Genomic DNA, 57,671 nt, shown 5'->3' on the forward strand with positions numbered 1-57,671 from the left:
GCTGAATGCTTCTTTCCATTCAGATATCAAATGGCCGCTCAGTTTGCGCAATGTCGGAAATTCAAAGAAGATAGTCGGGCTGAGCTCAAGCTGATAAGACCGATTTAATAGATTTGTAAATTCAGTGAAAATGATCGAATCAAATCCGTATTCCGTCAGTTCGCTGTCAGCCTCGATATCTTTCATGCTTACCTTTAAAAGATCTGATACATGCCGCTTTAGTTTCTCTTGAACCTGATCTTTCAGATCTCTTGCATCTGCCACTGCCGGAGCTTTTCCGGCGGCGCTTTGTTCTTCGCCCAGATCGAAAATATGGCTGCGAATCCGTTTTTCGTCGCCTTCTGCCACCATGACCTGGTGTTCTCCGGAGGCAAAAGCGGCGTACAGCGCTTGGATGCCTGAGGCCGATCGCATGGCTTTCATTCCGGTCTGTTCATACATCAGCCGTTCGGTCTCTTTGTCCACGCGCATACCGCCTTCTTCCCAAAGCGGCCAGTTGACAGACAGGGTCTGCCCGCTCCGCTTGTTGTCCCGCACGAGACGGTTCCGGCGGGCTGCATAAACATCCATAAATGCGTTGGCTGCCGCATAACCGGCCTGCCCCGGATTTCCCATGCCTCCCGCCAAGGAAGAAAACAGAATGAAAAAGTCCAGCCGCGCATCTTTCGCTGCTTCATCAAGATTGATAAGCCCTTTCACTTTCGGCGCCATGACGGTCTTCCGTTCGTTTTCTGTCTGGTTCAGAATGTAATTGTCAGCGATTACGCCGGCGCCGTGAATGATCCCGTCGAGTGTTCCGTGCTCCTCCTGTATGCCGCGGACGAGGGCGATGACCGCCGCCCTGTCTGTCACGTCAACCGGTTGATACAATACGCGGGCACCCGACGCTTCCAAGCGCCGTAAGCGGGCGGAGCGGTCTTCATCAAGCGCTTCCGCCCTTCCCGTTAATACGAGGACGGCGTTTTTGACGCGGGAGGCTATTTCTTCAGCGAAAATCAGTCCGATGCCGCCCGCTCCCCCTGTGAGGAGGTAGACCCCTTCGTCTTTCCACGGAACGGCGCCCTTTTGAGGCGCCGGCAGAGGACGCAAGTTTCTGACGAGACGTTTGCCGTCTTCATAACGGATTTCCGCTTGTTCAGGATGCGCCCGGTTTTCTTTCAGCTTGGCAAGAAGCGCCGAGGCTGACTCGTCCGGATCGGCTTGGATGACTTGGCCGTACAGCTTCGGATGTTCAAGGTGAGCCGTTTTCAGAAAAGCGGCCAGCCCCGCCAATACATTGTCTTCCCCCCTGTCGGGGACAAGAAGCTGGATCAGCGTTTTTTTCTTCTGTTTTTCTTTGATAAGACGCGTGACGATCGCTGACAGCTCCGCCGCGCAGGCGTCATAACGGTCTTCAATCGTACCTTCGCCGTCAGCCGCACATACGGCGCCGCTTATGTCCTCAGCGTTCATTCCGCCATACAGCGTCACGTATCTGAAAGACTCTTCTTGTCCGCCGCCTTCATCCGGCGGTGATTCCTGCCACTTTGGCTGAAGCAAGAGCGGTTTTTCCTCCGTTTCCTCTTCCAGAAAACGGGCGGTGAGCCCCGTCAATCGGACACATACCGCGCCGTTTTCATCACACAGCTCAATATGATAGGCGCCGGCCGCTGAGGAAAGCACCGCCCACATCGTCTCCCGGCACGCAGAAAACACCTGCATATCCTGGAGGGCAAACGGCAGAAACGGCCGTCCGGACGCGGAACCGTCTGAGAGCACGAGACCGATAGAAGCCTGAAGGGCGGCGTCCAGCATGCTCGGATGCAGGATGAACGGATCCTTTTCCTCGCGGGCGGACGGCGGAAGAGTGAGCTTTGCGAGCACTTCTCCGCTTCCGGCATAGACGGCGTCAAGCGCCTGATGCGACGGTCCGTAGGTGATGCCGAGGCTGTCGAACGCTTCATAGCACTCAGCCTTTGACAAGTGACGGCCGCCGCAGCGCGCCTGAACCGCTTCCACATCGAGTACCGGAGCACGCTCCGTCTCTTCGAGCACGGCCTTTCCCTGGAAAAAGACAAGCGGCTCTTCTCCTTCGGCATACGCTTCAAAAGCGATGTCTCCGTTTTCTTCCGGCTGAAGCTTTACATGAAGCGTCACTCCTTCAGAAAGCGCCGTCACCGGACGGAGCCAAACGATCTGTTTGAGCCGGACACCCGTTTTCCCGCCGGGCAAGTCTTCGGCGGCAAGTGTAACGGCGGCCCGGGTCATTTCTAAAGCAGCCGCGCCCGGAAGCACCGGTTTTCCATTGACGATGTGATCGGCAAAAAACGGTTCGTGTCCTGAAAAAACAGAAGTAAAGCGCTGGGCGGTAAAGGTCGATGTATTCGCATGGAGCAGCGGGTGAACCTTTTCACGTTCAGCTGAATTCCGGCTTCCAATCTCTCTCTGTAGACGATCGGACGCCCAATACGTCTGCCTGGCAAATGGGTAGCCCGGCAGATTGCCGATTCGCGGCAAAGGTCCGCCATAAAGCAAGTCCCCTTCGATTTCATAACCTTGACAATAAAAATCTGCCAGCACGCATAACAGCTCCTGATATTTTCTATGGTCAGAATATGAGGCGCTGCACTTGCCGAGCACTTCTATTATGTGCTCCTGAATATGCTGACGCCCTGCAAAGTGCTGCGGTACTTTTCCCGAAAACACATAAGGATGATGTTCATTAAGCTTTGCCTGCTTCCATACATACACTGCGTCATCAGCATCTTGCACCACGATGGCGGCGCGATGGTTAAAGTGATGCCTTCCTTTTAACAACGTATAGCTGAGCTGGGCCAGATCATTTTCTTTCAGTCCGCCATTTTCCGCCCAAGTGATCATATCTTCGATTTTTTCCTGAAGGGCCTCCTCTGTTTTTGCAGACAAAGTAAGTAAATATGCAGGGGCATCACGATGAGGTGAAACGCTGCGCTTATAGCTTTCCATAACGACATGGGCGTTTGTTCCGCTCATCCCGAATGCGCTGACTGCCCCCATTCGGTTTTTACCCGGCAGAGAAGGCCACGGTTTACCCGTTTTATTCACATAAAAAGGACTCTTCTCCCAGTTGATATAGCGGTTTTCCCCGCTGCAATGCAGACTGGCGGGAATCATTTCACGGGAGAACGCCTGTAAAAGACTGATCAAACTGACAATGCCTGACGCGGCAAACGTGTGGCCGATATTGGTTTTAATTGATGTGAGCGCGCAAAAAGCTTCTTCGTTTGTATAGGCAGAAAATGCGTCATAAAGCGCGTTAATTTCCACCGGATCACCGAGTTTTGTACCTGTGCCGTGTGTGACGATATATTCGATATCTTCAGGGTTGATACGGCCCCGGTCATAAACGGAAGTAAGCAGCCGGGTCTGCGCGACGCCGCTCGGAGCGGTAATTCCGTTTGTTTTCCCATCATAATTGATGCCGCTCGCCCGAATCACCCCGTAAATCGGATCACCATCTTTTTCCGCCTCTCTCAGCGGCTTCAGAACAACCGCCGCGGCCGCTTCCCCCGGAACCATGCCGTCAGCCCTTTTATCAAACGCGAAGCATTTCCCGTTTTCCGACAGCATTCCGGCTTTATCTATCGTTTCAAAAAAGTCCGGGGTATTCATGATATTCACCCCGGCCGCAACAGCTGTTGTGCACTCTTTATTCTGCAGGCTTAATACCGCCTGATGGACAGAAACGAGCCCCGAAGAACATGCTGTATTTATCGCCATCACAGGACCGGATAAATTCAAGTGATAAGCCAGCCGCGCCGCCAAAATACCGTTATGATGAGACGTGACATTGCCTTTGTCCCGTGTTAAAAGGTGATAATCTCCTTCTTCCGCCCCCACAAACATACCGATCGTCTGCTGCTTGATGTGACTGGCGCCGTAGCCGGCGTCCTCAAGGGCCCTCCACGCTTCCTGAAGAAGCAGCCGCTGTTTCGGATCCATCGTTTCAGCTTCCCTCGGCGATATTTCAAAAAATAAAGGGTCGAATTCGGCCGCCCCCGGTACAGCGCCGAGTTTCCACTTTGAACTTGTGAAGCCTTTTTTTGCGACCGGTGCGACAACGTCCTTTTCCTGAAACAGAATATCCCACAGCTCGTCCGCCGTGCGCGCCTGAGGAAATCGGCCGCTCATGCCGATAATGGCAATGGAATCAGCTGCCTGACTGCCCTCGGTTCCGGCGTTCAGCTTATTTCTTCCCCTCTGCTTCTTTCGCTTTTCCGTTCCTGCCTTTTCAAAGACAGATTGATCTGCGGATTCAGGTTTCTTTTCTTCATAGACATGCCCCATGACGGACTGGTGTTCCGTCAGAAAATAGCGGACGACCTTCTCCAGTGTAGAATGTCCGAAAAACAGGGCCGGTGTCACTTCAATTCCGTAATGGGCGGACAAAGAAGAGGCGAATTCCGCCAAACTGATAGAATCAAAGCCGAAATCAGCCAGATTGTCAGCGTCCGTCAGTCTGTTCTTGTCTATTTTCAAAAGCCCCGCCGCCAGTTCTTTCACATCCCAGCTTACGCATTCTTCCAGTGTAAAGCCTTTCATTTCACTCCGCCTTCCTGAAAACGGGACGTTCCTGTTTACAGAACCCGAAATCGGCCGTTCGCCTTGATCTATCTGCAGGAAGCGTTTGGCCCTCGACGGAAAACCGGCCAGGACGAGATACTGGCTGGACGGCTGGACTAACAATGTTTCAAAAGCTTCGAGTCCTTCCTCAGTGTATAAATAACGCTGTCCGCTTGATTTTAAATACATATCGGTGCTTTCCGCCGTGCCGACATGCATCCCCCCTTCTTTCCAAAGCGGCCAATTGATTGCAAGTGACTTGCCGCTTCTGAGTCCGAGGCTCACAAGTTTATCCCGGTGACGGACAAAAGCCATTTGGAAGCGGTTCCCCATCGCGTAGTCACAAGAACCGAAGTCTCCTAAAATCGCTGAAGAAGAAGAGAAACAACAGAAGAAGTCAAGCGGCTCCCGTGACAGAACCTGATCTAACACCGCGGTGCCGTCCGCTTTTGGCGATAAGACTTGCTGAAAGGTTTGCAGATCTTTCTCCAGAATGCTTTCAGTGCCTTGAAGACCTGCAGCGTGAATGACACCGTGAATCGGCCCGCATCCTTTCTCTTTCACTTCTTGCAAACCTTTCTCCATCTGGGCCTGATCTGCGGCATCCGCCTGCACGTAAAACACCTTGGCGCCTGATTCTTCCAATCTCTTTATCTTGTTCAGCACCGGGCCGTCTGCCTCTGATCTCCCCGTCAAAATGAGCGTAACCGGTCCTTTTTCAGCAAAATATCCGGCAAATAACAAGCCTAATCCCCCGCATCCGCCGGTAATCAAGTACGTTTTTCCGCTCTTTATCACACGCTTCTCAACAGGGGCGATATCCGTCTGCTTCATTTCCATGACGTGGCGGATTTCCCCACTGTACATGACACTGCGGAACGACTCGCTGTGAAGTTCTTCACATACGTTATGGATCAGCTTTTCAAACGGTCCTTTTTGTCCAAAATAAACCGCGGCCGTATCCGTCTCCGGCAAGATCAGTTTCAGCGACCGTTCCAGCCCGATCCATGACTCGGCGTAACTGATATCGGTATCGCTCCCGCACTGAGCGGAAAGAAGGATCCGCCTCGGTTTAGAACGCAAAGAAGCAGCTGCGCGGATCACATGATACAGAATGGAATAGTCTTTCACGGCCTTTTCATCTTCAAGCGGCCATCCATATAAAACGGCATCCGCTTTGCCTGCAGCCGTTTCAATATGCCGAAACGTTTCTTGATATGCTTGTCCGTCAGTGATTTTAATTTGATAATGCGTGTTTGAAAGCTTTTGAGTTTCCTCACCCTGTGAAATAAAAAACACGCCGGCTCCCGGATAAAGGGATTGTAAAGACTGATAAGCATGCTTTCTGGCAGCTTCTCCCGTAAGAAAACAGATAACCGTTTTCAGCTCTTCATGAATGGATTTCTTCAGAGGCTGCGGCTTCCACATTTCTTCAAATATCATCATCTCGGATTGTTCCTCTTGCCCGTGATCCTGCTGAGACGGCTGTCTCATTCTTATCCCTTTGATTTCTGCGCAGACAGTGCCGGTTTCGTCACAAAATTGAATGTCACAGCCGGTTTGATTCTTTTTATTAATATACATCCACATGCCGGATGAGCACGGACGCATGACGCGCAGTTCTTCAACCGCTTCAGGCACGATATGGACTGACGGCTCCGTTTTTGCCAGGACATGAAAAGCTGCGTCCAGAAATTCCGGCGGCAGATGATATCCCGGATTACGGCCGCTTTCATCTGTGAGAGCAAGCTTCGCCCAAACCGCACTTTCTCCCGCATAAAGCTTTTCAACGGTGCGGAACTCCTTACTGATCGTTACACCTGATGTGCCTGGTGTTTCATAATCGAATGACAGCGGGCGGCAGTCTTTTTGTAAGGAGGCAATATCAAGCACGCGGGATGGCTGTATGTTCCCTTGTCCGATGATTCCATAATGATGCAGCTTCTCTTCGTCACTGTATATTTCATAATGGATGCCTTCCTCGTCTTCAGACAGAAGGGAGAGATTGACGCCCGCACCGTGATGTCCGCCGGTAATCGGGTCAGTCCATGCCGCCGTTCGGATCCATATCTCTTTTTCTTCAGAGCTGTCTGCCGCATGATGAAAAGCCGCAAGCGCCATTTCTAAATAAACGGCTGCCGACAGAACCCGCTCCCCGCTCACATCCTGGAAAACGTGTTCCCGGCCTGTAAAAGATGTATGATAGCTTTGCTCCGCCAAGGTTGACGTATTTTCATGCAGGAAAGGATGCACATATTCAGTTGTTCCTGTTTGTGGTTCTTCCCGCTTCATCCAGTAGCTTTCTTTTGCAAATGGATAAGACGGCAGACTGATACGATGCGGCAGCGCGCCTTTATATAAAGATGCCCAATCGACGGGCGTCCCGTGAACCCAGGCATTCAAAAGACTGTCAAATTGACGTTTTTCCATCCAATCACTGATAGTGCCTTCCGTCTCCGTGACAGCACTATCACTCCGGCCCGTAAACACCCCGCTTACGGAACCAGCATTATTCAGAAAAGCAATCAGCTTCTGTTCCAATTCAGAAACAGAGTCCGCTGTCATCGCCAGCCGTTCTTCCATCGGGACCCTGCCGACTTGAAGGGTAAATGCCGCGTCAAGCAGATTCGCATCTGTAATTGTTCCGTGTCCGGCGGCATCCGACAGCAACAGAGCCCGCTCGCGCAAGCGGTCTTTATCTTTTGCCGATAAAACAAAAAGCGCCGGACGGCCGGTGTCTGCCGAAGTCATTTCAGCCGGTTCATACTCTTCTATCAGCAGGTGGGCATTTGCACCGCCCGCTCCGAAAGAAGATGTACCCGCCATTCTCGGATATTCTCGTGTTACTCCTTCAGATTCTATGACCGGCCGTCTCCATTCCGCTGTTTCCTGCTGCACGATAAAAGGAGAAGTTTCAAAATCAATTTCCGGGTTCAGCTGCTTTGAATGCAGCGACGGCACCAGATATCCGTGTTTCATCTGAAGAAGAATTTTGGTGACCGCAGCAATGCCCGCCGCACTTTCCAGGTGTCCGATATTGGATTTAACAGAACCGATGGAACAAAATTGCTTTGCATCCGTATAGCGGCGGAAAGCCTTGGTTAACCCTGCGATTTCAATCGGATCTCCCAAGGAAGTGCCGGTGCCGTGGGCTTCCAGATAGCTGATTGCTCTCGGGTCAATCCCTGCCCGCTCCATCGCGTCTGCGATCACTTCTCCTTGTGCTTTCGGATTCGGAACGGTGAACCCGTTCGTTTTGCCGCCGGCGTTCAGAGCGCTTCCTTTAATGACACCGTATATATGATCATGATCTTCAACAGCCTTTTTCAACGGCTTTAACACGATACAGCCGACGCCCTCTCCGTCAACAAACCCGTCAGCCTTATCACCGAACGCTTTGCACGCGTTTGACGGTGACAGCATTCTCATAGAAGAAAGTCCGATATAATGAACCGGATCTGTAATCAGGTTTACGCCGCCGGCAATCGCGCATTCAGATGCACCTGTTCTGATGCTTTCTGCGGCGAGATGAATGGCGGTTAAGGATGAGGAGCATGCGGTATCGACCGCGATGCTCGGACCGTGAAAATCAAACACATAGGATACGCGGTTCGGGATAAAGTGGTAGTGGGCCCCTGTCGGATAGTTGCCGTTCATAACACCCGCAAAGACACCAACCTTTTTACCGGCGCATAGTGAATCAGGGGTATATCCGGCATCCTCCAGGGCCGCATAAGCGGTTTCCAGAAACAGTCTCTCCTGCGGGTCCATGCGCTCCGCTTCTTTCGGGGAGATTTTAAAAAACAGCGGATCAAATTTATCAATATCTGTTAAAAAGCCGCCCCACTTTGTATACATCCGGCCTTCCTTACCTTTTGTCTCATCATAGTAGTCCCGCCAATCCCAGCGGTCTTTCGGAATTTCGGTGATTCCGTGTTCACCGGTCTTTAACCGTTCCCAGAACTCATTAACATTTTCAGCCCCGGGATACCGTCCGGCAAGACCGACAATTGCCACTTCAAGGTGTTTTGACGGCGGTTCGGAAGCGGGCGGCGCTTTTTCAGAAAAAGATGCCGCTTGGCGCTTCGTCAATCCGGCGCTTTTTTTACGGCTTTGCTTTTTCTGTAAAGTGTGCGGCGCCTTTTCGGCTTCTTTATTTGTCTTGAAAATCCCAGCCATATCTTCCTGTCTTGAGCTGACGAGATATTCCGCTAATCCGCCGATTGTCGGATACTCGAAGAACAATGTGCTGCTGATATCAGGTATGTCTTCCCGCACGCGGTTGGTCAGCTGTACGATTAAGATGGAATCGATTCCGTATTCTTCAAGGGGCGTATGGGCTTGAACGTCCTCAATCGGCATCTTTAAGATGGCGCTGACGATCTTTTTCAAATACTCTGTGCTTTTTTCAAGCAAAGAGCCGGATGATGCCGCTTCAGTATGACGGACTTCTTCAGAAAATCGCGCATGCAGTTCGCGCTCCTTCGTTTCAGCCAAGAATGCGGCAAGCTCTTCTATCGTCCGGTATTCAAAAAACAGCGTGCTGCTGATATCAGGGACGAGATCCCGCAGCTCATTCGTCAGCTGAACGATCAGAATAGAGTCAATGCCGTATTCATCCAGAGGAGCCAGCGGATTTATCTCTTCTGCCGGCATTTTTAATACTTTTGCCGCAGCCCTTATCAGAAAAGCCGCTGTCTTTTCCGAAAGCCCCTCTCCCGCTTGTTTGATGGGGAGCTGACGATCAGAGGATGTTTGCGGTACGTTTGATTGGCGCTTTTGCGCGGTGTAAGCTTCCCTGCTCTGCCTGATGACTCCGTTGCTTTTCGCCGTGATAATCTGCTGGGTGTGCAGACGTTCGTTTTCAGCCGGAAATTGAATGGAATGGAAACCTTCAGCTATTAAAACGGATTTCCATGTTTCCGGATAAAGACCGGGGCACCCCGGAATCCGCAGCGCCTCGTCTTCGTACAGCCACCAGCCCTCTAATAAGCCGAATGTAACATGTGTAAACGGCGTATGCCCGCCCAGTTCATTAACAAGCAGCAAACCGTCCTTTTTCAATACGGCTTTTGCCGTCCGTAAGGTTTTCCGGATATTTTTGGTGGCATGCAGCACGTTTGCAGCGATAGCGATATCGTAGGTTCTCAGATGTAATCCCTGGCCCGCCGCAGGCTGCTCCACATTAAACAGCTGATACGTCAAATACGGATTGTCCGCGCCGTATTCCTTTTCGGCATGCATTAAAAAAGCTTTTGACAAGTCGGTATAACAGTATTCCTGAATATGGTTTTGATAGGGGCGGAGCTTTTTAAACAGTGTACTGCTCGTTCCGCCGGTGCCCGCTCCGATCTCCAGCAGACGGATGTTTGCATCAGGATTGTTTTTCATTACATTTTCCACATACATACACGCTTCATTTGCCAGCACATCGTTGTAATAATCAGCGAGAATGTTATGCTTATAGATTCCTTCAACAAGCTTCATTGAAGAATCGGGAAACATCACGTCAGTGGCTTTTATTTTGCCTGTTAAAATGTCAGGCAAAGCTTGAATGACGGTATCCGCCAGCAGAACCTGCGCTTTCATATCCGAATCTTTCAGCCATTCGTTTTTCTTCTTATGCCACTCTTCCCAAACCGCGGCCGTTTTACCGCTTTTAAAATCGCTGTCTAAAAGACGGATGCTTTCTTCCAGCCAGCGCTCATATAAAGGCAGACAGGAAGCCGCCGGCGCTTCGCCGGTCAGACCCATTGAACGCAGCGTCATCCGCAGCACTTGCAGCAAAAGCCGATTCAATTCTTTCATTTGATTGCTTATTTCTGTTCTTAAGGATAACTGTGTACGGTCTTTTTGTTTGTCTCCCTTACCCAAAACCTTATCCTCCTAAGAAAATTAAATTTGCTCCGTCATTTTGACAGGCAATCAGATAGTCACAAATTCATGAGGGTTCATTCCCTCGATCGGAATCGGCTTGGTCAGCTTCATCAGCCCCATGCGGGAGATCGGCTGCGTCAGCAGAGTTTCCAGCGCCTGCATCCCTTCCGCCCGGCTGATCAGCCCGAGACCGATTGCACTCAGTCTGTCAAACTCTTCAGAAATGTGATTGTCAGCCCGCTCCCAATAACCCCAGTTCATCACTTTGACCCGGCATGACAGCCGTCCGGAAAGCTCATGGGCAAATGCGTCTTTAAATGCGCACCCCGCCGCATAATGACTTTGATTCGGATTCTTAATATATGAAATAACCGAAGAGAAAAAGAGAATAAAGTCCAAAGACTCTTTCGCAAATACTTCGGCAATGTTGACGGAAATATCCACTTTCGCCGCAAGGCCGGCGTGAAACTGTGATTCTTCCATATCTTTTACGCTTTCATTCGCAAATACCATCGCTGAATGAACGACGCCGCTGATGGTGCCGTATGTGTTTTTAATCTGTTCATAGGCGCGCTGAAGCGATGGAAAATCAGAAGCATCTGCGGCTATATATTCGGGAGCCGGGCCTGATGACCAGTACCGGTCTATTTTTTGGCGTATCCGGCTGTCCAGCGGCCGCCTCCCGATCCAGACGACTCGGGCTTTATACGTCGTCACCATATAATCTGTCCAAACCTCGCCGATGCCTCCCGCACCGCCGATGATGACATATACGCCTCCATAGCGGTAAGGAACACTTTCAGACGGCCCGCTTTGGACCGGAAGCAATTGAGGCCGGTACCATTCCTGATGTCTGCGCACCCATGCTTTACCCGTACGGTCGCGGGGCAGGCTGAATATGTCTTCTGCGGGGAAATCCCCCCCGTCTTCAAGATCGGCCAGACGGATGTGCCAGCTCGGATGTTCTTTAGCGAGAGACCCGACAAAACCGTGCACACTGGAATGAGCGGGACGCACCTCATCATATTGAGTGATAGGCTGTGCTTGGTGCGTAATCACCGTCATCCCTAGCTGCTCTTTTCCATACCCGAGACCGATAAGAGCTTTGGCCGCTCTGAAAATTTGCAGCGCCCCGCTTTTTTGATCATGGCTGTCAGAATCATCCGGCTGAGGGGCAAACCAGATCATATGCTGAATCTTACCGAGACGGCGGAGCCGATCAGATATCACTTCAACGGAAGCACTTTGGCTGCTATCAAATCGCACAGCTTTAGGAAACAATCGTAAAACCGCGTCCGCCTGCCCGTCTGTACCGCCTATGATGACAGCTTTTGCTTCAGAAATGGGGAAGCCGGTTTGGTTGTCTATCGGTTCCGTGTCCCATACCTGCATCAATTTGACGGCTCCGGTAAGGTTACCCGGCAGATCGTATTGCTTATTATCGGTTACGGCCGGCGCACTTTCGGCCATCCGGGCAGAAAATCCTTTTATCCTTACACACACATTGCCGCGTTCATCACATATATCAATGTCCATTCTTCGCACGGCCGGTGTTTCATGCGTCACAAATACGGCCGCCCACATGTTTGGACTGCACGGATGAAAAACGGTCAGTTCATGCAATTCAAAAGGCATTAACGGCTGCTCCGGATAACCCGCTTGATTTTCATTCATAACGCCGATGGCCGCCTGAAAAGCGGAATCAATCAGACTCGGATGGAGCACAAACTGTTCGGCTTCATCAGAAACGGAAGCAGGAAGCACCAATTTAGCCAAGGCTTCTTTTTCCCCGCAATAAATGTGATCAATTCCTTGATGTGAAGGTCCGTATACAATTTCCGCCTTTGCAAACGCCGCATAGCAGTCTTCTTTTGACAGCACTTTTTTGCGGCATCGCGCTTTCAGCTGTTCAATATGCAAAACCGGCGCCTCAGACAGCGGCTCAATCACAGCACTGCCTTCACAATAAATGTCTGAATCATTTTCATTGCTGTACACTTGAAATGAAACATTGCCGTTATCCTCCAAAGAAAGCCCTGTCGTCATACGCAGCGGCTCTTTTTTATGAACGGCCTGGCGTATCCAGCTGATATACCGCAGCGAAATGCCGGTTTTAGCCGTGTATCCAGCGGCTAACGGCGCGGCAGCCAGTTCAGCTGCGGCTCTCGCCATTTCAAGATAAGCCGCCCCGGGGAGAACACGCTTGTTTCGGACGATATGATCGGCTAAGAAGAATTCATCTCCGTTCAGTATCGTACTGAATTTTTGTTCTAGCAAATCTGATGTATTGCGGTGAAGCAGCGGGTGAAGCCTGCTTTCTGTATTTACGGAAGTGACGGGATGATCGGGCTCCGGTATCCAATATCGTTCCTTTGCAAAAGGGTACGTCGGCAGACTCATCCTGCGCGGTTTCTCCTCCCGATACAGCCGCGTCCAGTCTATCTCAAATCCTTTTGACCACAGCTCCGCAAGTTTTTTGTAAGTGCCGCTGTCCATCCATTTTCGGATCAGCTCCTCCGTATCCTGATCATCATTCAGGAAACCCCTGATTTCCGTTCCGCTATCAGACCGCCCTTGAAAGCAGCCGTCAATCTGCTGTTTTCGTTCTGTAAATTCAGTTAATTTCCTGATCAGGTCTGCTTGATCGTTCACTAAAAAAACAAGCCGTTCTTCCATTGCCAGCCGTCCCGTTTGCAGCGTATACGCCAGTGACCGCAAGGAAAAAGATTCATCAGGCTGCTTATCTAAGCCCGACTGGCCGAAAAGACCGGAAAGAATATTCTTATGTTTCTCATCGTTTGTAAGACATTCTGCTAAAGTCCGGACGGAAGTATGCTGTATGAGATCAGTCATGTCTATTGCCAGCCCGTATTGATCCGTCATCAGCTCAGAAAACTGTGTCAGCTGCATGACATCCAAGCCGAATTCCTTCCAATCCTGTTCATCATCTACCGAACCGGCCGCAACATGCAGAACTTCGGCCAGAACACCTCGCAACGCATTTTCCAGCTGATTTTGCATTGTATCTCTTTTGTCATGAAGCGGCCCGCTTCCTCCAAGCGCTTTATCTTTGAGAAACATCAGCAGGCGGGCAGCGTATTCCTTCAGCCGCTCCGGATTTTTCGCTGACAGAGGCACGATATACAATCTCTCTTGGTCCTCCGTAATACCGGGGTTTTTAAGCCTGTACTCTTCTAAAATGAGATGAACGTTTGAACCCGTCGCCCCGAATGAACTGATGCCTGCGCGTCTCGGGCAGGCATGTTCACGGCCGTTCTCTGTATACGCCGGTCTTTTCCATGACTCGGTTTTTTGCTGCACGTAAAATGGCGAGTCCTCTAAACGGAGATACGGATTAATCGTCTCTGAGTGCAAAGAAGGGACAAGCGTTTTGTGAAACAGCTGCAAAACCGTTTTATGAAGCCCGCTGATCCCGGCAGCTGATTCCGCATGTCCGATATTCGATTTAACGGAACCGATCGCACAAAATTGCCGATCCTCCGTAAACGTGCGGTAAGCTTTAACAAGACCTTGTATTTCAATCGGATCTCCTAAAGAAGTTCCGGTTCCGTGCGCTTCCACATAAGAAATCGTCCGGGGATCGATCCCCGTCTTTTCAAGACATTCAGCTATCATATCCCCCTGCGCCACGGGGCTCGGCACGGTAATCCCGCTGACGGTCCCCACGTGATTGACGGCGCTGCCTTTTATCACCGCATAAATATGATCCTTATCTTCTTCGGCTTTGTGGAGCGGCTTCAGCAGCACGGCTCCGATGCCGTCAGCTGAGACATAGCCTGTGCCTCCTTCGCCGAACGTGCGGCACAGCCCGTCACTCGAATGCATATCCATCAAGCCGTATGTGATATATTTTGTCGGGTGCAATGATAAATTGACGCCTCCGGCAAGAGCTGCTTCACATTCACCGCGTCTCAGACTTTCCGCCGCCATATGGACGGCCGTCAAAGATGACGAACACACCGTGTCAACCGCCATGCTCGGCCCGTGAAAATTGCAAAAATATGAAACCCGGTTTGCGATCGGCGCATAGTTCAAGGGATAAGGAAAGACCAGCCCTTTGGCCGCAGCTTCAGCGCCGGCGAGAGAATAATCCATATGCATCACCCCGGCAAACACACCGACGTTCATTCTCTTATTCGGCCCTTTCGGCTGAACGATTGTTTCCGGGGTGTAGCCCGCATCCTCAATCGTTTCCCAGCATGTTTCTAAAAACAATCGTTCTTGCGGATCTTTAGCTTCTGCCTCCCGCGGAGAAATCCGAAAAAATTTCGCATCAAAACAATCCGGATCGTCTATAAAACCGCCCCATTTGGAAATCGGCTTGCCGGACGGCGATCGCAAATGCTCATATGTCCTCGTATCCCAGCGGGAACGGGGCACTTCCGTTACGCTGTTTTCTCCATTTTTTAAATTTGCCCAAAATTCACGAAGATTTTTGGCGCCGGGGTACCGGCCCGCCATCCCGACGATCGCAATATCTCCATTGTGCGTTCCGGCTGACGCCGATTTTTTCACGCGGATTTGGGTCGTCCTCTTTTTTTCCCGGTGCAAAGGCTCAGCACTTGAATGCCCGCTTTGAGCATGGCCGAAACCGGCTCCGTAATGTTCGCACAAATATCCCGCCAATTCCGCGATTGTCGTGTATTCAAATAACAGTGTCGGCAGAAGCTGCGTTCCGATTTTTCGTTCAATTTCCTTTACCATGTCCAACAGCCCCGGAGAATCCAGCCCCATTTCATAGTAGCCGATATCCGTGTCAATCTCTTTCACAGGTTTGTTCAATCGGGCGGCAAGCAATTTTTTTAAATAAAGGATGCACTGTTCAGTAAGGCCGGCGGAAGCCTCCGTACGGCGGGGCTCAGAAGGCGCCGGTTCCGCTTGCGGAGCCGGGACGGCATTCCGCCCGTCAGGTTCTTTCTTTAGCCGTTTCTGATTGATCAGTTCCGGGTCCCTCACCAGTTTATTGGCGAAGTTTTTCAGTTCGCCGACTTTTCTGCCTTCCTCATTGAAAAACTCCATTGTCACGTAAACGAGATCTTTCTTACGGGTGACGGATTCTTTTTTTATCTTGGTGATACATGTTGTCTGCAGCAATTCGGTGCAATAAAACGATTCATAAAACAGCGGCAGAAATAATTGCCCCTCCTCCCTCGTCAAAGGAGCGAGATATACATTGGAGCCGATGCTGCTCGCATCTATCAATGCGGGATGAAACATCGCCTCTTCTGCATGTTCCAGCTGATCCTTTTGTACCGACAGATCAATATAAATCTCTTTTTCAGTTTGGTAGACGCTTCCGCAGCCTTTCATCATTCCTGAATGAACCAGTTCTTGATCCCTGCATTCCGCGTAAATGTCCTCAAGCGGTATTTCTGCCGCCGTTTGTTTTACGGCATCCATCCGGACGCTCTCTTGGAAGCCGGCGGGATTGACGGAATGCATTTGCGCCGCGGCATATACCTTTGTCTCTGCTGCTTCGTCACCTTGTTTTTGCCCTTTCACCTCTACCTTCCACTGCTCTTCGCCGTTCTCTGTACAGTCAACGGAAAGCAGGATTGTTTCTCCCTGTTCAGGAGCTAAAGGGTGAAAAATCGATAAGTGCCTGAGTTCAAGGCCGGCATGAAAAAAGCCGTTTTCTCTGAAAGTCTGATAGATCAGGTCAATATAAGCCAGACCCGGCAGCAGTTCCTTTCCATAGGCTTTATGATGTTTCAGAACGGGATGCTGATTGTTAATAAGAAGCTGCTCTTGCATATGAACTTCCTCCATATCGACGTTCAATTTTCAGCGCAATCAGTAAGTCTTCATTTGTTTCCAAAACGTATTCGGACGGGACTTATGTGCGTTTTCATGCAGGCTTTCGGCTTTGTCCGAACGAATTGGCCGGCGTTTTAATTCCTGTCTCGGCAAAGGCTTTCTAACCGGGGTATACGCCTCTTGCTCCCAGGCTTCCACTATGACATGGGCATTTGTCCCTCCGTCAGCGAAACTGCTGACGGCGGCAATCCGCGGTGAATCCGTCCATTCACGCAGAGCGTGCGAAAAATAAAACGGCGAGGCGGACAGATCGTAATGCGTCATCGGCTCTTTGCCCGAAAGGAAAGGCACACGCATTCGGCGCGAGAGCATAAGCACTGTTTTAATGAATCCGGCAATCCCTTCAGCGCATAACGGGTGTCCGATATTCGGCTTCATCGACCCCAATTCGCAAGGCGCGCTGTTTTGCATACGGTACACCGCTTCAATCGCCCTCAGTTCCAAAAGGTCGGTTACCTCAGAGCCTGAACCGTTTGCTTCAATGTAGCTGATATCCTCCGCTTTTCTGCCGCTTTTGGCAAGCGCCTTGGCCATCACTTCTTTCTGCGCCTGTATATTCGGTGTGGCAGGCCCCGCGGTTCTGCCGTCATTGTTTACGGAAATGCCTTTAATGACCGCATGAATCCGGTCCCCGTCTTTTACAGCCTGGGCAGCTGTTTTTAAATACACCATTCCGACGCCTTCTCCCAATACGATGCCGCCGGTGCGGCGGTCAAAAATATGAAACGCAGGCTCTTCGCTTAGCAGTTTGCGAAGTTCGAACATCCGGTGGGTTTGACCGGATTCCAGCAGACTGACTCCCCCGACCACCGCTGAGTCGATTTCACCGCAAGAGAGCGCCTGTATCGCCATATTCATCCCGACAAGCGCTGAAGAACAGGCCGTATCCAAAACGAGACTCGGCCCCTTCAAATCAAAAAACTGAGAAAGATTGGCCGCTAAGTAATTCGGACCGGCTGCGACTATCGGATTTTTTGCATGCTTCAGACGGTTTTCATCAGGCATACTGCCGCCGCGTCCTCCTAAATAGACACCGGCTGACCTGCCTTTCATTTCTTGTAACGAGTACCCGCTGTCTCTGAACAGATGAAGCGCCTCTTCTAATATAAGAAAGGACTGGATATCCATTGCCTTGATGTCTTCTTCGGGAATAAGGAAAAACCCCGGGTCAAAATGCGTTACATTTTGTAAAAGGCCCGCATAATCCGCCTTCTCCGTTTTCCAGCGCTCTTTCGGCACCCTTTGAATGGCTGACGTTCCTTCAGACAGCAGCTTCCAATAAGCTTCGATTGATTCAGCTCCCGGAAAACGGCAGGACATTCCGATCACAGCAATGTCCTGCGCCGCTCTAGCACCAGAAGGCTGAATAACAGCGGCTGCTGTTTGTTTGGGAACGTCCGGGATTTCAGGCTGAACCGGTTTTGAAACGGCAGCTTTGATTTCCGGATATGCTGTTTCAAGCCATCCGGCCAGCGCAGCAACCGTAGGGTATTCATACAGCACCGCCGGGTCAAGGTCAGCTTTGATCCTCTTTCCGATCGCTCTGGACACTTGAGCAAGCATAATGGAATCGGCTCCGTAATCTTGAAACGGTGTATCAGATTCAAATCTTGACGGCTCCAGTCTTAATTCCCGGCAGCAAATGCCCGTCAGCCACTCCTCAACGCTTTCTGTATCGGCCTGTTCCTGCTGCTTTGTTTCAGTAAGGCCGGATGAAAGCAGCAGACGGTCAGGCTCCCATTTTTCCGGGTGAATGACGGCCGGCATAATAACAGATCCGCAATCGCCTGCCATGATGGCATCAAACAGGCTCAGCCCTTCTCTGTCAGTGATGCTCTTTAAACCGCTTTTCTGATAGGCCCGGCTTTTTGATTCGCCCATACCCGTTTCTTTCCAGCTCGGCCACTGGATGCTCAGCACCGGAAAACCTTTTGCGGCCGCAAAATAATCCATATAGGCGTTAGCCATGGCATAATCGCTTTGTCCCGCTCCTAATTCCGGCATCACGCCGGACACTGAAGAAAACAGCGCAAAAAACCGGAGAGGCTCCTTGTGCAGCGCTTGATACAAAAGGTCCAGTCCGTCTGTTTTAGGCTCAAGCACGGGCATCATCTGTTCGCTTGTTTTGCGGATAAAGGCCGGATGATCGAGATCTACGGCTCCCGCTGCGTGTATCACGCCTCCTATCGGCCCCATCTTCTCTTTCACCCGGCTGACGGCCTGCTCATATTCAGGGCCGGATGATACAGACAGCACTTCCGTTCGGACACCTTTTTGTTCGAGCTCTCTGATTCTTCTCACTTTATCGGAAAACGGGGAATTCCGTTTGACATGATCATCCCACTCCGCTTTCGGAGGCATTGTTTCTTTTCCGGTAAGCACGAGTTTCGTGACTCCGTATCGTTCGGCAAAATGCCGGGCGAATAAATATCCGAGCCCCCGGGTCCCTCCGGTGATCCAGAGCACATGGCCTTTCGGAAATGAAAATTCTTTTTCAGCTAAGCTGTTTGTTTCCTTTAACCGCGCGTGATAGCGCACACCGTTTCGGTAACACACTTCGATGTCTTCAGAATCGCGAAAAAACTCCTCTGCGATCTGGTTTGCCAGCTCAGGATCTTCGGCAGTCCGTTCTGCATCCATATGCCGCGAGCGGATATCCTTATACTCACTTTGGAGCATCCGGTACAATCCGGCCTTTTTTGCACCTGAGAGATTTATCGTTTCATTTGCAAAGGGTTCAAGCCCCTTTGTCACACAAAGCAGCTGAAGCTTTCGGCCGCGGTTTCTGTTGTCAATGAGAGACTGCAGACGATGAATCCAGCCGTCATCATGATTGATTTCCGTCCCGCATCCGGTCACATCAATCAGACCGCCAAATCGGGCCGCGTCCCCGGATATTTCCGGTGATGCAGCGTCAATGATTTCAGACTCGGGGAAATAACGGGACAGCTCAACGGCTAAATTTCCTGTCTGGTGATCAGCAGCTATTCCGATGACGCCCCGCACTTCCTTAGCCGGAACACGGCTGCTTTCTGCCCAGCTTTTCTGTAAAAAGCGGATTTCACGAAATGTTTCAGAATGTGATTCAGCATCACGAACATTGTCCGGCGCTGCATCGTCCGGCCAATACCGATCCTTTATAAATGGATAACCGGGAAGGCTGATGCGATGCGGCAGGCTGCCGTTATAAAGCTCTGACCATTCAATCTTCAGCCCTTTTACCCAAAGTTCCAGAAGCTTCGCGAATTTTTTTCTTTTCATCCATTTACGGACGGCTTCCTGCATATCTTCATCCTTAAAAACGGCTAGAATGTCTTTATACTGTTTGCTTTTTCCCCTGAAGCAGCCGTCTGTCCCGCCGTCAATAAAACGCTGCAGTTTTTCCGCTAACTGCTCTGTCGACGTCACGATAAACGCAGCACGTTCTTCCATCGCTTCTCTTCCGGTTTGAAGGGTGTAAGCCGCATCCCGGAGGCTGCGGTCTGTGACGTCATTTTTTCTGATCGCTTGAAGAAGCTGCTGCGCCCGCTGCTTCAGGCTGGCCTCCTGTTTGGCGGATAATAAAATGACTGCGGGATCTTCATCTGTGAATGGCTCATAAATCTCCCTATCAGGTTCAATATATTCTTCTATCAATATGTGGGCATTTGCCCCGCCCGCGCCAAAAGAAGAGATTCCCGCGATTCTCGGAATCTCTTTTTGCGCTCCGCTTTCCTCAATGACCGGCCGTTTCCAGTCTGCCAATTCATGCTGCACCACAAACGGCGTCCGGTCGAATGCAATATTCGGATTCAATTTTCGGCAATGTAAAGAGGGAGCCAGCTGTCGTTTTTGAAACTGAAGCAGCAGTTTCGTTACACCGGCAATGCCTGCCGCGGCTTCCAAATGCCCGATATTGGATTTAACTGAGCTGATGGCGCAAAAGCCTTTATCTGACGTTTTCGTTTGAAATGCGCGGGTCAAACCGTCTATTTCGATCGGATCTCCGAGTTCAGTGCCCGTGCCGTGGGCTTCGATACAGCTGATCATCCGCGGATGTATTCCTGATTTTTCAAGCGCGCCGGAAATCACGTCAGCCTGGGCGCTCGGACTCGGCACTGTATACCCGTTTGTTCTGCCGCCGTGATTGATATGAGTGCCGCGAATCACCCCGTAAATATGGTCCTTATCAGCCATCGCTTTTGACAGCGGCTTTAACAGCACGGCCCCGACGCCTTCCCCGGGAACAAATCCGTCCCCGCCTTCACCGAAACTTTTGCACGTTCCGTCTTTTGAAAGCATTCGATAGGCGCTGAGCTCCGCATAAGCCGAAGGATGCGTATACACATTCACACCGCCGGCAATCGCCATGTCGCATTCGCCGCGAAGGATGTTTTCACACGCTTCGTGAATTGCAGTCAGCGAAGATGAGCACATCGTGTCGACCGGCATGCTCGGCCCTTTCAGATTAAGAAAATAGGAAACTCTGTTGGCCGCTGAACTGAACGACGTTTTCGGCTGCAGGGCGCCGCCGTTTTTCCAGTACATTCCGTACCCGTTTTTCGTAATGCCCGCAAAAACGCCGACCCGGCCGTTATACAGATTCTCAAGCTGTTCCTTCGTATAACCGGCATCCTCCAGCACCTGCCAGCACATTTCAATAAAGAGACGCTCCTGCGGGTCCATATTCAAAGCATCACGGGGTGAAATTTGAAAAAACAGCGGATCAAAGAAAGCGGCATCTTTCAGAAATCCGCCCCGCTTACTGTAACTTTTCCCTTCTTTCACGGCCGTTTCAGGATCAGGGTTGTAGTATTTGTCCTTTTCCCAGCGCTCTTCGGGAATTTCCGTCACACAGTCTTTTCCGGCCGCTAAGTTATCCCAGTACTCTTCAAGTGTTTCAGCTTGCGGATAACGGCCGCTGACTCCGATAATCGCAATCCCTTCTTTTGTCTGGTTCTCATTGGAAAAAGCAGGCCGTTTCTTTCGCTTGATAAACGACGGAAGCACCGGAAAATCTTCATTTGCCAAAACCTGTTCTGATATGCCTGAACGGTGGTCATCATCATTTGTCCATTTTCGGCATTCTTTTGGATAATCCGTGACAAAGTGAGCTGCCAGAGATCCCAGTGTCTTATATTCGTAAAAAACCGTTTTGGAAAGGTCACCGAAAAGCAGAGACAATTCGCGGTTCAATTTCGTCACAGTGACTGAGTCGATTCCGTAGGTTTCCAGCGGCTCTTCAGTGTCTATGTTGGAAACAGCAATTTTTGTAGTCAGGGCAAACAGCGTTTTGAGCTGAAGAAGCGTTTGTTCATACAAACGTTCACTGCGGTGTTCGGCATTGGTTTTTCCGGGAGCGCCCGTCTTGATGACAGGCTGCAGCTTCAACCCCGACAGGGAAGCCCATATTTTCCCTTCTTCGTCACATAAATCAATATAAAAGCTCCCCGCCTTCTCTTGTATCTCGGCCCATACCTTGTCAGGACAAGATTCATAAAACAAAAGCTCGTCCAATGAAACCGGGGCGAGCGTTTTATATTCTTTGCCGCCAAGCAGCGCGCATGCCTCTGTCACACTTTGCATCACACAGGGAGGGAGGCCGAATCGGGCGGATTCTTTTTGGTTTGTCAATGGAATTGATATGTCTGCCAGCATCCGTCCTGCTGAGGCGTAAATACGCTCAATTCCTTTCATGTGCTCACTGTATTGAACGGTATCGTTCTGAGTGATGGCTTCAATTTGCTGCTGATCCATCAGGGAACCGCTGTTTTCCTTCAAGCGGCTGATATCCAGCATGCCAGGCGCAGCATCAACTGGCTGAATCATCCCTTGGCTGTACACATCATGATGACTGAAATCGGCAGAAAATGGATTGTAAATCTCAAACCTTTTGGCTTCACCCTCTGCGGGTATCAGCCTGATTTCGATATGGAACGGCTCAGCCTCAGTCAGAATGGGCTTTGACCACACGATATGTGTCAGCCGGACAGCCTCAGTCTCCTTTACTGTCAAAACAGCCGCAGCTCTCGCCATTTCCAAAAGAAGTTCTCCGGGCATAAGCTTTTTACGCTGTAAAGAAACATCAGCGAGAAAAAATTCCCGGCCGCTGAAAGCTGCCGAGAATCCCTGTCCCGTTTCATCGGAAATATGCTGCTGAGCAAGCGGATGAAGGGAAGCCGCTTGGCGAAGTCCCATCCGCATATCATAATCGCGCAAAATGCCGATCGCATCCTGTTTTGTCATTTTTTTATTTTTGACGTCAGAAAAAACCCGGTGCAGAAACTCTTTCATATGGTTTCCTCCATTACGCTAATCCCTGTAAAAACCGATCGTTCTTTTTACAGCGGCTTCTATGCTTATTTCGTTTTTCTCCAATTCATCAAGCAGGCGCTCATAAGTCTCAAGCGGGGACGTATCAGTCTCATAAGTCTCCCGGTGCCTTATATGCTGCGCACTGTGCGGTATCCAGCAATGTGTTTTCGCAAAAGGATAGACGGGCAGGCTGACTTTTTTTGGCCTTTCGTCCGGATATAATTTATTCCAGTCGACATGTAAACCTTGCACCCATAATTTTGCAAGCATTGTATACTTTCCTGCTTCAATCCATTGATCTACGGTCCCGCTCATTTCTGCGTTGTCCGTCATCTCTGTAAACAGCTGTTTCATCGCTTTGTTCCGGCCTGTAAAGAAATTCTGCCCCGTCTCCTTGCCGCTGAGGAAATCATTCAGCGCGTTCGTAAGCTCTTCTTTTGTTTCAGCGATAACGGCAAGGCGCTCTTCCATTTCATCCCGGCCAAGCTGAAGCGTATAAGCGATACCCGCAAGAGCTCCGTCAGCTGAATGTGTCTTTTCCAAATATCTGCACAGCTGTTCCGCACGTTCCTTCAGCTGTTCCGCCGTCTTTGCCGAGAGAATGAATAAGGACGGCTGAAGTTCACCGACCGTCCATTGCTTCTCTTCAACAGGAGAAACATATTCTTCGAGCACGACGTGAGCATTGACACCGCCAAATCCGAACGAGCTGACACCCGCTCTCCGCGGCAGTTCATTTCCGCTATCATCAGTCGCCGCTTTCCACGGCTGAGTGTCGCGGACGAAATAAAACGGGCTGCCGTCGAGGCTGATATACGGATTAACGGTTTCACAATGCAGACTTTTCACAAGCGTTTTGTGCTGCATCTGCAAAATAATTTTTAAAAGCCCGGCCATGCCGGCGGCAAGCTCTGTGTGGCCGATATTCGTTTTGACGGAACCGATGGCGCAATGAGGCTGATCGGGCGCTGTTACTCCGGCTTTCTGATAAAGCGCTGCAAAAGCCGCTTTGAGTCCGTTGATTTCTATCGGATCTCCGAGCGCCGTTCCCGTGCCGTGGGCTTCAATATAACTCACTGTACGGGGGTCGATGTTCGCTTGCTGATAAGCTTTTATCATGACTTCTGTCTGTGCTTTCGGATTCGGCGATGTAAGGGAAGCCGCCCGTCCGCCATGATTTTCCGCCGTTCCGCGAATAACGGCATAAATACGGTCGCCGTCACGTTCCGCATCGGATAATGTTTTCAAAACAATCATGCCCGCACCTTCAGCTCTGACATACCCGTCCGCTTGATCGGAAAATGTTTTGCATCGCCCGTCTTCACTGAGCATTCCCGCTTTATTAAAGCTGATATGCATATCCGGCGATACAATAGCATTGACGCCTCCTGCAATCGCGATGCCGCAGTCTCCGGCCTGAATTGCCCTGACCGCACGGTGAACAGCGACCAATGAGCTTGAACAGGCGGTTTCAATCGGTTCGCTCGGCCCATGTATATTCAGAAAATAGCTCATACGGTTCGGACCGATTGACGGAACCGTACCGGCGGCGGAAGAACCCTCAATCTCTATATGGAACTTTGAAGCTTCCTGAGCGTAACCGCTGTTTGTCGTGCCTGCAAAAATGCCTGTATTTGTTCCTGACAGGCTTTTGGCAGAGCAGCCTGCATCTTCAATCGCTTTCCATACATGCATCATTAAAAGTCTTTGCTGAGGATCCATCATTTCGGCTTCATGCGGAGAAATACCGAAAAATAAAGGGTCAAATTGAGCGGTTTCATCAATGAAGCCGCCCCACTTTACATTGCTCGCATTTTTATCTTTCTGCGGATCTCCGTAATACTGTCTCCAGTCCCAGCGCTCCGGCGGTATTTCAGAAATGCAGTCCTTTTCTCCGGCTAAATTCTCCCAAAACATTTCCGGATTTTCAGCCATTGGAAATGCACAGCTGATTCCGATTATCGCCACGGGCTCAGGTGCAGCTGCGGTTTTTGTTTTAGGAAGACGGGACGGAATCAAGAATGGCTCCGTCTTCATTTTTTTACGCACAACCGGTTTCTCCGTTTCTGCCTGTGAGCCGAATGTATCCGGATGTTCCGTCAGCAAGTATTGGGCAAAACGAAAGACTGTCGGGTATTCAAAAAATACGGCCGGTGTCAGTTCAAGCCCATACGTTTTATTTAGTTCATTTGCAAACTGCGTGAATGAAACCGAATCAAAGCCATAATCTCTCATCTCTGATTCAGCATCTATCTCGTCTTCTTTCACCTTCAGAATGCCTGATATCATATGTTTGAGTTCCGCTTGTACTTTATTCGGCATATGGACGGGCGTCTTCCTTGACACATGAATGCGATTGGACGGTTCCGGCGTTTCAGGCATCAGGTTTTTTCGAATCCGTTTTTCGTCGCCTTCTGCCACCATGACCTGGTGTTCTCCGGAGGCAAAAGCGGCGTAAAGCGCTTGGATGCCTGACGCCGATCGCATGGCTCTCATTCCGGTCTGTTCGTACATCAGCCGTTCGGTCTCTTTGTCCACACGCATACCGCCTTCTTCCCAAAGCGGCCAGTTGACAGACAGAGTCTGCCCGCTCCGCCTGTTGTCCCGCACGAGACGGTTCCGGCGGGCTGCATAAACGTCCATAAATGCGTTGGCTGCCGCATAACCGGCCTGCCCCGGATTTCCCATACCTCCCGCCAAGGAAGAAAACAGGATGAAAAAGTCCAGCCGCACATCTTTCGCTGCTTCATCAAGATTGATAAGCCCTTTCACCTTCGGCGCCATGACGGTCTTCCGTTCGTTTTCTGTCTGGTTCAGAATGTAGTTGTCAGCGATCACGCCTGCGCCGTGAATGATCCCGTCGAGTGTTCCGTGCACCTCCTGTATGCCGCGGACGAGGGCGATGACCGCCGCCCTGTCTGTCACGTCAACCGGTTGATACAATACGCGGGCACCCGACGCTTCCAAGCGCCGTAAGCGGGCGGAGCGGTCTTCATCAAGCGCTTCCGCCCTTCCCGTTAATACGAGGACGGCGTTTTTGACGCGGGAGGCTATTTCTTCAGCGAAAATCAGGCCGATGCCGCCCGCTCCCCCGGTGAGGAGGTAGACCCCTTCGTCTTTCCACGGAACGGCGCCGCTTTGAGGCGCCGGCAGATGACGCCAGTTTCTGACGAGACGTTTGCCGGCTTCATAACGGATTTCCGCTTGTTCAGGATGCGCCCGGTTTTCTTTCAGCTTGGCAAGAAGCGCCGAGGCTGACTCGTCCGGATCGGCTTGGATGACTTGGCCGTACAGCTTCGGATGTTCAAGGTGAGCCGTTTTCAGAAAAGCGGCCAGCCCCGCCAATACATTGTCTTCCCCCCTGTCGGGGACAAGAAGCTGGATCAGCGTTTTTTTCTTCTGTTTTTCTTTGATAAGACGCGTGACGATCGCTGACAGCTCCGCCGCGCAGGCGTCATAACGGTCTTCAATCGGACCTTCGCCGTCAGCCGCACATACGGCGCCGCTTATGTCCTCAGCGTTCATTCCGCCATACAGTGTCACGTATCTGAAAGACTCTTCTTGTCCGCTGCCTTCATCCGGCGGTGATTCCTGCCACTTTGGCTGAAGCAAGAGCGGTTTTTCCTCCGTTTCCTCTTCCAGAAAACGGGCGGTGAGCCCCGTCAATCGGACACATACCGCACCGTTTTCATCACACAGCTCAATATGATAGGCGCCGTCCGCTGAGGAAAGCACCGCCCACATCGTCTCCCGGCACGCAGAAAACACCTGCATATCCTGGAGGGCAAACGGCAGAAACGGCCGTCCGGACGCGGAACCGTCTGAGAGCACGAGACCGATAGAAGCCTGAAGGGCGGCGTCCAGCATGCTCGGATGCAGGATGAACGGCTCCTTTTCTTCGCGGGCGGACGGCGGAAGAGTGAGCTTTGCGAGCACTTCTCCGCTTCCGGCATAGACGGCGTCAAGCGCCTGATGAGACGGTCCGTAGGTGATGCCGAGGCTGTCGAACGCTTCATAGCACTCAGCCTTTGACAAGTGACGGCCGCCGCAGCGCGCCTGAACCGCTTCTACATCGAGAACAGGAGCACGCTCCGTCTCTTCGAGCACGGCCTTTCCCTGGAAAAAGACAAGCGGCTCTTCTCCTTCGGCATACGCTTCAAAAGCGATGTCTCCGTTTTCTTCCGGCTGAAGCTTTACATGAAGCGTCACTCCTTCAGAAAGCGCCGTCACCGGACGGAGCCAAACGATCTGTTTGAGCCTTACACCCGTTTTCCCGCCCGGCAAGTCTTCGGCGGCAAATGTAACGGCGGCCCGGGCCATTTCTAAAGCAGCCGCGCCCGGAAGCACCGGTTTTCCATTGACGATGTGATCGGCAAAAAACGGTTCATGTCCTGAAAAAACAGAAGTAAAACGCTGGGCGGTAAAGGTCGATGTATTCGCGTGGAGCAGCGGGTGAAGTCTGGCTGCTTTCTCACTTTTCGCTGAGCCTGTTTTGTCAAGTGACACATCAGCTTTTGTGACCCAATATCGGTCTTTGGCAAAAGGGTAGGCCGGGAGACTGATGCGGCCCGGGTTGCACTGATAAAGAGCTGACCAATCGACGTCAAGTCCTTTAACCCAAAGGTCAAGCAGCTTTCCGTATTTCCCTTTTCTCAGCCAGGCATTTATGGTAAGCGCCATATCTTCATCAGAAGTGAGCGAAGCCGCCAATGAATGATGTTTGGCTGTCCTGCCCCGCCAGATATGAGCATGTTCGATATTATGATCGTTTGAGAAACTCATAAGCTTCATTTTCAGTTCTTCTATCGACTCGGCCGTAAATGCAAGCCGCTCAGCCATCGGTTCTCTTCCCGCCTGAAGCGTGTAAGCGATCTTGGCCAAATCCCCGTCAGAACGTTTTTTTCTTATGACATCATCCAGAAGCTGGCGGGCGCGCTCTGATAATTGCTGCTCATTTCGCGCTGATAAAATGATAACAGCCGGTTTTTGCGGAGAAACAGACGCGTTTTCCATTGGTTTCAGGCTGTCAGACGGCACATATTCCTGAATGATGACATGTGCGTTTGAACCTCCTGCTCCAAACGAGGAAATGCCGGCAATTCTCGGATATTCCTTCATTTTACCCGTGATATTCAAGACAGGTCGTTTCCATTCCGTTTCTTTTTGCTGTACGAAAAACGGAGTGTGCTCAAACTCAATATTCGGATTCAATTCCGCGGCATGCAATGAAGGGGCAATCCTCTTATGTTTCAATTGCAGAAGCAGTTTGGTGATCCCCGCAATCCCGGCAGCGCTTTCTAAATGTCCGATATTTGATTTAATGGAACCGATGGAACAAAACTGCCGGTCTTCTGTTGTCAGGCGAAAAGCTTTCGTTAACCCGTCGATTTCAATCGGATCACCGAGCGCAGTGCCCGTTCCGTGGGCTTCCAAGTAACTGACCGTTCTCGGGTGAATGTCTGTCCGTTTCAACGTGTCTGCGATCAGATCAAACTGCGCTTTCGGATTTGGCACCATATAAGCGTTTGTCCTGCCTGCTGCGTTCAGCATGCTTCCTTTGATAACGCCGTAAATATGATCGCCGTCTTTCTCCGCTTGAGCAAGCGGCTTTAACACAATCGCCCCTACTCCTTCACCGTCAACAAAACCGTCCGCACTGTCTCCGAAAGATTTGCATTTATCACCGGGAGACAGCATTGAAAAAGCGGACAGCCGCTCATAGTGGGCCGGATCAACGATAAGATTGACTCCGCCGGCAATCGCTGTTTCACTCATTCCGCTCCGCAGGCTTTCTGCGGCGAGATGGACAGCTGTTAAAGAAGAAGAGCAGGCTGTATCCACAGCCATACTCGGCCCTTGGAAATTGAACAAAAACGATACTCTGTTTGCGATAGACCAGTCGCTGGGAACAGTCGGGTAATTGCTGTTCATCACACCGACAAAGACTCCGATTTTCCGGCTGTCACAAAGCGTGGCCGGGGTGTACCCCGCATCTTCAATGCTTGAATAAGCAGTCTGCAGAAACAACCTTTCCTGCGGATCCATCCTTTCAGCTTCCGCGGGAGATATACGGAAAAACAGCGGATCAAATGTATCAATGTCATCGAGAAAACCGCCCCATTTTGAATAAATGGACCCCCATTTTCCGCGTTCCTCGTTATAAAACGTTTTCCAGTCCCAGCGATCTTTCGGCACTTCAGTAATAGAATGCCTGCCGGCTTTTACATTTTCCCACAGCTCATCAACGTGATCGGCGCCCGGATACCGGCCTGACAGACCGATGACAGCGATATCCTGGATATAGGGATCTCCGTTCGTCCTTTCGCCTTCCTCGTTTTGAGGAATCTTGTTTTGTTTTACATTCAGGTTATCTATGTGATCAGACAGCTGTGCCTCACGCACACCCATCGCTTTCATAAATGCTCCCCGCTGAGAAAGAAGCAGGTAATCCGCGATTTCTTCTATCGTCTGATATTCAAAAAAGAGGGTGCTGGTCATTTGGTCAAACACGTTACGAAAGGCATTTGTGAGCCTGACGACCAGAATAGAATCCAAACCGTATGCGGTTAAGGAAACCGACGGATCCATTCTCCCGCTCGGAATCTTCAGCGTTTTTCCTATTAATTCCGTCAGATATGTGATGCCCCGTTCCCTTACGTTTGGAATCGGCGCGGCGCTTTCTGCGGGAGCCTGCACCCGTCCGGCGTTTTCGGGATGAGGCCGTCCATTCCCGAATTGCCGCTCGAGCGCTTCTTTACGGGAAGACAGAAAGTAATCAGCAAGCTCATCAATGGTTTGATATTCAAAAAATAAAGTGCTGCTGACAGAACCGAAGACGTCTTTTAACGCGTTGGTCAGTCTGACGACCAGTATGGAATCCAATCCGTATGCGGTTAAAGGTTCATGGGATAAAAGACGATGCGCCGGCACTATAAGCGCTTCACCGATGACCTTCTTCATCAGTTCAACGCTTTTTTCTCTCAGGCTGACATGCAAAGTATCATCCGAAAGACCTTCTGCGTCATACGGACGGCGCTCCGGCTTCTCTTCTGACGCCTGTGTGAGAGCAAGCCTGACCGTTCCGTCACTTTCAGCCGCTATAATCTGCTGGCCTAAGTCGTGTGCGGTTTCAGCCGGAAACAGGGGATGGACGAATCCTTCAAGCGAAAGCGCTTCCGCCCAGCCGGCCGGATCAACCCCCGGACAGCCCGGAATCCGTAAATCATGATCCTCATACAGCCACCAGCCTTCAAGAAGGCCAAACGTCACATGGTTGAATATGGTGCGGCTGTTGATCTCATTTATAAACAGCTGGCCGTTTTTTTGCAGCATTGCTTTCGCATGGCGCAGCGTAGAGCGGATATTTTTTGTCGCATGAAGCACATTGGTCGCGATCACTGCGTCATACGTGCCGATGTCCGGCGCTTCTGTTGATACCGGCTGCTCAGCGTTGAATATTTTATAAGTGACATAAGGATATTCCGGACCGAATATGTCTTCTGCATGTAAAAGAAATGCTTTAGAAATATCCGTGAAACAATATTCGGCAATATGCGCTTCATACGGTTTCAATTTTCTCATGACCGCAGCGCTCGTCCCGCCCGTTCCGGCTCCGATTTCTAAAATGCGGATTTTCGCCTGCGGGTCTTTTTCCAGACGTTCCTTCAAAACTGCAATCAATGTGTCAGCAAGCTTGTCATTGAAAAAATCAGAAATGATATTATTGCGGTAAATGCCTTCCACAAGACGGAAGGAGGAGTCAGGGAACATCACTTCCGTTGCCGGAAGCTTTCCGGTTAAAATGTCTGGAAGCACACGCAATGTCTCTTCTGCCAATCTGACATGCGCCCTCATGTCTTTCTGGCGCAGCCAAGTCTCTTTTTTCCGCTCCCATTCCTCCCACACCTGCCCTAGATCCGTTTTTTCCGGAGTAAGCGCTAATTTATTCAGGAGGACAAAGCTCTCTTTCAGCCATCTGCTGTATTGTTCCGTTATGCCGGCAGCCGATTGAAATAACGGCAAAGCCTGACCAAGCCCGGCTCCCATCTCATAAAGGGTTGATACAAGCATTTTTTCAATAAGGGACTCCATCTCTCTCATGCAGCTCATGACACTTGATGCTTTTAACCGCTCAGCTTCGTCATTCTGCGTGATGTTAACCGTTAATTGTCCGAGTGCGGAAGGAATCTTTTCCGGATAAACCGTTACTTGTTCTTTCAGATCGTCTTTCATAAAAACCGGATCTGTCGTTTTGATCAGCGCCAGCTGGTCATGAGGTCCGGAAAGCAGGGTTTCCAGCGTTTTCATCGCTTCGGGCGCCTCAATAGAAGCGATTCCGTCCCGCTCCATCCGTTTCCGGTATTGTTCTGAAGCGACAACGCCGACACTTCCCCAAAAGCCCCAATTGACAACTTTTACGGCATACGGCGCTTTCTGTGAGATCCGCTTAGCAAAAGCGTCTTTAAACGTGCACCCGGCGGCATAATTGCTCTGTCCCGGCGCTTTTTGAAACGACATCATCGAAGAGAAAAACAGCAAGAAATCCAGGGGTTCCCCTTCAGCTACCCGGGCAATCTGCAAGCTCACATCAGTTTTTGCAGAAAGTGAAGCGCGGAACTGATCCTCTTCCATATTGGCAAAACTTCGGTCTGATAACACGATGGCGGAATGGATGATTCCGCGGACCTTTCCATTTTCCTTTACAATGGTGTCATACGCCCGTTTGAGAGAGTCATAATCGGCAGCATCCGCGCTGAAATATTGCGGTGCGGGGCCTAAAGCCGCAAGTCTTTTCAGCTTTCTTTCAATCTGTGTATCTTTTTTCCGCCTCCCGATCCAGACAATTTTCGCCTGATAGGTCTGAATCATATATTCAGTCCATACTTCTCCTATTCCGCCTGCTCCGCCGATAATCACATAAACCCCGCCGTGCCGGTATAATGAAGGCTCATCTGCATGAGGCCGGCAGACGGCCAATTGCTGGCGGTGCCACTGACCTGCACGAAAGACCCACGGATTTCCCTCGGGATCCGCCGGTAAAGAGAAGACATCGGGAAGATGCCGGTCTCCCCTTTGAGATTCCAAATCAAGAAGCCGGATGCTCCAATTGCTGTATTCTTTTGCGAGCGACCCCGCTAATCCGTGTATGCTTGCATGACTCGGATTGACCTCATCATGTTCATGAATCGGCTGTGCTTGAAACGTGCAGATTGTCAATGATAGTTGTTCCGTGTCAAAATTCAGAAGCAGAAGCGCTTTTACCAGCCGGAAAAGCTGCATGACCCCGTGCTCCTGTCCGTCGGCCATATCCGCATCATAAACGGATGGAATGGGATGATCCGGCGCCGCCCATATCATGTGTTGAAAAGAACCTTGCGCTTTCAGTGTTTCAGCCATTTGTTCCGCGCTGTCCAAAGAAGTGATGTCCGGAAAACGGACATCGGAATACATCTCTTTCAAAGCCTGCTGAAAATCCGGCCCGGCCCCGATGACGATTATTTTTTCTTCACGCATGAAAGACATGCCGGTTTCCGGAATGGTGACGGTGTTCCAAACCGGTGTCATAAGCAATTCCGTTTCACGGCTTGTCTTCGGCGTGACGCCGGCTTTTTGGTTAAACCCGGCGCTTTCCTGCACCTCTTTTATGATAAAATCTTTCACTGCCGCCAACAGCACGCCGCGCTCATCACAAATATGCAGATCAAATTGGTGAACGGAGGCCGCTTTTACCTCCGCATGCACAAATACGGTTTTCGCTAACGGTTCAAGCAGCTGTATTTCTCCGAAGGAAAACGGTACGATAAGCGCAGGCTCTTTTTGAAATTGCAGCACATGCGCCATTGCAGTTTGAACAGCGCCATCCATTAAGGACGGATGTAGGATGTACTGTTTAAAATCGGCTTCCAAGTGTGACGGGAGCATTAATTTGGCCAGTGCTTTCCTTTCTGTATAAGAGAATTCGCGGATGACCTGAAAACTGTCCTTTTGCACGATTCCCGCCTCAGAGAACGAGTGATAGATATCTTTCGGCTCCGTTCTCTGCGCAAATGGCGCCGGGAGCTGAAAGACCGGGGCCTCAAAAGATGCTCCTTTTTCTTTACAAATCACTTCTCCTTGCGAAAAGAGGGTGCCGTCCGCTCCTTTTTCTTTAATGACATAGCTTATACGCTCTTTTTCTGCTTCAAACTCTATCATGACGGATGTTGGGTCTGTCCCTGTCACAATCGGCTCCATGTACCACACACTTTGAAGAGAGACGACCGGGCGTTCTCCCCACAATCCCGCGCCGTATGCCGCCATTTCCAGATGACAGACTCCGGGAAGCACATATTTTTCGTTCACTAAATGATCTTTAAAGAAATATTCATCCTTGGAAAATATCTTTTGAAACGTCCCTTTCCGGGCGGATGAAATATTCTCATCAAGCAGAGGATGCAGCGCTTCACGCCTTTTGATATTTTGGGGCTTTTTTGTATACCGCTTTTTTTGATCGGTCAGCCAGGACGTTTCCTTTAAAAACGGATACGTAGGAAGCGGAACTTTCTGATACGGCGTTTCCGGCTTTTTGCAACCTTGAAGGCCTTTCACCCACAGCGCGGCAAATTTCTCAGGATCTGAAACGGATTGGCCTGAAACGTCCGGACGCCCGGGTGACGCTTTTCCGAAGTACATATACCTGCCGTCGCTGTGACCGCTTACAAATCCGTCCAATCGCCGTTTCAGCTCAGAAAGGGATGATGCAATGACAGCAAGCCGGAAGGAGAAAGGCTCTCTGCCTGACAATAAGGTGGCAGCGATATTTTCCAGACTGTATCCGCCGGCAGAAGGCAGGTTTTCCAATCGGTCAAGAAAAGAGCTTAATTTCCCGGCATATTCTTTCAGCTGCTGTTCGGAATGTGCGCTTAATACGACGGCATGCGGTTTTTGCTCAGTATTCCCATCCGCTTGCCGTTCTGGCTGATAAGCACCTACGATCAGATGGGCATTAGAGCCTCCTGCGCCGAATGAACTGATTGCGGCGATTCTCGGTTTATCTCCTTCAGCCGGCCACGGCCGGTTGTTTCGGACGACATAAAATGGCGAATCAGAAAAAGAAATCTTGCGGTTCAGTTCCTCGGAGTGCAGACTGGCGGGAAGCGTTTCATGTTTCATGCTTAAAAGCACCTTGATTAAACCGGCGATCCCTGCAGCCGCTTCCAAATGTCCGATATTGGATTTCACCGAGCCGATTCCGCAGTAGTTTTTCTCATCGGTCTGTTTATCAAATGCCATAGACAGGCCGCGTATCTCAATCGGATCGCCGAGCGCCGTGCCGGTTCCGTGAGCTTCAATGTAGCTGATATCCGCCGGACTTACCGCGGCTCTGTTTAGAGCGGATAAAATCAGGTCCCGGTGCGCTTCCGGATTCGGCACCGTATACCCGGTCGTTTTGCCGCCGTGATTAGTGGCTGACCCCTTAATGACACCGTAGATGTGGTCTTTGTCCGCAATCGCTTTTTTCAATGGTTTTAACAAAACGGCTCCCGCGCCTTCGCCGGGCACGTAACCGTCTCCGCCTTCACCGAAACTGCGGCATTTTCCTTCAGAAGACAGAAAATGTGATTGGCTTAAAAACATGTATTTTTGCGGATGTAAGCTGAGGTTGACGCCTCCGGCAAGCGCCATTTCACAGTCGCCCGACATAATGGCCTGACAAGCCTGATGGACGGCGACAAGCGATGAAGAACACGCCGTATCAACAGCGATGCTCGGGCCATGGAGATCAAGGAAATAAGAAACCCGGTTCGGAATGCTCCAATATAAGGAGCCGGGGCCTTTGTACTGATCTTTGAGGAAACCTTCTTCGTGTGCAATTAATGAATATTCATTCCAGGTCACTCCGGCGAATACACCGATTTGATCCGTCGGCCTGGCCGCCGGGTTCCCGTAACCGGCATCCTCCATCGCTTCCCAGCAGCACGTGACATACAATTTTTGCTGGGGGTCCATTAAATCAGCTTCCCACGGGGAAACAGAAAAAAACAGCGGGTCAAATTGATCCGGATGATCAATAAAACCTCCCCATTTACTGTATGACGCGTATTCTGCCGTTTTCTCTTCCGAGTAATAAGAGCTGTCCCATCTGTCCTCTGGGATTTCAGAGACACAATCTTTATTTTCCATTAAATTGTTCCAAAAATCATGCTGGTTTTCCGCTTTCGGAAACATCCCGCTCATTCCGATAACCGCAATATCAGAGCTCCCGTCCGTTGCCGGTTCAGGCACCTTTTCAGCCGCCTGTACGGGAAGCAATTCTTCTTCCTGCGGGCTTCCCGTATCAGGCTCCGTTTCTTTGAATTCAAGAACGCTTTCGGGATTTCGTTTCTGCGCACTTAAAAACTCACTCAATTTCTCAATGTTCGGATATTCAAACAGCAGCGTTTCAGAAAGGCCGGTAAATTCTTTATGCAATATGGTCATGATTTCTTCACTGATGAGAGACGTCACGCCAAGAGTAAAAAAAGCGGTTTTATCTTCCGCTTCGGTCACCTCGGCACCCAGCTTTTCCGCTATTACCGTTCTTAAAAATTCGTTAATACATTTCATGAGGATACCATCCCTTGTACAAAAGAATTTTTCTGTGCTTTAACAAGTTAATCCGCCGTCTATTGCCATTGTCTGTCCGGTCATAAAGGACGATTCAGGAGAAAGCAGGAAACGAACGAGTCCGGTCATATCGTCTGTTTCGCCTAAACGCCCCATCGGCGTCCTTCTGATAATCTGCGATTTTTGTTTTTCCGGCATATTTTTCGTCATATCGGTGTCCACAAAACCGGGCGCAAGTGAATTGACACGGATTCCTTTAGACCCGAGCTCCCTGGCCAGGCTTCGCGTCAAGCCGTCAAGAGCCGCTTTGGATGCGCTGTAAACTGAAGTGCCTTTAAATCCTCTTGAGCCGATAATGGAGCTTATGTTAACGATTGATCCGGAATTTTGTTTCAGCATGACACGGGATACGTTTCGGGTCAGCTTGATGACTGAGCCGATATTCAGATTGAGGATGCGGTCAATGTCTTCATCATTGGTCAGGGGCAGCAGCTGATCAAGGTTCAAACCGGCGTTATTGACCAAGCCGTCTATTCTGGAAAACTTGCGGTATACTTGAAGAACAAACTGTTTCATGGCGGCATCATCCGCCGCATCCGCCGCTTCCCAATAAAAGCGGCCGCGGTACTTTTCACTCTCTCTCAATGTGTTAATAAAATCAGATTCACTGCGGCTGAAAGCGGCTACTTTGTAATCCTCATCCAAAAGCGTCTGTACAATCGCTTTTCCCAGCCCCCGGCTTCCTCCGCTGACGACCGCTACTTTTCCGTTATTCATATTTGCCTCCTGTTTTACACGTTTCTTATTTTTTTAAATCGGTCATTAGACAGTTTCCGATCTGTAACAGAGATGATCTGCGGTATCTTATATGGCTGCAGCTTCTGTTTGCAATGAGCTACGGCCCGCTTTCTGAAAGATTTGATATCTTCCTCTTTTTCAAGCACGGCCTCTGCTGCGACAATCTCGCCCGTAATCGGATTTTTTCTTCCCGTTATGAGAACATCCCGGACATTCGGTATCTCCAGAAAGACGCTTTCCACCTCTGCCGGAAACACTTTCTCTCCGCCCACATTAATGATTTCACTCTTTCTTCCAAGGATTCTTATATATTCGCCGTCTGTTTCCACCTGGTCACCGGTGTCATACCAGCCGTCTTCATCGAAAGGTGACGGTGCGTTTAAATAGCCGAGCATCGCCGACTCAGAACGGACCCAAAGCGTGCCTCCGGTAATTTTGGTCTCTGTTCCGGCACCGCCCACTTTCATCCAAGTGGATTGGCTGTCTTTTGATTTCGTTGAGAATATACCCAGTTCAGTTAATCCATATGTTTGTTTCAGCCGTACATCCGGAAACAGCCGGTGAATGCCGCGCAGCGTTGATTGGGGCATCGGTTCTGTGCCGTAAGTGATCAGCCGGAGTGAAGAGAGGTTATAGCCGGCATCCGCCTTGGACATCAGCAGCATGTTTAAAAAGGTCGGGGTGGCGGGGAGCACTTGGACAGCATGCTTGTCGACCGCCTGATAAACGGACTCCGGCGTTCTGCTGTCTGATGTGACGATGGTCCCCCCGTTAAACAGAATCGCAAACAGCGTATTAATGCCGCCGATATGATCCAATTTCAGAAAAATGAGCGTACGCAGCGGTTTTCTCTTCGCCGTTTTATATTTTTCAAGCAGCCGGCCGGCGCTTAACACGGATGCTTTGCTTTTGCCGGAAGTTCCCGATGTGAAAATAATAATGCCTGACTCCCCTCTCTCGCGCAGGTCATCAAGCAGAGGGTGAGAGGCGCTTTCAGAACCTCCGCGAAGCGTCCAGCTGTCATTTTCATTTATTTCAATGATTTGATTCACTTTCGCGTCTTCAAACATATCGAGATGCTTTTCCCTTGATTCATTGCTTAGAGGGACAACGATATTTCGGTTTAACAAAAGCGCCATCAGCAAAAAAATAGCGTTCGGGGAATAATCCCCGATAAGCGCCACACATTCTCCTTCACGTATTCCGTTTTGTTCAAGTTCTTTCTGAAAAAAGCTAATTCGTGCCAGCAAATCATCATACGTAAAAGTCTGCCCTTTAAAAATGAGAAACTCACTGTCTTGCGTTTCCCTAAGCTTATCAGTCACCCAGCTGATATCTCCCCCGCTTTCTGTTTTCATGATTGAGCACTGTCCATATATTTTTGATAAATATCACAAATGCTGCCGACGGTTGTAATGCTTGAAATTGTTTCTCCTTGGGAAAAAGGATCTACTCCGGTTTCCATCTCCATCTGTGCGACTAATTGAGCGATATCCAGTGATGAGAAGCCCAGATCCTCTATGACTCTCACATCATCTCCCGCTTCGACGGCCCGATATGACTGCTGTTCTTGAATGTCCTGAATGATTTGAGCGATGATCTGCTTCATTTCCTTGGTTTGTTCCATTTGCTTTCAGCTCCATTCTTCATTTTATAAACTTCTGATGACCCGCTTATAATCCGGAATATGATCTTGTGAAGAGGTCGGCACCGCCAGCAGCTTGTCCACCTTGGAAATGGCCAGCAATGTATGATTTCTTTTCATATAGACTTCAATCTGATAGCTGATTTTCGCCACTGAGATCATACCGAGGGACTCACCGTGAAAGTCGGGATCGCATTCTTCAATGTGTCCCGTCATATAAATATCAAGCTCTTCATCTGCAAAACAATTTCCGTAATAATACGTCTCTCTTTCAAGCAAAAATAAATGCCGCGCGATTGAAACCGGAAAACCCGGCTTCGACCGGCGCGTCATCCATTCAAATTCCGCCGTATCCATTATCTTGCTGAATTTCGCAAACACCATGGCATGCCCGGGCGCAGCATCCTGATCAATAGGAACCCGATATGAAACGGGGTCTGCTGTTTTGAGATTGCCCGGCTTCATACCGAAGGCGTCCGTTCTGATTTTCTTTGACCGCATCAGCGCGTAAGGCGGCTTGGCTAGCTTAGAAAGTTCCGCAATGCATTCAGCCTTAGGCGCTGAGACTTTGCGCGTCGAACCTTCTGTTTGTGTGACGTCGACGACAATTAAACTATTGGCTTTCATAGAAGGAAACCGTCCCCGGTCCCACTCGCTTTTATCAGAGCTGACCGCTCCTTTCGGCCCGAACAAATAATCAGATTCTAATATGGTTTCTCCAAACCGGGAGATATCGACTCCGACGGAAACCTCGTCCCATAATCGGTACTGATCAAGAGGCTGATCTGAAGGAACTTTGAGATGTGTCATAAAATAAGCCGGATACAAAATCAGCCCTTGGTGATCGGCCATCTGATCAGGCCGGAATCCCGTTCCGTCCGTTAAATGGTGACTGTGTGCGTTGCCGAATAACAGCAGCAGTGCGTACTCATTCAAATTCCCTAACCCGACATGGCTCATCGTTAATTCATGATTTTCAATCAGCATGGTCTGTCCTCCGCAGAAAAAATGTAATGGCTGGTCATACTCAGCCTGTAATCGATACCAGCCTTTGCGCAAGAAGGCCGGCTGTTTCTTCCATGAGCTGTTTGCCGATCAGATCGACATGCCTGTTTCTCCAATTTTCAAGCGGGGTTCCTTTCACCCATTGATTAAACGCGCCGAGCGCAGGGCCGCAATGAATTTGGTAATCTATTTTACTTTCGCTTTTTCCTTCCAGAGCGAGCCTTGTCGTATGAGAAAAATACCATTTAAATACCATCGCCATTTTGTGTTTCGGATTCTGTTCGGCTTTGGCGATCTGCTCAGGAGATTTATCACGTTTCAACTGCTCATACACTTCTTCAAAACCGCACTGGAAATACTTTTCTTCAATTAATATTTTCGTTTTTTCATCTATTTCATCTAAAGAATTGTATTGTCTGTACAAGTCAAAGAGTTTATTGGCTCTTGCCGGGAAAAACAGGCCTTTTTTCAGCACCTGCACCCTTGCTCCCGCTTCAAACATATCTCCTGCGGGAGCGTATGACGTATCCTGCACGTTCGCTTCCTGAAGCAGATCTTTCACTGAATCACTTGTCCCGGCTTCGACCGTGCATTGATTAATAGAACCGGTTCCGATAAATTCGGCGCCGAGCAGAAACGCGGCAGCAGCCGCTTCCGGAGTGCCGATGCCGCCCGCTGCGCCGATTCTTACTTTTTTCGTATAACCGTGCTTCTCCATCATGCGGTCTCTGAGTCTGATCATGGCAGGCATTAATGTATACGGAATCCCTTGGTCGGTATGCCCTCCTGAATCCGCTTCAACGCAAATGTCATCAGCCATCGGAATTTCTTTTGCAAGCGCCGCTTCCCCGGCTGTCAGCCGATTGTCAGACACAAGTCTTTCCAGCACATGAGCCGGAGCCGGATTCAGAAAGGCCTCAGCGACTTCAGGCCGGGATACTTTCGCGATGATTCTGTTTTGAACTGACACCGACCCGTCATGATTCCTGCTTAGTCCCCTTGCCCTGTATATAACAAGAGCGGGGGTTATGCCCATAAATGCCGATGCTTCAATAAGATGAATGCCGTTTTTCAAATATAAATCTATCATTCTGACTTCCTTGTCAGGTGACATCATATGATGAAGAAGATTCATTCCGAATGTTTCCCCTTGCCGCAGTGCAGACCGGATGGTTCCGATGGCCTGTCTGATCCGTTCGATACTCAATCCGCCCGTTCCGAAAAAGCCCAGCATTCCCGCTTTTGCCGCTTTAATGACCATCTGTTCCGAAGCAATTCCCCTGTACATGGAGCCCGTCATGTAAGCATATTGGATGTTATAATCTTTTTTAAAATCTTCGTTCCCTAATCTCATTCCCGCCGTTTTTTGCGGATCAGCTGCCGATACTTTAACATCAGCAGTATCAGACTCTTCTTTCGGCATAGGTAATGGGACGGCATCTTTTTTAATCTGACGCGTCAGTTTTGTCAGCACTTCCCCGGGCCCGACTTCTGCAATTTCATTATTTTCAAGTCCCATCAGACGGCGTATCGTGTCCGTCCACTTTACCTGATTGGTCATTTGCAAAGTCAGATTTGTTTTGATTTCATCATTCTTATAGGGTGCGGCATGAAGATTTGAGATCACCGGAAAACGAAGAGGCAAAAACGCCGTTTCTTCTAAATAATCCGCGAACTCTTTTTCAGCATCTTTCATATAGCGGGAATGGAAGGCGCCGCTCACATTTAAAGGAAGGTACATTCTCACGCCGGCTTTTTCAAAGACGGGGCCCGCTTTTTCAATGTCTTGTTTCGTTCCGGCGATCACAATTTGCGAAGGTGAATTGTGATTAGCGATATCAATGCCGGTCAGATGATAATCGGATAGAACCTCTTTTACTTGTTCAGCCGTAAACCCCAAAACCGCTGCCATGCCTCCGGGAGCTGCCTTGCTCATGAGCTCCCCTCTTTTTTTTACAAGCTGCAAACCGGTCTCAAAATCAAAGCAGCCGGCCGCAAATAACGCATTATATTCTCCTAAACTGTGCCCTGCGGCGTAATCAGGCTCTCTGCCGGACTCTTTCATTTTCTTTAAATAACTGAGTGCACTCACCGTATATAACGCCGGCTGGGTAAATTGCGTTTTCCCCAGCTGGTGATTCGGATCCTCCAGACACAATTCTTCTATAGAGTAGCCTAATATGTCATCAGCCTGACGTGTCAGATCTTGAAATTCATCAAACAGTCCGGCTCCCATTCCTTTAAATTGAGAACCCTGCCCCGGGAACACAAACGTAAGCATCTTATCCTCATCCTTTCCGCATCGCCAATTTTGTACATCACATGTGGATCTCCATACAAAAACGTCTCTTATTTCATATATTGACTGGTGTAAACACCGGCATAAAAATAAAAACACAAACGCGTTTGCGATTCAGCACAGGTTTAAAAATCGCAAACGCATTGTGTTTTCCTTTTCTAACATAATTTATATAAAGACATCTTGCTTGTTTACTGAATGTTTCGCATGACAAGCTGCAGTGCCAATATGCCCGAAAACAGCCATGACGGCACACTTCTCCCTTATCATGTATATGTAGATATATACACTACAATCATTTTTATAATCCCTATTTCCTCTTCAACGTGCCGAAACAGCGATTGAAATTTAATAGGTGCTTTACATCAATTTAATAAATTTAACAAATAGTTGCTATTTAAAGAGAATAATATCAATTTATAGATAATAATGTCAAGGTATTATTTCGTTATTTTCTGACATTTATTCCACAGTTTTATATTCGGTGGACAGTCGGCATAATTGTTTCGGGATAAATGTCAGATAATTCCCTGAACCCTTTTCATGTCAAAGAAAATTTCATCGCTTCCCTGTCAATTGGGTCTATACTTATTTTTCATTTTCGTATATTATGTAAAAAAAAGACGAATTAGAAAAATTTTTAATCATTTTAAATAGTATCCATTAAATACTTTCTTTGTATAATAATTTCTTATTATTCTAAGGAGGACCCAGTCATGAAATGGTACGCACTTTTTGTAGAGTCCGGAAAAGAAGAAACAGTTCAAAAATTTCTGCGTCTGCAGTTTGATGAGCAGGCTCTCTACTCAATCATACCCAAGAAAAAAGTCACAGAACGAAAAGCCGGAATCAAATACGAGGCACTCAAAAAGATGTTTCCGGGATATGTGCTGTTTAAAACGAAGATGACAGAGCGGACATTTCATAAAATCAAAGAACTCCCCATTTCATGCAGAATCGTGAATAACGGCGCATATTATTCCAAAGAGCGTAAAACCTATTTCACGACAATTAAGGATGAAGAAATCCTCCCTATCATCCGGCTGATCGGAGAAGGAGACACTGTAGATTATTCAAAAGTCTATATTGAAAATTCAAAAGTAACCGTTGCCTCAGGGCCTCTTAAAGGAATGGAAGGCATTATTAAAAAGATCGATAAAAGAAAAAGACGCGCCAAAATCTGCCTGTCTTTTATGGGACTGGACAAAATGGTCAACGTCGGAATTGAAGTGCTCTCCAAACCCTAGCATTTCAAAAAAAGCATCAACAGCATGTGCCGTTGATGCCCTTTTTATATACAAACGAAAGCCCGACACCGAAATAACCCCGCTCACCACCGTCACGGTCAGACTTTTTGTTTTCAAGGCGATCACGATGGTCGGGATAAGCACGATCAAACCCGGCCAATTGATCAAAAGCGTTTGCTGTAAGAATGCAGACCGGCACATAAGAAAGCCACTTTAATACAGGCTGCGCCCATGACGTTACTGAATATTCACTTGCAGCTGAAAAATATGAGCCCCGACGATTTCAGAACCAGCTCAAAAAAACGGAATATTCGGTGCCTTCGGCGCAGTGATCTTCATCAGCAGTATTTTCATCCTGACAAACTGGTTCAAAGGAGGCCACGCAGTCATCGGTGCGTTTCTCATCTATATTTGCTATATGATCGGCTGTAAATGCCTGTTATGAAGATACGGCCACGCTGTGTATAAAAAAATGCCCGTCCAGAACAATAAGAACGATGTGTTCAGTTGTGAGCAGTTTATATGACTGAATGATCATGAGTTGTTATAATCAATGTCTAAAAACATTCCGGGAGGCGAAATAAATGGCCAGAAAATTATTCACACCATGGACCGTTAAAGATGTAACGATCAAAAACCGTATTGTTATGGCACCGATGTGCATGTATTCCTCACATGAGAAGGACGGAAAACTGCAGCCTTTTCATATGGCGCACTACATATCGCGTGCAATCGGACAGGTCGGCCTGATTATCGTGGAAGCGACAGCCGTTAATCCTCAAGGGCGCATTTCCGATCAGGATTTGGGCATTTGGAGCGATGATCATATCGAAGGTTTTGCCAAACTGACGGAACAAGTGAAAGCGCAAGGATCTAAAATCGGCATTCAGCTTGCGCACGCCGGACGTAAAGCTGAGCTTGAGGGAGACATTTACGCTCCGTCAGCCATTCCGTTCGATGAGCAGTCCAAAACACCGGCTGAAATGACGACAGAACAAATTAAAGAAACCATTCAGGAATTCAAACAGGCAGCGGCGCGCGCGAAAGAAGCCGGCTTTGACATTATTGAACTTCATGCGGCACACGGCTACTTAATGCACGAATTTTTGTCCCCTCTGTCCAATCACCGTACAGACGAATACGGAGGCTCACATGAAAATCGCTACCGCTTCTTAGGCGAGACCATTGAAGCTGTCAAGGAAGTCTGGGACGGCCCGTTATTTGTCCGTATTTCTGCATCGGATTATACAGACAAAGGGCTGGACATTGCGGATCATATCGGTTTTGCGAAGTGGATGAAAGAACAGGGAGTCGACCTCATTGATTGCAGCTCAGGCGCACTCGTTCAAGCTGATATTAATGTCTTCCCAGGCTACCAAGTGAGCTTCGCAGAGAAAATCCGTGAACAGGCCGAAATCGCAACAGGCGCCGTCGGTTTGATAACGACGGGAACAATGGCGGAAGAAATTCTGCAAAACAACCGCGCTGACCTTATTTTTGTCGCAAGAGAACTTCTGCGCGATCCGCACTTTGCAAGGAGTGCAGCGAAGCAGCTGAATACTGAAATACCGTCACCGGTTCAATACGACAGAGCATGGTGATGAAGTGACAGCCGGAGTTTTTCGATCCGGCTGTCTCTTTTTTTATTTTTTGAGAAACGATTGCCGAAGCTTCTCCGTCTTCCCTATAGAACCAATTAGAGGGGATGACTCCAATGAAAGCAGCATGGATGGAAAGGACATATCTGATTGACGGGTGTCCGTTTTATACGAAACACCGTAAAGGCGCCGGCGAAGTGACGATCGTCTTTGAAGCCGGCTACGGCACTTCTTCTGAAACATGGACATCATTACTCGCTGACATAGATGAAGAATTTGGGGTTTTCACATATGACAGAGCCGGAATCGGCAAAAGCGGACAAAGCCGAAACAAGAGAACGGCGGACCACATGGTACAGGAATTAAACGCTCTTCTTCTGAAGGCCGGCGTTAAGCCTCCTTATCTTGTCGTCTCGCATTCATACGGCGCGATTATCAGCAGACTTTGGGCGAGCCGGAACCGCCGGGATATTCTCGGGATGGTGATGCTTGATCCGGTTTCTGAGGATCAGGAGACGAAAGTGCTTCCGCTTCTTCCCGAAGAAATGAAAGCCGCCTATTTGAAACAGTTCATATTAGAAGGATCACACGCGGAATTTTTGACGAGCCTTCGTCAGATCAAGCATCAGCAGATTCATTTCGGCGATATGCCGCTGTTGATTTTATCATCGGGAGAGCGGGATGAGCGTTTAAAGCACGCTCATGAACAATGGGTGAAACTGCACAGAAGCATGCTTGATGTCTCTTATCAAAGCGGATGGATTCAGGCCAAAAACAGTTCTCATGCCATTCACCACGATGAACCGCACATCGTCCACCTTGCCATTTATGATGTTTGGTGCGCGGTGCGCCAGCAAATGAATGCTCCTGCCTATCAGGCGGTAAACTGATAAAACAAAAGCCATTGTGCAACGGTACAATGGCTTTTGTTATCGTGATCTATTTTGTCTCACGATGCAACGTATACTTTTTCAACCGGGGTGAATACTTTTTCATTTCTAACCGGTCCGGATTCGTCCGTTTGTTCTTCGTCGTAATATAATTTCTGTCCCCTGTCTCTGTACAGGCCAATGTAACATTCACACGCATCATTTTCACCCCTTCAAATCGTAATTATTACGTTTTATTATATCTCATCAGAAAAAAATGTCAAGCGTCCATTTTTTAAGACCGCTCCACAGTGACCTCCATGAAGTCAAATGCGATCTTACTGTTTTCAAATACCGCTTTCGCCTCATGTTCGAGACGCTCTATCGGCGATTCACCCTGATACCTTGCGCTGATATGAGTTAAGATCAGCCGTTTGGCGCCTGCTTTTTTTGCCGTTTGCGCAGCCTGTTCTGTCGTCGCGTGATAATAATTATGTGCGAGCTTTGCATCTTCCTTTGCAAATGTTGCTTCATGAACAAGCACATCCGCATTGCGCGCCAGCTCCGTTACCCGCTCTGATACCCTCGTATCCCCGGAAAAAGCGACGATTCTTCCTTTTTTCGGGGGTTCCAGAAAATCCCGCCCGTTAATGATTCTGCCATCGTCAAGTGTGACCGTTTCGCCGTTTTTGAGTTTCTGATAGACGGGTCCGGGCGGGATATTCATTTCTTTCAATCTGCCGGCCTGCAATGCGCCGGGAATATCCTTTTCCTGAACCCGGTAGCCGAACGCTTCCACGCCGTGAATGACGGATGCTGCGGTAACAATGAATTGCTCATCTTCAAAAACCGTCCCCTCTTCGATTTCATGTACGGTAAGAGGATACGTCAGATGAGTCGCCGTCACGTTCAGGCTTGTTTCGATAAAGGCTTTAATGCCTTTTGGCCCGTAAATCGTCAGCTCTTCTTCACCGCCCTGAAATGAACGGCTCCCCAACAGACCCGGAAGCCCGTAAACATGGTCGCCGTGAAGGTGGGTGATGAAAATCTTCTCAATTTTCCTCGGTTTGATTGTTGTATGTAATATCTGATGCTGAGTGGCTTCTCCGCAATCAAACAGCCATACGGAACGCCTTTCTTCAAGAAGCTTCAGCGCGACGGACGTTACATTTCTCGTCTTTGCCGGCATGCCGGCCCCCGTCCCTAAAAATAATAATTCCACAATGCTTCCTCCTAGATCTTTGTACTACTAAGGATACAGGATCAGGCTGAAAATGTGAATTCACCCGGGCCTTCTCCGGCCTGATTAATTTTTTTCCGCAAACCGCAAAAAACAGGCTGAAATGTTTGCTTTCAACGAATTTTAGATTTAAAATGAAGGAAATATGCGGGGTTTTAAACCATGCTTCAGATAAAGTGAGGTACTCTAAGTGAAAACAAACGACAAACCAAAAGCAGTAATTGTAATATTTGGTGCCACAGGGGATTTGGCAAAACGAAAACTTTACCCATCCATTCACCGTTTATATAAAAATGGTCAAATTGGTGAAGAGTTTGCAGTTGTAGGTGTTGGAAGAAGACCTTGGTCAAACGAGGACCTCCGGGAAACCGTTAAAACGTCTGTTTCTTCTGCCGGGCAAAAAGACATAGACGATTTCACATCTCATTTTTATTACCATCCGTTTGATGTAACGAATCCGGGTTCCTATCAGGAGCTGAATGTCCTGCTTGATCAGCTTGAACATACATATGAAATCCCGAACAACAGAATGTTTTACTTGGCGATGGCTCCTGAGTTTTTCGGCACGATCGCAAAATCACTTAAAAACGAAGGTGTCACAGCGACAAATGGCTGGTCCCGTCTCGTCATTGAAAAACCGTTCGGCCATGACCTGCCGAGTGCGAAAGAGCTTAACAAAGAAATACGCGAAGCTTTCACGGAAGATCAAATTTACCGGATCGACCATTACTTAGGCAAACAAATGGTTCAAAATATCGAAGTCATCCGGTTTGCGAATGCGCTGTTTGAGCCGCTGTGGAATAACCGCTACATCTCAAACATCCAGATTACGTCAAGTGAGGATCTTGGCGTTGAGGATCGTGCGAGATATTATGAGAAATCAGGCGCACTCCGTGATATGGTTCAAAACCATATTTTACAAATGGTCGCTCTCTTGGCGATGGAACCGCCGATTAAACTGAACACGGAAGAAATCCGCAGCGAAAAAGTGAAGGTGCTGAGAGCTCTCCGCCCTGTCGCCCCAAACGAAGTGAGCGACTACTTCGTCCGCGGACAATACCAAGCGGGAACGATTGACGGAAACTCTGTACCGAGCTATACAGATGAGCATAATGTAGCACCGGATTCCAATACGGAAACGTTCGTGTCCGGAAAGCTGTTGATCGATAACTTCCGCTGGGCCGGCGTTCCGTTTTATATCCGCACAGGGAAACGGATGAAAGAAAAATCAACGAAAATCGTCGTTCAATTTAAAGACATTCCGATGAACCTTTATTACGGCAATGAAACGAATGTAAATCCGAACCTGCTTGTCATCCATATTCAGCCGGATGAAGGCATTACACTATATCTGAATGCTAAAAAATTAGGCGGAGCCGCTCATGCTCAGCCGATTAAGCTGGATTACTGCAGCAACTGCAGTGACGAAATGAACACACCGGAAGCCTATGAAAAATTAATCCATGACTGTCTGCTCGGTGATGCGACAAACTTTGCCCATTGGGACGAAGTGGCGCTTTCATGGAATTTCGTCGATGTGATTTCCGAAACGTGGGCAGCCGACAAAACCCTTTCTCCGAATTATGAAGCCGGGTCAATGGGACCGAAAGCTTCGGACGATCTTCTTGAAAAAGACGGTCTCCACTGGTGGAATATATAAGAAAACATCAAAAACCGCGGCGCCGTTCATGACGGTCCGCGGTTTTTGATATCAGAAAAGCCCCCGCAATAACTGCGGGGGCTTCTTCATTACTTCATCCATTCAGTATGGAAAATGCCTTCTTTATCTGTGCGTTCATACGTATGCGCGCCGAAGTAATCACGCTGCGCTTGAATCAAGTTTGCAGGAAGCACTGCCGTACGGTAGCTGTCGTAATACGCAAGTGCGCTTGAGAACGAAGGTACCGGCACGCCTTGGGCTACGGCAAGTGAAATCACTTGGCGAAGGGCGCCTTGGTAGCTTTCTGCAATGTTTTTGAAGTAGCTGTCTAACAGCAGGTTGTCAAGCTCCGGTTCACGGTCATATGCGTCTTTGATCTTTTGCAGGAACGCCGCGCGGATGATACAGCCGCCGCGGAAAATCATCGCGATTTCACCGTATTTCAGATCCCAGTTATATTCTTCAGACGCGGCTTTCATTTGGGCGAAGCCTTGTGCGTAAGAACAGATTTTACTCATGAAGAGCGCTTTTCTGACCGCTTCAATCAGTTCTTCTTTATTTTCAGTGACCGGCTTAACGTCTGGTCCGGACAGAAGGCTGCTTGCTTTCACACGCTCTTCTTTCATTGCGGAAATGAAACGCGCAAAAACAGATTCAGTGATAATCGGAAGCGGCACGCCTAAGTCAAGAGCGCTTTGGCTTGTCCATTTACCCGTTCCTTTTTGGCCTGCTTTATCAAGGATCACGTCAACAAGCGGTTTGCCCGTTTCTTCATCTTTTTTAGTGAAAATGTCAGCCGTGATTTCGATCAGATAGCTGTCAAGCTCTCCTTTGTTCCACTCAGCGAATACTTCGTGAAGCTCTTCGGCAGACAGTCCGAGCACCTGTTTCAAAATGAAATATGACTCAGAGATCAGCTGCATGTCACCGTATTCGATACCGTTGTGCACCATTTTTACATAGTGCCCCGCTCCGTCCGGGCCGATGTATGTCGTACAAGCTTCTCCGTCCACTTTAGCAGAAATGGCTTCTAGAATCGGTTTCACGAGTTCGTGCGCTTCCTTTTGGCCGCCCGGCATAATAGAAGGCCCTTTCAGCGCTCCCTCTTCACCGCCTGATACACCCGTTCCGATAAAGTGAATGCCGCTTTCGGCAAGCTCTTTGTTCCGGCGCTGTGTATCTTTATAGTATGTATTTCCGCCGTCAATCAAAATATCGTCTTTTTCCAGATGAGGAAGAAGAGATTGAATCGTCGCATCCGTTGCAGTTCCCGCTTTAACCATTAATAAAATTTTACGGGGTGTTTCAAGAGACTGGACAAACTCCTCAATGCTGTATGTACCGACAACATTTTTGCCTTTTGCCTCTTCTAAGAACTCTTCCGTTTTGCTGCTTGATCTGTTGTATACAGACACAGAGAATCCCCGGCTTTCGATGTTAAGAGCCAGATTTTTACCCATTACCGCAAGACCGATAACTCCGATTTGTTGTTTTGACATATTCTAACGTCCCTTCTTCAAACGTTTAACCATTTTAAAATTTAAATTAAAATAAAATGATATTTATACTAAAGAAATTATCATACATAACCCCTTTTTTCAAGTTATTCACCTTTTCTTTTCATCCTGAAAAAAGTCTCTGTTAAAGCTCGTTCCCCTTGTTTTGCTTTCTTCTTTTTTTATAACGGCGCCTTTTCTGATCAGGTTTTGGCCGTACTTTTCATTCAGCTCGTTCATCATCTGAAAAATCGGCTCATCCTTTGCGTCCTCCTTGAATGAAAACAGATCAAGCTGTTTATATGCCTGCTGTTTTTCAACCAGTTCCGTTCCGGTGATGCCGAGAAGCCTTACCGGATTTTGGTTCCAGTGCTTGTCAAACAGTTCCATCGCCGCTTCCATAATGTCTTTTTTCTGATCAGCCGGATTGCTGAGGGTCATGCTTCTTGTGACCGTTTTCCAATCCGCATACCGAATCATGATGAACAGCCGGCAGGCCATGACCTCCTTACGCTGGAGCCGTTCGCTCACAGACAGCGCGAGCCGGTCAAACACGCCCGTTAATTCATCCCAGTCAGCCGAATCATGCGACAGGGTGGATGAGTTGCCGACGCTTTTAAATTCATAAATCCGCTCGGGATTGACTTCTGCAGGATGGATGCCGTTCGCTTTATCCTTCAGCCTCGGGCCGTTTATGCCGAGAAGCGTTTTCAGCGCATGTTCATCTCCTTTTGCCAAATCACCGATCGTTTTGATGCCGAGCGTTTTTATTTTTTCCGCAGTTTTCGTTCCTATACCGTGCATCTCTTCAATCGAAAGAGGCCATAATACGTCCGGCAGCTCTCTTTTTCTTAAAATGGTGATGCCGAGCGGTTTTTTCATGTCAGAAGCCATTTTAGCGAGAAATTTATTCGGGGCGATGCCGATGCTTGACGGAAGCAGAAGCTCTTTTTGCAGTCTCGCCTGAATGTCTTCGGCTGTCTCATACGCCCTGTGGCTGTGCGGTGTGTCCGTAATATCCATGTATCCTTCATCAATAGAAACAGGCTCGACTAAATCCGTATACTCCCTCAGAATGCTGAACATTTCTTTTGACGAACTCCGGTAGCGGTCAAAATTCGGAGGCACGACGATGAGTTCCGGACAGAGGCGTTTTGCCCGCCACACCGGCATGGTGGTCTTTACGCCCCGCGCTCTCGCTTCATAGCTGCAGGTGACGATGATTCCTTTCCGTTCCTTCACGTTTCCGGCAACGGCGATAGGTTTTCCTCTTAAAGACGGATCATACGCCATTTCTACGGAGGCATAAAAACTGTTCATATCGATATGAAATATAATTCTCCCTTTTCCGGCCACTCCCGGCGCCTCCTTTCCTTTCATAGACAACCTTATATATATGTAGTAAAATAAGAGCTGAATGGATGTGATAAAATGATTCTTGAGTCAATGAATGACTTTTTATTTTTAGTCGATTTTTTCACAATTATTCTTCCCGCTCTGACCGCGATCGGCATCGCTTTTCTTTTGCGTGAGCGCCGCGCAGGCGAGCATTGGAGAACGAAACGAATAGATGAACATCAAGCAGTCGTTCAGCTGAACCGAACAGACTTTCTTATTATTATATATCATCGCATTACAACTTGGATACGTAAAGTCATCCGCATGAATTCACCGGCGAATGATGATGAAGATGTCAGCTTCCTCCTTTTATAACGGCAAGTGAAGATAAAAAGGAGGAGACATAATTGTCTAAAACATATCAAAAATGGATCGCATTCGGATTGTTTTTTATCGTACTGTGCACAGGCCGCTCGGCTTTTGCGGCGACATCTCAGACTCAGACGGGAGGCCTCGGGAATATCGGTTTTTTCCACGATTACCTGATCGAGCCGTTTTCGGCACTTTTAAAAGGTGTGGCGGGCCTGTTCCACGGTGAGTACGGATTGTCGATTATTCTGGTGACGATTATCGTCCGGATCGTTGTATTGCCTTTGTTTGTGAACCAATTTAAGAAACAGCGGGTGTTCCAGGAAAAAATGGCTGTGATCAAACCGCAGGTCGACAGCATTCAGGCTAAAATGAAACAAACGAAAGATGCGGAGAAACAAAAAGAACTGCAAATGGAAATGATGAAGCTTTACCGTGAGCACAATCTGAATCCGATGGCAATGGGATGTCTTCCGATGCTGGTGCAATTCCCGATTTTGATCGGTTTTTATTACGCCATCCGCTCAACGCCGGAAATCGCTTCACACTCATTTCTGTGGTTCAGCTTAGGGCATTCTGATATTCTTGTATCACTGTGCGCGGGGGCCATGTATTTCTTACAGGCTTATATTTCCCAAAAATTAAACGAGAAATATTCACCGGCTGCTCAAAATCCGGCCGCGATGCAGTCAGCAAAAATCATGGTCTTTATTTTCCCTGTCATGATGACCGTTTTTTCACTTAACGTACCGGCTGCGCTGCCGCTTTACTGGTTTACAAGCGGACTGTTTTTGACAGTGCAGAATGTACTTTTACAGCAGACGCATCATAAAAAGAAACAAGCTGCGGCTCAGGCGGAGCCCGCCAAATCATAATACTGAAACCCTGCCCGAACTATCCGGCAGGGTTTTTTTCTTGTATCTGCAAGGCTTTAAACCAATTATCATGAAGAATGAAAAAAGCACCCAATCAACTGGGTGCTTCGTTTTTAGTTGGCCGCTGTTTCGATAATGGCAACGACCATTTCCGCCGTTTTGACGAGCTCTTCAATCGGCATTTTTTCATTTTTCGTATGGATTTGTTCATAGCCTACTGACAGGTTGACTGTCGGAATGCCGTGGCCGGCAATGACGTTTGCGTCACTTCCGCCGCCGCTTGTCTGAAGTTCGCTCGGCCGGCCGATTTTTGCCGCCGCTTTTTTCGCGACTTCCACAACCTGATCGCCGTCCTGATATTTGAAACCCGGATACATAACCGCGATGTCCACTTCCGCGCGGCCTCCCATCTCAGCTGCAGCAGATTCGAAAGCTTCTTTCATTTTCTGCACTTGCGCTTCCATTTTTTCAGGCACTAATGAACGCGCTTCAGCCAGAATATCAACCTGGTCGCAGACGATATTGGTTTGCGTGCCGCCTTCGAAACGTCCGATATTAGCCGTTGTTTCTTTATCAATACGGCCGAGCGGCATTTTAGAGATAGCTTTTGATGCGATTGTAATCGCGGAGATGCCTTTTTCCGGTTCTACCCCCGCATGAGCCGTTTTCCCGAAAATGGTTGCTCTCACTTTCGCTTGTGTCGGCGCGGCTACAATAATGTTGCCGACTTTTCCGTCTGAATCAAGCGCAAAACCGTATTTCGCGGTAATGTCTGAACGATCCATTGCTTTTGCCCCGACTAATCCCGATTCTTCTCCGGCCGTGATAATGAATTCAATGGTGCCGTGCTCGATGTTTTGTTCTTTCAGCACTTTAATGGCTTCAAACATTGCGGCAAGACCCGTCTTATCATCAGCGCCGAGAATCGTCGTGCCGTCGGATTTTACATAGCCGTCTTCCACAATCGGCTTAACGCCTTTGCCCGGGACAACCGTGTCCATATGCGATGTGAAATAAATCGTATCCGCATCTTTTGTGCCCTTTAACGTACAGATTAAGTTGCCGGCTCCATGCCCCGTCACTTCTTTTGTATCATCTTCTTTTACGCTCAATCCTAAATCAGTGAATTTTTGTTTGAGCACCTTGCTGATTTCCGCTTCATGTTTTGTCTCTGAATCAATTTGAACGAGTTCAAGAAATTCTTCAAGCAGACGTTTTTCGTTTACCATTTTCAGTTCCCTCCGTTTAAAGCGGTATATTACCGTGCTTTTTTTTCGGTCTTTCCTCTTCCTTATGCGCAAGCATGTCAAATGCCTGAATCAATTTTTTCCTCGAGTCTTCCGGCCGGATGATATCATCCACCATTCCGCAGGCCGCCGCTTTATACGGACCGGCGTTTTCCTTTTCGTATATGGCTTTTTTTTCGCGCTTCGTTTTCTCCGGGGCGTCAGAAGCCTGTATGTCTCTGCTGTATAAAATCGACGCCGCGCCTTCCGCTCCCATCACGGCGATTTCCGCATTGGGCCAGGCGAATACAAGATCTGCCCCGAGCCCTTTCGAATTCATGGCGACATAGGCGCCTCCGTAAGCTTTTCTGATGATGAGCGTCACTTTCGGCACCGTCGCTTCGGCAAAAGCATACAGCAATTTTGCTCCGTGACGGATGATTCCCGCATGTTCCTGCTGAAGGCCCGGAAGAAACCCAGGAACATCAGCGATCGTCAATAGCGGAATATGAAACGCGTCACAAAAACGGATGAATCTCGACGCTTTGTCAGCGGCATCAATCGTGAGGCTCCCCGCCAAGTGTTTCGGCTGGTTTGCGACAACACCGACTGTACGCCGTCCGAGTTTCAGAAAACCGACAGCAATGTTTTTGCCAAAATACGGCTGAATGTCAAAAAACGTTCCGTCATCCGCCAGCTCTTTTATTACCTGTAACACATCGTAAGGTTTCGAACTGTCCGCGGGAACGAGGGTGTTTAATAACGGTCTGGCGTCTTCCTTTTTAACGGGCAATGCCGTCTGTCCGCCGTGCGGGAGATAAGAAAGCAGGGTTTTCACAGCGGAAAGAGCCTCTTTTTCCGTTCGTGCGGAATAGTGGGCATTTCCGCTTATCACATTATGTATTCCCGCACCGCCTAAACTTTCCGCGTCAATCTGTTCACCCGTCACCTGTTCAATGACTTTCGGGCCTGTAATAAACATGTGCGACGTATGTTCCGCCATAATCACAAAATCCGTCAATGCGGGTGAATAAACAGCACCGCCGGCACACGGCCCAAGGATGACAGAAATTTGCGGAATCACTCCCGAGTAAAGGACGTTGCGCCTAAAGATATGACCGTATCCATTTAATGATACCACACCCTCTTGAATTCTCGCACCACCTGAGTCGTTCAGCCCGATGATCGGAGTTTTATTTTTCGCCGCCAGATCCATTACCGCCGCGATTTTTTCCGCATGTGTCTCGCCGAGCGTCCCGCCGAGTACGGTAAAGTCATGGGCAAACAAATACACGGGCCGTCCGTCAATTGTGCCGTATCCGGTAACAACGCCGTCTCCCGGAGCATTCTGGCACCCGGGCATGCGGCTTTTGGCAAACGGCTGCAGCTCTGAAAAACTGTCTTCATCCAATAAATAGTCAATTCTTTCTCTTGCCGTCAGCTTGCCTTTTTTGTGCTGTTTTTCATTTTTTTCCGCTCCGCCGCCGTTTGTTAAAAAGGAACGTCTTTCATTTAAGTGTCTGATATGATCACTCATGCTCATCTTGAGTTTCTCCTTTTTCAATTGTTTCACAAAGCTCAATCAGGACCCCGTTCGCCTCTTTTGGAGAGAGAAATGCGATCTTCTTCCCGCCCGCTCCGTTTTGCGGTTCATGATGGATCAAAGTCATGCGGCATGCTTCAAGCTCCTTGATCGTTTCCTTCATATCGGCGCAGCGGAATGCCAAATGATGCAGCCCTTCGCCTCTTTTCTGTAAAAAAGAGCTGACGGGAGACGCGTCCGACAGCGGCTCAATCAGCTCAAGCTTTGTGCCTCCCGCCTCTAAAAAAGCAACTCTCACATTTTGGCCGCTTACCAGCTCGTCTCCCATATACGTAAGCCCGAGCATCCGTTCGTAAAATCCTCTCGCAGCTTCAATAGAGCTGACGGCAATGCCGACATGATCAAGTTTTTTCATAGCGCGGCCACCTGCTTTCCGCCATAGGATATGGCTTGTTCATACAAGCAAAACACGTTAAAATGATAGACAGTAATCTTAAGGAGTGAAACAATGTCTCAAAAATTTATGAAAAGCGCCGTTATCGTCATTTTGGGCGTATTTATACTTTCAACCCTCCTCTCAGGCATTATGATGTATTTGCGTTAAAAAAGCAGGCGCCTCATTGCAAGGGGGTTTCCTGCTTTTTTATGAGGGCTTTCCGCTCTATTGCAATGTCCTCGAATGAGCGGTTTTCTTTTGTAATCAATACTTTCGTTCCGGGAGGGATAATCCGGAAAATACGGATGACATCCCGGTTTTTCATACGGATGCAGCCGTTTGAAACAAACCCCCCGATCAGCTCTTCTCTGTTTGTTCCGTGAATGCCGTATATCCTGCCGTCGGTGCCTTTCGCGTCAAAACCGATCCAGCGGACGCCGAGCGGGTTTTCCGGCGCGCCTCCCTCTACATTTTTCTTCCGGTAATACGGATTGACGGCTTTGACCGTTACCGTAAATTCTCCTTCAGGCGTCAAATCATCCGTTTTTCCCGTCGCCACCTGATAAATGCCTTCTATTCGGTTATCCTTCACAATAGCAAGCGCATTTGTGGCTTTATTGACGATAATATAAGGGTCACCCGGCAAAGGGTTCGCGCCAAGCGGCCAAAGCGGTGACAGCAGCAGGGCGGCTGACAATAAAAAAAATCGCATGGGCTCCCCTCCTTTTTTCATTAGAATGACCAATGAAAGGAGGACTCATGCGATTGATCCATATGTTTTTTACAGCTTGATGCCTTTGAAATAACTTTTAATCACGAGATATTGTTCCATCTCACCGAGGAGGTGGAACAAAGCCGCCCGCGCTTCAAACTCCTCGCGCGTTGCCGGGAGCGGCATTTCTTCAAATTCCGTTCTCATTTCTGCAAGTCTTTTTAAAAATTTATGAGCGGTATTGCCGGGGTGAATGGCTTCCCTTAATTCATGGATGAAATGGGCGATTATTTTGCCCTGCTCCACCGTTATTGAAATAGAGGTAATCTTCGGCAGTAGCCGTTCAATGATTTCAAATTGTTTCTGTCTCATCTTAAAATAATGATAGTAAAGATTTTCATGGCGCAAAATATGATTCTGAACGTCCCGATAGGCGAGGTTTTTCGCCTCTTGAATCATCTGATGCGTCTCCGGTATTTCCTTCCCCGACCAATCTTGCTCACCAGTTAACAAATACCGTTCGATTTCGGCGAAGATGACGGAAAAGTTGTCCTCAATTTTTTTCCGGTACGCCGCGAGTTTTCTGTCGAGGCTCGGCATATACAGATTCATTAACAGCGCGACGCCGATACCTACGGTGATCAGCTGGAACTCATTCCAGATAAACGCCATCGTAATGCCGCCGGACATGTATAAATGAAGAATGATTACTGAGCTGGTGACGATCCCTTCGTTTATTTTTAAAACGACTGTAGTCGGAATGAACAGCACCAGCAATATTCCGATCGCAAACGGATAATAGCCGATCAGCCCGAAAAAGACATATGAGAAGACGATCGCCAATAAACAGGCGGCAAATCGGGCCCACGAGGCCTGAAGCGACCGCTTTTGCGTAATCTGGATGCACAATATGGTGATGATTCCTGCGGATGCGAAGTTTTGCAGATGCAACAGCTGGGCTAAATAAATGGCCAGCGCCGTTCCAAGTGCGGTCTTTAGTGTGCGGTAACCGATTTTAAACATTGCTTGCTCCATTCTGTTTGTTTGTTTCTCAAAAAAAAGAAGAAGAGCATTCTTCTTCTTTTCTTACAGATATATTTTATAATATTTTTTCTAAAAAGTCCTGTGCTCTTTTTGACTTCGGAGAAAGAAAAAATTCTTCCGGCTGCCCGTCTTCCACGATCGTCCCTTCATCCATGAATAATACGCGGTCTGCCACTTCTTTGGCAAATCCCATTTCGTGCGTTACGATCACCATCGTCATGCCCGTCTGCGCGAGCTCTTTCATCACCTCAAGAACTTCTTTCACCATTTCCGGGTCAAGAGCCGAGGTCGGTTCATCAAACAGCATGATGTCAGGATTCATGGCAAGCGCCCGCGCGATGGCGACCCGCTGCTTCTGTCCGCCTGACAAACGGTTCGGATAGTCGTTCCGTTTGTCAAGCAGTCCGACTTTTTCAAGGAGGGCGCACGCCTTTTCCTCCGCCTCGTTTTTAGACTCTTTCTTCACGCTGACCGGCGCGTATGTGATATTTTCAAGCACCGTTTTATGAGGAAACAAATGAAAATGCTGAAATACCATGCCGATATTTTCCCGCACTTTCAGTTTATTCGTTTTAGCTGCGGTAATTTCATTTTCTTTAATGGCAATCGTTCCGCCGCTCGGGGTTTCCAGCAGATTTAAGCAGCGCAGAAACGTTGATTTGCCGGAACCGGAAGGGCCGATGACAGCGACGACTTCCCCTTCTTCGATCTGTGTTGAAATGTTTTTCAGTACTTCATGTTTCCCGAATGATTTTGACAGGTTGTCGACCTTAATCATTGGCTTTCAGCTTCCTTTCTACGCCTTTTCCGATGAATGCTAAGATCAAAACGAGCACGTAATAGATTAAGCCCGCCACAATAAGAGGTTCTAAATAGTTGTATGTTGCGGCGCCGGACTGGTAGGCCCGTCTCATAATGTCGCCAAGACCGATAACTGTGACGATCGCCGATTCTTTCGTTAAGGTGATTAATTCGTTAATAATAGCCGGAGAAATGTTTTTAAACGCCTGCGGCAGCAGCAGATCTTTCATCATTTTTCCGTACGGCACGCCGAGAGCGACGGCAGCCTCTTTTTGTCCTTTGTCAATTGCGTTGA

27 protein-coding genes and 2 pseudogenes (2 of these 29 running past the window's edge) are annotated in these 57,671 nt (G+C 48.9%); 8 read left to right on the plus strand and 21 right to left on the minus strand.

Features of this window, described 5'->3' with window-relative positions; genetic code table 11:
* The 9 genes in view from NYE42_RS12250 to fabD are tightly spaced (at most 51 nt apart) and all read right to left on the minus strand, a layout consistent with a single transcriptional unit that may run on beyond the window.
* Positions 1 to 10,455: the 5' portion of an SDR family NAD(P)-dependent oxidoreductase gene (locus tag NYE42_RS12250; RefSeq protein WP_352426491.1), read on the minus strand. The gene continues 5,160 nt to the left of window position 1, outside the view; 10,455 of the gene's 15,615 nt are visible here — the first part of the coding sequence; it begins with the start codon at positions 10,453 to 10,455; its stop codon lies beyond the left edge, outside the window.
* A gap of 51 nt (positions 10,456 to 10,506) precedes the next feature.
* The gene (locus NYE42_RS12255; RefSeq protein WP_352426492.1) at positions 10,507 to 16,233 is read right to left on the minus strand and encodes a type I polyketide synthase; all 5,727 of its coding nucleotides are present in this window, start codon (positions 16,231 to 16,233) and stop codon (positions 10,507 to 10,509) included.
* 39 nt (positions 16,234 to 16,272) lie between these two features.
* A complete protein-coding gene (locus tag NYE42_RS12260) occupies positions 16,273 to 22,569 on the minus strand; it encodes a type I polyketide synthase (RefSeq protein ID WP_352426493.1) in 6,297 nt (2,098 codons plus the stop codon).
* An 18-nt stretch (positions 22,570 to 22,587) separates the two neighbouring features.
* Positions 22,588 to 35,175: an SDR family NAD(P)-dependent oxidoreductase gene (locus tag NYE42_RS12265; protein WP_352426494.1), complete on the minus strand. Its 12,588-nt coding sequence runs from the start codon at positions 35,173 to 35,175 to the stop codon at positions 22,588 to 22,590.
* A gap of 39 nt (positions 35,176 to 35,214) precedes the next feature.
* Positions 35,215 to 35,952: an SDR family oxidoreductase gene (locus NYE42_RS12270; protein ID WP_007408405.1), complete on the minus strand. Its 738-nt coding sequence runs from the start codon at positions 35,950 to 35,952 to the stop codon at positions 35,215 to 35,217.
* Between the two features lie 14 nt (positions 35,953 to 35,966).
* Positions 35,967 to 37,331: a long-chain fatty acid--CoA ligase gene (locus tag NYE42_RS12275; RefSeq protein WP_251257484.1), complete on the minus strand. Its 1,365-nt coding sequence runs from the start codon at positions 37,329 to 37,331 to the stop codon at positions 35,967 to 35,969.
* Positions 37,328 to 37,600, minus strand: coding sequence for an acyl carrier protein (locus tag NYE42_RS12280; RefSeq protein ID WP_003153264.1), 273 nt, complete (start codon positions 37,598 to 37,600; stop codon positions 37,328 to 37,330). Before NYE42_RS12280 ends, NYE42_RS12275 begins: the two co-directional genes overlap by 4 nt.
* A gap of 24 nt (positions 37,601 to 37,624) precedes the next feature.
* Positions 37,625 to 38,605, minus strand: coding sequence for an LnmK family bifunctional acyltransferase/decarboxylase (locus tag NYE42_RS12285; RefSeq protein WP_144664009.1), 981 nt, complete (start codon positions 38,603 to 38,605; stop codon positions 37,625 to 37,627).
* Between the two features lie 40 nt (positions 38,606 to 38,645).
* The gene (fabD, locus tag NYE42_RS12290; protein ID WP_352426495.1) at positions 38,646 to 40,904 is read right to left on the minus strand and encodes an ACP S-malonyltransferase; all 2,259 of its coding nucleotides are present in this window, start codon (positions 40,902 to 40,904) and stop codon (positions 38,646 to 38,648) included.
* A gap of 734 nt (positions 40,905 to 41,638) precedes the next feature.
* Here fabD and loaP point away from each other — a divergent pair.
* Complete coding sequence (gene loaP, locus NYE42_RS12295) at positions 41,639 to 42,169, plus strand: antiterminator LoaP (protein ID WP_007408401.1); 531 nt, start codon at positions 41,639 to 41,641, stop codon at positions 42,167 to 42,169.
* A 45-nt stretch (positions 42,170 to 42,214) separates the two neighbouring features.
* Here loaP and NYE42_RS12300 read toward each other — a convergent pair.
* Positions 42,215 to 42,395 (minus strand): annotated as a pseudogene (locus NYE42_RS12300) (AzlD domain-containing protein); the annotation flags it as partial.
* Positions 42,396 to 42,400: 5 nt separating this feature from the next.
* On the opposite strand from NYE42_RS12300, the pseudogene NYE42_RS12305 reads away from it, so the two are divergent.
* The 3 genes and pseudogenes from NYE42_RS12305 to NYE42_RS12315 all read left to right on the plus strand — a co-directional run.
* Positions 42,401 to 42,614: pseudogene (locus tag NYE42_RS12305) on the plus strand (hypothetical protein); the annotation flags it as partial.
* A 139-nt stretch (positions 42,615 to 42,753) separates the two neighbouring features.
* A complete protein-coding gene (namA, locus tag NYE42_RS12310; protein ID WP_003153250.1) occupies positions 42,754 to 43,770 on the plus strand; it encodes an NADPH dehydrogenase NamA in 1,017 nt (338 codons plus the stop codon).
* A gap of 113 nt (positions 43,771 to 43,883) precedes the next feature.
* The gene (locus NYE42_RS12315) at positions 43,884 to 44,657 is read left to right on the plus strand and encodes an alpha/beta hydrolase (protein WP_012117933.1); all 774 of its coding nucleotides are present in this window, start codon (positions 43,884 to 43,886) and stop codon (positions 44,655 to 44,657) included.
* A gap of 49 nt (positions 44,658 to 44,706) precedes the next feature.
* Here the strand turns inward: NYE42_RS12315 and rpmG are convergent, their stop codons facing one another.
* Both rpmG and rnz read right to left on the minus strand, forming a co-directional pair.
* Complete coding sequence (gene rpmG / locus NYE42_RS12320) at positions 44,707 to 44,856, minus strand: 50S ribosomal protein L33 (protein WP_003153246.1); 150 nt, start codon at positions 44,854 to 44,856, stop codon at positions 44,707 to 44,709.
* Between the two features lie 75 nt (positions 44,857 to 44,931).
* The gene (rnz, locus tag NYE42_RS12325; RefSeq protein WP_043020812.1) at positions 44,932 to 45,858 is read right to left on the minus strand and encodes a ribonuclease Z; all 927 of its coding nucleotides are present in this window, start codon (positions 45,856 to 45,858) and stop codon (positions 44,932 to 44,934) included.
* A 208-nt stretch (positions 45,859 to 46,066) separates the two neighbouring features.
* Here rnz and zwf point away from each other — a divergent pair, with 208 nt between their 5' ends.
* A complete protein-coding gene (gene zwf, locus NYE42_RS12330; protein ID WP_020956056.1) occupies positions 46,067 to 47,536 on the plus strand; it encodes a glucose-6-phosphate dehydrogenase in 1,470 nt (489 codons plus the stop codon).
* 89 nt (positions 47,537 to 47,625) lie between these two features.
* On the opposite strand, the gene gndA is transcribed toward zwf, so the two are convergent.
* The gene (gene gndA / locus NYE42_RS12335; protein ID WP_007408395.1) at positions 47,626 to 49,035 is read right to left on the minus strand and encodes an NADP-dependent phosphogluconate dehydrogenase; all 1,410 of its coding nucleotides are present in this window, start codon (positions 49,033 to 49,035) and stop codon (positions 47,626 to 47,628) included.
* 108 nt (positions 49,036 to 49,143) lie between these two features.
* Positions 49,144 to 50,388 (minus strand): DNA polymerase IV, encoded by a 1,245-nt coding sequence (locus tag NYE42_RS12340; protein WP_352426496.1) that lies wholly within the window; start codon positions 50,386 to 50,388, stop codon positions 49,144 to 49,146.
* Positions 50,389 to 50,463: 75 nt separating this feature from the next.
* On the opposite strand from NYE42_RS12340, the gene NYE42_RS12345 reads away from it, so the two are divergent.
* Together NYE42_RS12345 and NYE42_RS12350 are read left to right on the plus strand one after the other, a co-directional pair.
* The gene (locus NYE42_RS12345) at positions 50,464 to 50,745 is read left to right on the plus strand and encodes a hypothetical protein (RefSeq protein WP_003153239.1); all 282 of its coding nucleotides are present in this window, start codon (positions 50,464 to 50,466) and stop codon (positions 50,743 to 50,745) included.
* 32 nt (positions 50,746 to 50,777) lie between these two features.
* Entirely contained in the window at positions 50,778 to 51,614 is an 837-nt protein-coding gene (locus tag NYE42_RS12350; RefSeq protein ID WP_007408393.1) for a membrane protein insertase YidC, read from the plus strand.
* A gap of 113 nt (positions 51,615 to 51,727) precedes the next feature.
* On the opposite strand, the gene NYE42_RS12355 is transcribed toward NYE42_RS12350, so the two are convergent.
* Genes NYE42_RS12355 through mce form a run of 3 tightly spaced genes read right to left on the minus strand, consistent with a single transcriptional unit; the run spans position 51,728 to position 54,798 of the window.
* A complete protein-coding gene (locus NYE42_RS12355; RefSeq protein ID WP_003153237.1) occupies positions 51,728 to 52,843 on the minus strand; it encodes a tripeptidase T in 1,116 nt (371 codons plus the stop codon).
* Positions 52,844 to 52,859: 16 nt separating this feature from the next.
* Entirely contained in the window at positions 52,860 to 54,377 is a 1,518-nt protein-coding gene (locus tag NYE42_RS12360) for an acyl-CoA carboxylase subunit beta (protein WP_352427013.1), read from the minus strand.
* On the minus strand, positions 54,370 to 54,798 hold the full coding sequence (mce, locus tag NYE42_RS12365; RefSeq protein ID WP_015240172.1) for a methylmalonyl-CoA epimerase: 429 nt from the start codon (positions 54,796 to 54,798) through the stop codon (positions 54,370 to 54,372). Before mce ends, NYE42_RS12360 begins: the two co-directional genes overlap by 8 nt.
* Positions 54,799 to 54,891: 93 nt before the next feature.
* On the opposite strand from mce, the gene prli42 reads away from it, so the two are divergent.
* Complete coding sequence (gene prli42 / locus NYE42_RS12370) at positions 54,892 to 54,987, plus strand: stressosome-associated protein Prli42 (protein ID WP_007408390.1); 96 nt, start codon at positions 54,892 to 54,894, stop codon at positions 54,985 to 54,987.
* A 13-nt stretch (positions 54,988 to 55,000) separates the two neighbouring features.
* Here the strand turns inward: prli42 and NYE42_RS12375 are convergent, their stop codons facing one another.
* From NYE42_RS12375 to NYE42_RS12390, 4 genes are all read right to left on the minus strand, one after another.
* Positions 55,001 to 55,531 carry a L,D-transpeptidase gene (locus NYE42_RS12375; protein ID WP_062623525.1) on the minus strand — a complete coding sequence of 177 codons (531 nt, stop codon included), beginning with the start codon at positions 55,529 to 55,531 and terminating at the stop codon, positions 55,001 to 55,003.
* Positions 55,532 to 55,600: 69 nt separating this feature from the next.
* A complete protein-coding gene (locus tag NYE42_RS12380) occupies positions 55,601 to 56,554 on the minus strand; it encodes an aromatic acid exporter family protein (protein WP_007408388.1) in 954 nt (317 codons plus the stop codon).
* A 76-nt stretch (positions 56,555 to 56,630) separates the two neighbouring features.
* On the minus strand, positions 56,631 to 57,353 hold the full coding sequence (locus NYE42_RS12385; RefSeq protein WP_012117941.1) for an amino acid ABC transporter ATP-binding protein: 723 nt from the start codon (positions 57,351 to 57,353) through the stop codon (positions 56,631 to 56,633).
* Positions 57,346 to 57,671, minus strand: the end of a protein-coding gene (locus NYE42_RS12390) for an amino acid ABC transporter permease (RefSeq protein ID WP_003153227.1). Its footprint extends 334 nt past the window's final position; 326 of the gene's 660 nt are visible here — the last part of the coding sequence; the start codon falls outside the window, past its right edge — the gene reads right to left on this strand; its stop codon occupies positions 57,346 to 57,348. Before NYE42_RS12390 ends, NYE42_RS12385 begins: the two co-directional genes overlap by 8 nt.

The organism is Bacillus sp. FSL K6-2865 (assembly GCF_040311405.1).
GTDB lineage: Bacteria > Bacillota > Bacilli > Bacillales > Bacillaceae > Bacillus > Bacillus velezensis.

What these genes read in the sequence shown, in the direction of transcription:
- NYE42_RS12355 (WP_003153237.1), bottom strand. Translation starts at nt 52,843, where the DNA reads ATGGTAAACGAAAAACGTCTGCTTGAAGAATTTCTTGAACTCGTTCAA.
- prli42 (WP_007408390.1), top strand. Translation starts at nt 54,892, where the DNA reads ATGTCTCAAAAATTTATGAAAAGCGCCGTTATCGTCATTTTGGGCGTA.
- rpmG (WP_003153246.1), bottom strand. Translation starts at nt 44,856, where the DNA reads ATGCGTGTGAATGTTACATTGGCCTGTACAGAGACAGGGGACAGAAAT.
- NYE42_RS12270 (WP_007408405.1), bottom strand. Translation starts at nt 35,952, where the DNA reads ATGAATAACGGAAAAGTAGCGGTCGTCAGCGGAGGAAGCCGGGGGCTG.
- NYE42_RS12285 (WP_144664009.1), bottom strand. Translation starts at nt 38,605, where the DNA reads ATGCTGATTGAAAATCATGAATTAACGATGAGCCATGTCGGGTTAGGG.
- loaP (WP_007408401.1), top strand. Translation starts at nt 41,639, where the DNA reads ATGAAATGGTACGCACTTTTTGTAGAGTCCGGAAAAGAAGAAACAGTT.
- NYE42_RS12260 (WP_352426493.1), bottom strand. Translation starts at nt 22,569, where the DNA reads ATGAAAGAGTTTCTGCACCGGGTTTTTTCTGACGTCAAAAATAAAAAA.
- NYE42_RS12360 (WP_352427013.1), bottom strand. Translation starts at nt 54,377, where the DNA reads ATGAGTGATCATATCAGACACTTAAATGAAAGACGTTCCTTTTTAACA.
- NYE42_RS12315 (WP_012117933.1), top strand. Translation starts at nt 43,884, where the DNA reads ATGAAAGCAGCATGGATGGAAAGGACATATCTGATTGACGGGTGTCCG.
- NYE42_RS12385 (WP_012117941.1), bottom strand. Translation starts at nt 57,353, where the DNA reads ATGATTAAGGTCGACAACCTGTCAAAATCATTCGGGAAACATGAAGTA.
- mce (WP_015240172.1), bottom strand. Translation starts at nt 54,798, where the DNA reads ATGAAAAAACTTGATCATGTCGGCATTGCCGTCAGCTCTATTGAAGCT.
- NYE42_RS12380 (WP_007408388.1), bottom strand. Translation starts at nt 56,554, where the DNA reads ATGTTTAAAATCGGTTACCGCACACTAAAGACCGCACTTGGAACGGCG.
- NYE42_RS12255 (WP_352426492.1), bottom strand. Translation starts at nt 16,233, where the DNA reads ATGCAAGAGCAGCTTCTTATTAACAATCAGCATCCCGTTCTGAAACAT.
- NYE42_RS12280 (WP_003153264.1), bottom strand. Translation starts at nt 37,600, where the DNA reads ATGGAACAAACCAAGGAAATGAAGCAGATCATCGCTCAAATCATTCAG.
- gndA (WP_007408395.1), bottom strand. Translation starts at nt 49,035, where the DNA reads ATGTCAAAACAACAAATCGGAGTTATCGGTCTTGCGGTAATGGGTAAA.
- fabD (WP_352426495.1), bottom strand. Translation starts at nt 40,904, where the DNA reads ATGCTTACGTTTGTGTTCCCGGGGCAGGGTTCTCAATTTAAAGGAATG.
- NYE42_RS12265 (WP_352426494.1), bottom strand. Translation starts at nt 35,175, where the DNA reads ATGAAATGTATTAACGAATTTTTAAGAACGGTAATAGCGGAAAAGCTG.
- NYE42_RS12345 (WP_003153239.1), top strand. Translation starts at nt 50,464, where the DNA reads ATGATTCTTGAGTCAATGAATGACTTTTTATTTTTAGTCGATTTTTTC.
- namA (WP_003153250.1), top strand. Translation starts at nt 42,754, where the DNA reads ATGGCCAGAAAATTATTCACACCATGGACCGTTAAAGATGTAACGATC.
- NYE42_RS12275 (WP_251257484.1), bottom strand. Translation starts at nt 37,331, where the DNA reads ATGAAAACAGAAAGCGGGGGAGATATCAGCTGGGTGACTGATAAGCTT.
- NYE42_RS12375 (WP_062623525.1), bottom strand. Translation starts at nt 55,531, where the DNA reads ATGCGATTTTTTTTATTGTCAGCCGCCCTGCTGCTGTCACCGCTTTGG.